The organism is Edaphosphingomonas haloaromaticamans (genome assembly GCF_001853345.1).
GTDB lineage: Bacteria > Pseudomonadota > Alphaproteobacteria > Sphingomonadales > Sphingomonadaceae > Sphingomonas_E > Sphingomonas_E fennica.
This window is the reverse complement of sequence record NZ_MIPT01000001.1, coordinates 3,078,443-3,133,961: the sequence shown is the minus strand read 5'-3', so window position 1 is coordinate 3,133,961 and position 55,519 is coordinate 3,078,443. Positions and strand designations below refer to the sequence as shown.

Genomic DNA, 55,519 nt, shown 5'->3' with positions numbered 1-55,519 from the left:
TATCCACCAGCCGCCCGCCGCGCATGAAATCGACGGTGACGTTGATCGGCTTCACCCGCGTGCTGCCATCCCCCAGCGATGCCTGCAGCGCGGCGATGCCGGCAATTTCCAGCAGGCCGCTGATCGCCCCGCCATGGAGGAAGCCGGGCCGGCCCAGCACCGCATCGCTGTTCGGCATCATCAGCAGCGGGCCTTCCGCGTCCATGATGAGCTTCAGGCCCAGGAAATCGGCATAAGGGGGCAGGGACATGGGCGTCATTCCCCATCCAGGAACATGAAGGTGCCGGCCACGTGGGCCACCGGATCGTTCGGATCGCCATCATGCGCCTGGCCGCGAACGAAGGCGATGCGCCGCGCGACGCGATAGCATTCGCCGCGCCCGAACACGGTGCGGCCCGGCGTGGCCGGACGCAGGTAATCCACCCGCATGTCCAGCGTCGCCTGCGGGCGGAATATGTCCGTCCGCACCCAGATCGCCAGGCTGGTCGCCATGTCCATCAGCGAGAAAATGGGCCCCGATGCCAGCACGCCCGTTTCGGTGTTGCCGATCAGCTTCTCGTCATAATCGAGCGCCAGCTCCACCCAGTCCGGGCCGTGCTGGACGAAGCGCGTGCCGAGCGCGCCATTATGGCCGTAGGATCGGAACGTATCGATGAAGGCGGCGGGATCGAACGATCGACCCGTGGGAAGCGTGGTCATGGCCCCGCGTTAGCCCGCCTTGACGTTCACGGCAACCATCGGTGGCGCCGCCCCGGTGCGCGCCGGGGCGGCGCAACCGTCATTCCGGCAGGAAATCGGGCACCGAGAGATAGCGTTCGCCCGTATCATAGTTGAAGCCGAGGATGCGGGTGCCGGGCGCCAGATCCGGCAGCTTCTGGGCGATGGCCGATAGCGTGGCGCCGGAGGATATGCCGACCAGCATCCCTTCCTCGCGCGCGGCGCGGCGCGCCCATTCCTTGGCGTCGGTCGGGTCGACCTGGATCACGCCGTCCAGAAGCTGGGTGTGCAGGTTGGCGGGGATGAAGCCCGCGCCGATCCCCTGGATGGCGTGCGGGCCGGGCTGGCCGCCGGAGATGACCGGCGAAAGCGTGGGCTCCACCGCGAACACCTTGAGGTTGGGCCAGCGTTCCTTCAGCACCTGCGCGCAGCCGGTGATGTGGCCCCCGGTGCCGACGCCGGTGATCAGCACGTCGATCGGCGTGTCGGCGAAGTCGCGATAAATCTCCTGCGCCGTCGTCTTCACATGGATGTCGATATTGGCGGGGTTTTCGAACTGCTGCGGCAGCCAGGCGCCCGGCGTCGATTCCACCAGCTCCAGCGCGCGTTCGATCGCGCCCTTCATGCCCTTTTCGCGCGGGGTGAGATCGAAGCTGGCGCCATAAGCCAGCATCAGCCGGCGCCGTTCCAGTGACATGGATTCGGGCATCACCAGGATCAGCTTGTAGCCCTTCACCGCCGCCACCAGCGCGAGGCCGATGCCGGTGTTGCCGCTGGTCGGCTCGATGATCGTGCCGCCGGGCTTCAGCCGGCCGGTGCGCTCGGCCTCTTCGATCATCGACAGCGCGATACGATCCTTGATCGATCCGCCGGGGTTGGATCGTTCGGATTTCACCCACACCTCGGCATCGCCGAACAGCCGGTTTATGCGGATGTGCGGCGTGTTGCCGATGGTTTCCAGGATATTGGCCGCCTTGGTCATATCGCTTTCTCCTGCACGGGTCGTTCTTCCATCGTTTCCGGGGTATCGAAGGTCCGCGCGCGGCGCAGTTCCGGGAACCAGCGCGCCCACAGCAATGTCACCGCGATCGCGCCGACCCCACCGGCGACCACCGCCGCCACCGGGCCGATCAGCGCGGCGAGGAAGCCGGATTCGGCCTCGCCCAGCTCGTTCGAACCCGAAATGAACAGGGTGGATACCGCGCCGACGCGGCCGCGCATCTCGTCCGGCGTGTAGAGCTGGATCAGCGACTGGCGGACATAGACGGAAAACATGTCCGCGGCGCCCAGCAGCGAAAGGCAGAACAGCGACAGCGGCAGCCAGCGCGAAAAGCCGAACACCACTGTCGCCGCGCCGAACACGGCGACCGCGCACAGCATCTTCACGCCTACATTGTAGCGCAACGGGCGGAAGGCGAAGAACAGGGCAACGGCCGCCGCCCCCACCGCCGGCGCCGCGCGCAGATGGCCGAGCCCCGCCGGGCCGACCGCCAACACGTCGCGCGCGAAGATCGGCAGCATGGCGGTGGCGCCGCCCAGCAGCACGGCGAACAGATCGAGCGAGATCGCCCCCAGCACCAGCCGGTTCTCCCGCACATAGCGCAGTCCGTCCACCATCTGCGCCCAGGGGTTGGCCCGCCCGTCCAGCGCGGTCCGCGCCACCGGCCGGATCACCATCAGCGCCAGGAAGGCGAGGGCGAACAGGCCGCCCGACGCGGCATAAGGCAGCCAGTGGCTATGGGCATAAAGATAGCCGCCCGCCGCCGGGCCGAGGATCGCGCCGGTCTGCCAGGCGATCGAGCTCAAGGCGATGGCGTTGGGCAGCACCGCGCGCGGCACCAGATTGGGGGCAAGCGCGCTCAGCGCGGGGCTTGCGAAGGCGCGCGCGACGCCCAGCAGGGCGGCGACCGCGAACAGGTGGAAAAGCGTGGTCGCGTCGTTCCAGGCCAGCAGGCCCAGCGTGGCGGCGCATCCGGCCTCCAGCAGCACCGCCGCGCGCGCGATCCAGCGCCGGTCGATCCGGTCCGCCGTCCAGCCCACGATCAGCGTGAGCGCCAGCAGCGGCACGAACTGGAACACGCCGATCAGGCCGAGCTGGAAGGCGGCTTCCTTGGTGGACATGGTGCGGCGGGCAATGTCGTAGACCTGCCAGCCGATCACCACGACCATGCTGTTCTGCGCCAGCGTGGTGGAAAGCCGGGCGAACCAGTAGGCACGGAAATCGCGGATGCGAAACGGATGAGGCGGACGATCCATGGCGGCCGTCTAAGCCCATCGGGCGGGGGCGGGCAATCCGCCTTTTTTCTATTGATGAGATAGTATTGATACCGATGAGCGGGCCGGCAAGGGAACCGGCCCGCTCGGGGTAGCCGCCCCAGGGGGGGAGGGGGCGGTCCATCAGACGGTGGGGGACTGTCCGTCTGAACGCGATATGGTGGTTCGGGCGGCTATTTCCACCCTGCCCATAGGGCTTCCCGCATCATATCTTGGTATGATCGGCGTTGATCCCGCGATCGCCCGCAAGCCATGCGGCGAACGGCGCGGCCATGGCATAGAGCAATGTGGCGGCCAGCATGCCGAGCAGCGGATCGCCCAGATAATCCGCGGTATAGGCCGCCGGGATCAGGGCCGCCGGAATGGAAAGGGCGACCGGGCTGGCCTTGCGCCATCCCTGCGGGCGCTTCGCCCGGCGCGGGCGCAGCCACATCGGGGCGGGGGTGGCGATGGCCGTGGCCCGCACCCGGCCGCCGATGGAGACGAGCGGTGCGCCTTCGGTGGTGTTGAGATCCAGAAACGCCATCGTCGCCTCCCTTGATTTGACGATGTGACAATGCCGGGAAGGCGCGCTCGGGAAAATTAGACGGGGGGTTGGCCCGATGCATCTTCAAGATGGCGGACCTCATACCTAGGTTTGATGCGCCGCAGCGTTTGCCGCTGGACGATGCGGACGTGGTTTGAGAAAATCGTGCAACACCCTTTCCGTGGAGGTCGCCATGGCCACCGTCATGACCCAGAAGAACGAAGCTCCGCCGCAGCCCGACCTCGCGGCGCTGCTCGATCTCAGCCATGACACCATCTTCATCCGCGACGGGGCGACCGGGGCGATATCCTACTGGAATGCGGGCGCGGCGCGCGTCTATGGCTGGGAGGCGGCCGATCTGGCGGCCCCCGGCGGTTACGGCCGCCTGCAATCGCGTTGCGATATCCCGGAGGAGACGGTTCTCGAGGAACTGGCCCGCACCGGCCACTGGCAGGGCGGCATCACCCGCACCGCGCGCGACGGCAGCGAGATCATCGTTTCCGCCCGCTGGGCAGCACGGCTGCGTCCCGACGGATTGATCGGCGAGATCGTGGAGACGGCGCGGGACGTGACGGTCAAGGCCGTGGCGGCGGAGGAATTGCGCCGCAGCGAATATCGTTACCAGAATATGTTCCGGGCGATGGCGGTATCCTTCTGGGAACTCGATTTTTCCGGGGTGAAGGGCCTGCTGCACGAATGGCGGGACATGGGCGTGGAGGATTTTTCCGCCTTCTTCGCCGCCGAACCCGATGCGGTGCGCCGGGTGATGGGCGCAACCCGCATCGTCGACGTGAACGAAAAGACCTTGCTGCTGTTCGGCGCCGCCGACCGGGCGGAACTAGGCGATACAGTGGAGCGCTTCTGGCCGCGCGACAGCGAGGCGGTGTTCGCCGCCAGCGTGGTGGCTGCCATCAGCGGCAAATCGAATTTCGAAGCCGAAACCAAGATGCTCACCGTCGACGGGCGCGAGGTGGAGATATTGTTCACCTGCAGCTTCCCGCCCGAATGCATGGGGCGCGGCAATGTGCTGGTCGGCGTGCTGGACATCAGCGGCCGCGTGCGGGCGCAGGAGGAGGTGCAGCGGGTGCAGGCGGAGCTGGCGCACGCGGCGCGCGTCGCCACGCTGGGCGAACTGGCGGCTTCGATCGCGCACGAGGTGAACCAGCCGCTCGCCGCCATCGTCAATTTCGGCGAGGCGGCGAAGCGCTGGCTGAACCGCCCGGAACCCGACATGGCCGAGGCCGCCGCCGCGATCGAGCGGATGATCGGGGACAGCCGCCGCGCTTCCGACATCATCGGCCGCATCCGCGCGATGGCGACCAAGTCTGTGCCCAAGCCCACCTTGTTCCATCCGTGCGAGGCGGTGAAGGAAGCCGTCCAGCTCGTGCGGCACGACATGCAGGCGCGCGGCGTGGCGCTCAGCATCGCCGAGGTGGAGGCGGTGCCCCGCGTGCGGGCCGACCGCATCCAGATACAGCAGGTGGCGGTGAACCTGATCGTCAACGCCGTGCAGGCGATGGCGCAGGTGCCCGAGGATCGCCGCGCGCTCGTGATCCGCACCGGGCTTGCCGGCGACAATATGGTTCGGATCGAGGTGCAGGATAGCGGGCCGGGGATCGATCCGGTGGTTGCCGACCGCCTTTTCACGGCCTTTGCCAGCACCAAGGACAGCGGCATGGGAATGGGCCTGTCGATCAGCCGCTCGATCGTGGAGGCGCATGGCGGCACCATCTGCGGCCGGGGCAACGAGGCCGCGCCGGGCGCAACCTTCTCCTTCACTCTGCCGGTCGCCGAAATGACGGCCGATGATGCGGCGGGAGCGTGCACGGCGGTGGCCTGAACGCGGACGGGGTGGAGATTCGGGATCGCCCATCAGCCCCGCGGTTAACGCGCCCGGCCAATGAAAATGGCCCGCCATTGCTGGCGAGCCATTTCCCCCTGTTTGTCAGATGTCAGGCGGCCGTGGGGATGACGTTCTTGCGGCCGTAGCGGATGGAAGCGCCGATCATGCCGAAGCCGAGGATCAGCATCAGCCAGGTGTGCGGTTCCGGCACGGCGTTGGAGCGGATGTCCACCGACGTGATCCGAATGATATAGTCGTCGAAATCTCCATCGGGGCTGCCGGCATCGTTGAAGCCGAAGAACAGCGAGCTGGAGATATATTCATCGCCGGTGTTCGACCCCACGCCATCGGGAACGAACAAGGCGACCGCCGGGCTGCCGAGGCCCGAGATCGAGTTGAACGAGATATTGCCGCTCAGGGGGCCATCCGACGCCTGGCTGTAGGTGATCAGCAGATCGCCCAGATCCCACGCATCATTGCCTTCGGGATAATTGGTGCCGTTGATTTCGACCCAATTATTGTCGCCGCTTTCGGCCGCGACACGGAAGACGGAGATGTTGACCGGTGCGCCGACCACGCCGATCGAATAGCCGAACGCCATTTTCGTGAGCGTCAGCCCGGCAAGATCGCTTGCGAAGTCATTGTCCGAGGGAACATCCGTGACACTGGTGATGCCACTGGCCACCAGAGCCGATTGAGCCGGCATTGCAAGTCCAAGAGCCGCGGCAGCCGCAGCGGCAACAACCAACATTCTGCGCATTACGCCCTCCTTCCATGTCATCCAGCGTAAATTACGCAAAGTGCGTGCCAGAATCTGATCTGTAATTGTTTCTGGCACTTGGAAGGGGTGCAGGTCATGGACCGATGCGGATATGTAAGGAGTCTCGACAGGATTCCGGACGATCTTCCATGTTGCGCCGCATCATTTGCATCGTGACTTGCGCAACATGGAAGATCATTTGTTCTTTTCAGGGGATCATCGATCCCGTCTCCACGTATCTTTGATGCCAGGAAAGGGATTCTGCCAGCAAATGAGGGGTTTGCTGGCCGAAGGAATGTTCACGGGCGCGGCGGTAATAATCGGCCAGGTGCGGGCGATAGCTGGGGTGCGCGCAGTTGGCGATGATCACGTCGGCGCGCTGCTTGGGGCTGAGCCCGCGAAGATCGGCGAGGCCCCGTTCGGTCACGATCACCGCCACGTCCTGGTTGATATGATCGACATGGCTCGCCATCGGCACGATCGCCGATATCTTGCCGCCCTTGGCGGTGGACGGCGTCATGAAGATCGACAGGAAGGCGTTGCGCGCGAAATCGCCGGAGCCGCCAATGCCGTTCTGGATGCGCGATCCCATGATGTGGGTGGAATTGACGTTGCCGTAGATATCGGCCTCGATCATCCCGTTCATGGCGATGCAGCCCAGGCGGCGGATCAATTCGGGATGGTTGCTGATCTCCTGCGGGCGGAGCAGCAGCCGGCCGCGCATCGAATCCATCCGGCCGTTGAGCGAGGCGGCGGCATCGGGCGAGAGCGAAAAGGCGGTGCCCGATGCGAAGCGCAGCTTGCCGCTGTCGAGCAGATCCAGCATGCCGTCCTGGATCACCTCGGTATAGGCGGTCAGCTCGTCGAACGGCCCGTCGATCAGCCCGGTCAGCACCGCATTGGCGATGTTGCCGACGCCCGATTGCAGCGGCAGCAGCCTGGCCGGCAGCCGGCCCATCTTCACTTCATGCACGAGGAATTCGAGGAGGTGGCCGGCGATGTTGCGCGCGGTCTCGTCCGGCGGGGTGAAGGGGGCGTTGCGATCCGGCGTGTCGGTGCGGACGATCGCGACGATCTTGTCGGGATCGCAGCGGAAATAGGGATCGCCGATCAGGTCGTCGGGCCGGACGAGCGGGATCGGCACGCGATTGGGCGGCAGCGCGGTGCCGTAATAGATGTCGTGCATCCCCTCGAGCGCGGGATTCTGCCACTCGTTCACCTCGAGGATGATCTTTTCCGCGCGATCCAGCCAGGTCTTGTTGTTGCCGATCGAGGAGGAAGGGATCAGCGACCCGTCCGGCCGGATGCCCGTTACCTCGATCACGGCGGTGTCGAGCGGCCCCAGAAAGCCCTGCCATGCCATCGGCGCCACCTGGCTCAGATGCATGTCGAAATATTCCATCTCGCCGCGATTGATCTTCTCGCGCGCGATGGGATCGGAATTATAGGGCAGGCGGAACTCGATGCCGTCGGCCTTGGCCAGCGCGCCGTCCAGCTCCGGCCCGGTCGAGGCGCCGGTCCATACCTTGACGCGGAAGGGATTGCCGGCGGCATGTTCGCGCTCGATCCGGGCAGCCAGCGCCAGCGGCACCGCCTTGGGATAGCCTGAACCGGTAAAGCCGCTCATCCCCACGCTGCTGCCGGATTCGATGAACGCGGCGGCGGCTTCCGCGTCCATGATCTTGGCCCGCAGGTGATCCGCCTGAATGCGGCTGTCCGTCATGATATCGATCCTTCCCGAGGCCCCGGGCCGGCCGGGCCGATCGAGCCCGGCCACGCGATCGGGGCCGCAACCATATGAACGGAGCCCGATGCGCGTTTCGACAGGGAAGGATGACCCGCCCCCGAAACGATCGGGCTCAGCGGATCGGCACCATAACGGCAGCGCCCGGATCGCGGAATTGCACGACTCGGGGCGCAAGGGCGGCGGGGTTAAGTTATTGCGCTTAACCTCGGGTGGTCATCGGGTGGCGCCGGTCAATCGACCAGCGCGCACCAGCGGAAATCATGCTTGATGAAATTCTGGCCCAGGCTGTAGCGCACGCGGCGCACGCCGGGGATGCGGTCGACAGTCTGGTGGAGGAAATCGGTCAGCTCGTTGCCGTTCTCCACCAGCGTCATCGCCAGCACGTCGGCCCGGCCGAGCATGGTGGCGACGAAGCCGATCTCCGGCACCTTGGCCAGCGCGGCCGCCATATCCTCTATGTCGCTGGCGGAATTGGCCTCGATCCAGAGATAGGCCAGGATCGGGTTGCGCAGCCGGCTGGTGTTGGTGATCGCGGCCACGCGGATCACGCGATTGTCGAACAGCCGCTTCAGGCGCGACCGGATCGTGCCCTCCGTCAGGCCCAGCTCGCGGCCGATCTCGCGGTTGGAAACCCGGGCGTCGATGCCCAGCCGCTCGATGATCTTGTGGTCGATTTCGTCGAGCGCGACGCCCTTGCTCATAGCGGTGCCCAATCCGGAGTATATTTCAGAACCTTGAGCGCGAGGCCGGGGACGATCTTCTCGACCCCCGGCACATGCGCGATCACGTGCGTCAATAGCCGATCGAGATCGGCGAGGTCGCGCGCGACCACCTGTGCCTCCACGTCATGTGTGCCGATCGAGACATTGACCGTCACGACCTCGTCAAGCTGGGCGAGATCGTGGCCGACATCGGCGGCGGAGCGGCCCTTCACCTGGATGCCCACGGCGGCCAGGCATTCGAAGCCCATCGCCGCGAGATCGCGCATCGCCACGACCCGCACGGAGTCGCTTTCCTCCAGCCGGCGCAGGCGCGTGCGCACCGTCGCCTCGTTGACGTCGACGATGCGGGCGAGGTCGCGGTTGGCGATCCGCCCGCTCTGGCGCAGCGTGGCGATGATCTTCTCGTCGATTTCATCGAGTTCATAGGTCGCGGCATCACCGCCGCCACGTCCGCGGCCGCCGCTGCGCGCCGTCGCATCCCTTGCCAAACCCTGACCCCCGGATAGTTGCTGGGCGGCGGGCCGAAGCCACGCCTTCGAAAGCGCGGATTCAGACAGGATTGAAACAGCGGTGTCAATGGCGTGCAAGCCGGCTTCCCCCAGCTTCGGGCCGGGGGAAGCCGCCCTTCCGGATCAGTCGCCCCAACGATAGGTGAGTGACAGGCCATACATCCTGGGATCGCCGTAGATCACCGAATCGAAGCCGATCTGGCTGTAGAGCGGGTAGCCGCCGGTGATGTATTTCTCGTTGGTCAGGTTGGTGACGAAGGCGGCGAGATCGAACTTGCTGCCGGCCACCTTGTTCCATTCGAGCCGGGCGTTGAGCATGTCATAGCCCGGGAAGCGGTTGAGCGGCGGCGGCGCCGCGAAGTCCGGTGAATTGGTGCCGGACTGATGGCTGAAATCCGCCTGCAGGGCGATCTCGCCGCCGTCGCTCAACGGATAGGCGTAACGGCCGCTGATATTATATTTCCATTTCGGCTGATACACCGCCTGGCGACCCTTGATCGCCGGCGTGAACGGCAGGGTGATGTCGCTGGCCGCATCCAGATAGGAGACGAAGCCCGAAAGCGTCAGCCCCTCGATCGGGACGACGACGGTTTCGAACTCGACGCCCTTGTTGGTCTGCTTGCCAAGGTTGCGGGCGACCGAGGCGATGCCGGTGGTGGCGATCGCGATCGGCACCGTCACCTGCACGTCCTTGAACTTGTCGTAGAAGAGCGAGAGGTTGGTGCGCAGCGGGAAGCCGACGTCCCAATCGGCCTTGATGCCGATTTCGTAATCGTCGACCTTTTCGGGCTGGAAGCTTTCCAGGTCCGGCGTCGGCGCCGGCAGGTTGAAGCCGCCCGACTTGAAGCCGCGCCGATAGGCGGCATAGAGCAGCACGCCATCGATCGGCTTCCACTGGACGGTGCCGTCATAGGTGGAAGCGCTGAACTTGGCCTTGTAGTTGATCGGGCAGCGGATCGTGCCGATGGGGTTATCCTCGGTGATCGTCTGCGGATCGACCAGCACGCACTCGCCGGTGGGCGTGCTGAACTGGGACAGCGACGCCTTACGCTTGTCCCACGTGCGGCGATAGCCGCCGCTCACCTGGATCGTATCGGTCACGTCGAATTCGCCATGGGCGAACAGCGCGTCGCTGGTGTCGGTATTGGTAACGGCGCGCGTGGTGAGCGACCCGAAGGTGTTGCTGGAGATTTTGGGATCAAAGGCAGGCTTCGACTTTTCGTGATAATAGCCGAGGATGTAGCGGAAGCGGTCGGCGATCGATCCCTGGACCTGGAATTCCTCGGTGAACTGATCCTGGCCGAACTGCCAGTCCTGCGTATATTCGTTGAACTGCGCGATCAGCGGCAGCACCGTGCCGTCATAATCATTGCCTTCGTCCGTGCGCTGGCCGCGATAGGCGATGATGTTCTTCAGCGTGATATTGTCGGTGACTTCCCAGGTCGTCTTGTTGGTGATGCCGAAATTCTGGGCGCGGTTGTAGTTCAACCCCTCATAGGCGACCTTGCGAATGCCCAGTTGCTGCTGCTGCTGGAGCACGCCGAGCACTGCGGGCGTCGGAGCAAAGCCGAAACCGCCACCCTGAAAGGCAGCCGCGAATGCGCCGAACGCGCCGCCCGGGGGGCAGCCGGGAAGGCTGGCGCTGGTGCAGGCGATGGGCACGAGCGTGCCGCTCTGGCCCAGATACATGGGGATTTTCGTGCCCGGCCCGAAATTTTCGTCGAAGATCGGCTGAAGAGCCGCCGGGATGACGTTGGGGCTGATCTGTGCGTCCGGATTGATCCCGCGCAGGATGGCGGAAGAGCCGCTGGCATCGCGGTTCGAATAGTCCGCGATCAGCAGGTTTTCGAGGCCCGGCGCCGGGCGCAGCAGCACCGATACGCGCATCGATTCGAAGGCGCGCCCGTCGAGCTTCTGGCCGCTCAGGATATTCTTGGTGAAGCCGTCGCGCCGTTCCACCTGGCCCGCGACGCGAACGCCGCCCAGATCGTTGCCGAAGGGCACGTTCACCACGCCTTCGAACCCGTAGCGATCATAATTGCCGACATTCACGCGGGCCAGGCCCTCGAAATTGTCGCTCGGCCGGTTCGGTTCGAACAGCACGGCGCCGCCGGTGGTGTTGCGGCCGAACAGCGTGCCCTGCGGGCCCTTCAGCACCTGCACGCTCTGCAGGTCGAAGAAGGTGCCCGGCCCCGCGACCGGGATCGGCACTTCGGCGAAATAGGTGGCGACCGAGGAGAAGTTGCGCTGGCCGGCGTTGATCACGCCCGGGCCCTGGCCGCGAATGTAGAACTGGGCTTCGTCGCGCTTCTGCGCGCCGATGTTCACGCCGGGCGCGACATCGCGAAGCTGCTCCACCGCCTGCACGCCCTTCTGGTCGAGCGCGTTGCCCGAAAGGGCGGTGATCGCCAGCGGAACTTCCTGCGCGGCTTCCTCGCGCCGGCGGGCGATGACGACGATGTCGCCAAAGGCCTCGGCATTGCTGACGCCGCTGCCCGCGGCGGGCGCCGCATCCTGGGCAAAGGCCGGGGCGGAGGCCGCCCCGATCATCGTCAGCAAGCTGGTGGACAGACAAAGGGCGTGCGTCAGGCTCCTCATAGGACTTCCTCCCCAAATCCTGCACGGACCGACTCTTCGGTTCCGCGATTACATTCCGCCCGGTGCTTTGTATCACCTGGACACAAAATGAATGTGCTTCAGCATGGATGATGCGCGTTTGCGTGGCAAGGCGAATTTTTCACTCCGCAATGCAACGATCGTCCGGGGTGGGCGACAGGTGATTTTGTCGCTAATTTCGATACATAATGGGCCGAAAATGGCCGTTTCGCGCCGACGCGCCGTTTCCGTTTCGCGCACTTTCGCCGTGACAAACTGAATGTGATTCACTATGAGTCGCTTAAACCGTTTCGGATATGCGTAGGAGAGGCGCGCGATGAACGAGATGACGACATTGGAGCGGATCCAGACGGGCGACGAGCTGGAACGCTGCCCGTTTCCGATCCCCCTGGGCTGGTTCGCCGTGGCGCTGTCCGAGGAGCTGAAGCCCGGCGGTATCGCCAACATCCATGTGTTCGGCCGCGAATGGGTGCTTTTCCGTGGGGAAGACGGAAAGGCCGGCCTCGCCGATCCCTATTGCCCGCATCTGGGCGCGCATATGGGCCATGGCGGCGAAGTGGTGGGCAACAATCTGCGCTGCCCCTTCCATCACTGGGAATATGACGCCGAAGGCTGGTGCAAGAAGATCCCCTACGCCAAGGTGATGCCCGGCATCGCGCGCAAGAAGCCGGTGCTGAAGACGCTGCCGATCGAGGAACGCTACGGCGTGATCTTCGCCTGGTATCATCCCAATGGCGATGAGCCCTATTTCGGTATTCCCGACGTGCCGGAGCTGGAAAGCGACGAATATATCCCGATGCGCCGCGGCGAATGGGATATCGGCACGATGATCCAGGAAATCGGCGAGAACGGCGTCGATTATCCCCACCTCAAATATCTGCACCACGCGCCGATCATCCCGCCGGGCACGGCCAAGGCGGAAGGGCATATCTTCCGCACCGATATCGGCGCCGGCTACATCATCGGCGAATCCCATGGGCCGGGCGTGGTCATCCAGCGCTTCACCAAGGATGGCGTGACGATGACGATGTTCGCCATGTCCACGCCGATCGATACGGAGATGACCAAGACGCGCATGGCCTTCACCTTCCGCAACTATCCGGAAGGATCGAAGGAACGCGCCATCGCCCAGCATCTCTACGAACATTCGATCGGTGCGGCCGATGGCGAGGATTCGGCCGGCTTCGAATCCGTCGACCTGATCGTGTGGGACAACAAGAAATATCGCCCGCAGCCGCTGCTGTGCGACGGCGACGGACCGATCCTGCTGTGGCGCAAGTGGTTCAGCCAGTTCTACGCCGAACCGATCGAAGCATAAGGGGAGGGGTGCGGCGGGTCGATCGCGGTCCGCCGTGCTCGCTTGGATAGGCGCTTAGCCAGCGGGTGGCGCCGGGCGATCGGAACCGATGCCGGTTGGAATGGCCGATGGCGGGCAGGCCTGACACGCCGGCAAGGCGGGCATGGCCTTGCGCACAGGCTTGATCGTCACCCCGGACGTGTTCTGGGGGCCACCATGCCGCAGGCATTGGCGTTGGCGATCGAACGGCCCGCCTTGTGGCTACATTCCCGTCAGCCGCTTTAAGGGCGCATTGTATGTCGGCGTAATGTCCCATCTTCTGCGCCGTATCGCCCAATATCTCGCGATCCTGCACAAAAAGCGGATCAAGGGCTGGCGGAGGGTGAAAACAGAATTTGATCGAGCGGGACGATCCGTCATGACATGTATGGCGGTGCGTTCGGGCTTGAGCCGCTGATGGTGGCGCCTGCTTGACGGTGGACCCCGGAACAAGTCCGGGGTGACGATGGGGGGTGTTGTCCGCAACTCCTCGCCAAATCGGCTGCGCTGATCGTTTGCGTGATGTCTGAAACCGACGTTGATTTATGTCCTGATCTATCGGGGCAATAGACAATCGGCCCTGATGGTTTGATCCCTGCGCCTCTGATGCTCATCTAATTTGAGTAGCCCGCGCTCCGAGGCTCGAAAGTCGCCAATTTAACTGTGCCGTCTTCGGTCCCCGAATGTGGATTGATCCCAACCGCACCGGTCCCGAGCGGTGCCGCCGGATATGAAAAGGGCGCGCCCGGCCTGGTTGCCGGGCGCGCCCGTTTTCCTTGGTGGCGTGCCTTCGCGGTGGTTCAGGCCAGCGAGGGCAGCAGGCGCTTTTCGCCGGCGATGCGCATCATCGCCTTCTGCAGCTTGTCGAACGCGCGTACCTCGATCTGGCGGACGCGTTCGCGGCTGACGCCGTAGACCTGGCTCAGTTCCTCCAGCGTCTTCGGATCGTCGGACAGGCGACGCTCGGCGAGAATATGCTTCTCACGATCGTTCAGCGCGTCCATCGCCTCGACCAGCATATTGTGGCGGACGTCGCGCTCCTCCGCATCGGCGATGCGCTCGTCTTGCAGAGGATCTTCGTCGACCAGCCAATCCTGCCACTGGCCGTCGCCATCCTCGCGCATCGAGACGTTGAGCGACGTATCGCCCCCCATCGCCATGCGACGGTTCATGCTCGTCACCTCTTCCTCGGTCACGCCGAGGTCGGTGGCAATCTTGGCGAGATCCTCAGGGCGAAGATCGCCGTCCTCGAAGGCATCGAGCTTGGACTTCATCCGGCGAAGGTTGAAGAACAGCTTCTTCTGCGCGGCGGTGGTGCCGAGCTTCACCAGGCTCCACGACCGCAGGATATATTCCTGGATCGAGGCGCGGATCCACCACATCGCATAGGTGGCCAGGCGGAAGCCGCGATCGGGCTCGAACTTCTTAACGCCCTGCATCAGGCCGATATTGCCTTCGGAGATCAGCTCCGACGTGGGCAGGCCATAACCGCGATAGCCCATCGCGATCTTGGCGACCAGCCGCAGGTGCGAGGTCACGAGCCGCGTCGCCGCTTCAGGATCGCCATGCTCCTGATAGCGCTTCGCCAGCATATATTCCTCCTCGGGGGCGAGGAGGGGAAATTTCCGGATCTCGGCGAGATAGCGGTTGAGGCCAGCCTCTCCGCCGAGCGCGGGAATCGTCGCAGGGACGTTCTTGCCGCTTGCCATGATCTACTTCACTCCCTGGTCCAGATGGACCGACTGATGGGCCGAATCTTTCCGTGCCCGATTGAAACCTTTCATAGCGCAAGCTCGATTAACAGGGCCTGCATGTCAGCCGGGATCATACTGTCGAACGCAAGGTGGGCGCCACTATACGGGTGTATGAACCCGAGATGGGCGGCGTGCAGTGCCTGGCGCGCAAAATTCAAACGATTGAGCAGGCTGCGATGTTCCGGCCGCGTGCGGCCGTAGACCGGGTCGCCGATCAGCGCGTGGCCGATCGACGCCATGTGCACGCGCACCTGATGCGTTCGCCCGGTTTCCAGCCGGCATTCCACCAGCGCCGCGCTCTTTAGCGCCTGAATCAGGCGATAATGCGTCACGGCCCTCTTGCCGCGCCCGTCGCCCACGATCGCCATCTTCTTGCGGTTGGTGGCGGATCGGGCGATCGGCCCGTCCACCGTGCCCGACGTCGGATGGGGCAGGCCGGCGACGATCGCGCGGTAACGGCGATCGATGCTGTGCGCGGCGAACTGCCTGGCCAGCCCCTCATGCGCGAGATCGGTCTTGGCCGCCACCATCAGGCCCGACGTGTCCTTGTCGATCCGGTGGACGATTCCCGGCCGCGCCACGCCGCCAATGCCGGAAAGGCTGCCGCCGCAATGGTGGAGCAGGGCGTTGACGAGCGTGCCGTCCAGATTGCCGGCGGCGGGATGGACGACCAGCCCGGCCGGCTTGTCCACCACGATCAGATGCTCGTCCTCATAGGCGATATCGAGGGGAATATCCTGCGCCTCGTTCTCCAAGGCCACCGGCGGCGGCACGGAGACGTCGTAGGCGCTGCCCGGCGCCACCTTGGTCGCGGGATCGTTCGCCGGCGCGCCATCGGCGCGGCGGACACGCCCGTCGGCGATCAGGCCCTTCAGCCTTTCGCGGGAAAATTCGGGGAGCGCGGCCGCCAGGGCTTTGTCCAGCCGCCATCCCCCGGCTTCCGCCGGCACGATCGCGCGCAATGTCGACACCCCCGCATCCATCGCCTAGCGATGTGGCGATGAAGATCGCGATTGCAAGGCGCCTGCTCGCCCAAATTATCGATCATGCGGCGGTGGACCCGGAAAAGGAGGTGTGCGGCCTGCTGTTCGGCGATGGGACGGAGATAGCGGCCGCCCGCCCTGCGGCGAACGTCCATCCCGATCCGGCTTCCTTCTTCGAGGTCGATCCCGTGGCGCTGTTCGCCGCGCTCCGAGGGGAACGAGCAGGGGGCGAGCGGCCGATCGGCCATTATCATTCGCATCCGCGCGGCCCCGCATTTCCTTCGGTTGAGGATGCCGCCGCCGCCGATCCTTCGGCCGATCGCCTGTGGCTGATCGTCGCCGGGGGCGAGGCGGCCTGTTTCCGCGCGCATCGCGGCGGCGAAATCCACGATTGTTTTGATCGCGTTACGCTATCGGTCCATGACTGATCCGATGCCGGGGCGCGGCCAGACGTGGCTTGCCCGCTTGCGTTCGCTGGCGTCAGCCTCCAAAACGGCCTCCTCATTCGGGGACCATCCTTTTCATGACGAATGCTGTCGATTTTTCGAGCCTGCTCTGTTCCCGCCTGTGCCATGACTTGCTGAGCCCGGTCGGCGCGCTGAACAACGGCATCGAGCTGCTGGCCGACGAGACCGACCCCGAGATGCGCGCCCGCTGCATCGAGCTGCTGGCCGAAAGCGCCCGCGCGTCCGCCAACAAGCTGAAATTCTTCCGCCTCGCTTTCGGCGCCGCCGGCGGCTTCGCCGATCAGGTCGACACGCGCGAGGCGCGCGCCGCGATCGAGGGGCTGTTCGGCCAGGACGGCAAGATTTTGCTGGGCTGGATGGTGGCCGAACCGTCGCTGAACAAGACGGCGATCAAGATCCTGCTGAACCTCGCGCTGATCGCGGGCGACGCGCTGGTGCGCGGTGGCCGGCTGGACGTGGGCGCCGAAGGATCGGAAATCGTGATCCGCGCCGAAGGCCCGCGCCTGGTGCTGGATTCCGAGCTGCGCGATGCGCTGCTGGGCTGGACCAGCGAGGATGCGCTGAGCCCGCGCGCGGCGGCCGCCTGGCTTGTCCACCAGCTTGCCAAGGATGTCGGCGGATCGGTGCAGGTTTCCGAGCCGGAGGAAGGCGTGCTGATGTTCGGGGCGACGCTGCCCCGGCCCTGACCGGCGGGGTGCTGGCCCCGGCCGAAAACGGCCGCAGGGTAAACCCCTTTTTCACCAGTGGCATGGCAGATGGCTGCTTCCGGATTTCGGACGGAAGGGCTCGATGGACGATCTGCTGCAGGAATTCCTGGCCGAAACGCGCGAGATGCTGGCGGCGATATCGGGCGAGATCATCGCCTGGGAGACCGAGCCCGGCGATCGCGCGCGGCTCGATTCGATCTTCCGATTCGTCCACACGGTGAAGGGAAGCTGCGGCTTCCTCGATCTTCCCCGCCTCGAACGGCTGAGCCATGCCGCCGAGGAGGCGCTCGCCTCGGTGCGCGGCGGCGAGCGCCAGGCGGACGTGCCGCTGGTGAACGCCGTGCTGGCGATCATCGACCGCATCGGCGAGCTGACCGACGCGATCGAGGCGGGCGAGAGCCTGCCCGAAGAGGACGACCGCCGGCTGCTCGCGGCGCTGGCGCCCACATTCTCGGCAAGCGGTGCGGCCGAAGCCGCCAGGGCCAGCCAGGCCGCGCCCAGCATCGCGCAGCCCGGCTCCGGGGCGCCGATTCGCACGGTTTCGCGCAGCATCCGCCTGCCGATCGACCTGCTGGACAGGATGATGGGCGGCGTTTCCGACATGGTGCTCGCCCGCAACGAGCTGGCCCGCAAGCTGCGCGATTCGATGGCGGACGGCGCGGTCGAGGCCGCGTTCGAGCGGCTTTCGCTTTGCGTGGCGGAAATGCGCGACGCGATCACCCGCACGCGCATGCAGCGCATCGACCATATCTTCTCGGCGCTGCCGCGCATGGTCCGCGATCTTTCGGCGGAGCTTGGCAAGGCGGTGGCGCTGGAGATCGACGGCGGCGATGTCGAACTGGATCGCGAGATGATCGAGATGATCCGCGATCCGCTTACCCACATCATCCGCAACGCGATCGACCATGGCATAGAGCCGCCCGAGGATCGCCGCATCGCCGGCAAGCCCGCCGCCGGCCGCCTTTCGGTTTCGGCGCGGCAGGCCGGCAACCAGATATTGATCGAGGTGATGGACGACGGCCGCGGCATCGACGGCGACCGCCTTGTCGCCAGGGCGATCGCGGCGGGCGTGCTGGCGCCGGAACGCGCCGAATCGCTGAACTGGGCGCAGAAGCTGGCGCTGGTGTTCGAACCCGGCCTTTCCACCGCCAACGCGGTCAGCGCGATTTCCGGGCGCGGCGTGGGCATGGATGTGGTGCGTTCCAATGTCGAGCGGATCGGCGGGCTGGTCGATATCGAAAGCCGCCCCTCGCAGGGCCTGCGGCTCACGCTTCGGGTGCCGCTCACCCTCACCATCATCCCCGCGCTCACCGTCAGCGCCGCCGGCCAGACCTTCGCCATCCCGCGTTCCGCGATCGAGGAGATCGTTCGCGCGTCCGGCGACGGCGTCCGGCTGGAGCCGATGGGCGGCGTGCATATCGCCGCCATTCGCGGACGGCGGATGCCGGTGGTGCCGCTGGGCGCACTGACCCGTGGGCCGGGCCGTCCGGCCGCGTCGCCCACGCTGGTGGTGCTGCGGCCGGCCGGCGGCGCGCTTTTCGCGCTATCCGTCGATGCGGTGCACGATCATGAGGAACTGGTGGTGAAGCCGGCCGCGCCCGCGGTGATGGCGACCGGCATCTATGCGGGCACGACGCTGCCCGATAACGGCCGGCCGATGCTGCTGCTCGATCCCGCCGGCATCGCCGTCGTCTCCGGCGTCGCCAGCCAGCCGATCGCGCAGAGCGAGCCGGAGGCCGCGGCCGAGGAGGAGACGCCCCTGGTCCAGACCCTGCTGTTCCAGGACAGCGACGGCGTGGAGCGCGCCATCCGCCTTTCGGTGGTGGAACGGATCGAGGAAGTGCCGGCCAGCGCGGCGCGCTTCAGCGCCGGCCGCCTGCGCATCGCCCATAACGACCAGCTTCTGCCGCTGCTCGGCCATGCCGATCCGGCGGAACGGACGCGGCTGCGCGTGCTGCGGATCAGCGATGGGGAAACCCAGCTCGCTTACATGNTCGACGAGGTGATCGATATCGTCGCCCTGCCGCCGCTCGCTGACAGTGCGCTCCGGCCCGGCCCGGTGGCGGGCGTGGTGATGGTGGACGGCCGGCAGGTCGAACTGCTCGATCCGCACTGGCTGCTGGCCGATGCCGCCGGCGGGCTTCCGGCCCCGGCCGCGCGGCCGACCTGCCTGCTCGTGGCCGCCGAGGATCGCTGGACCNCGGAGATATTNCGCCCCCTCGTCGAGGCGGCCGGCTATCGCGTCGTCGTCGGGCGCGGTCCGGCCGATATGCGTCCCGACATCATCATCGACAGCGGCGGGGGNGGGGAGCCCACCGGCGGCGAGGCCAGCGGCGGCGTTCCGGTCGTGCGGCTGCGCGCGGCGCCGGCACCGGCGAACGGCAATGACGACAGCATCTACCGCTACGACCGCGTCGGCCTGCTCGCCGCGCTGGATGGCGTCGCGGCGGTGAGGAGGTAGGGCATGGAGGCGCTTCACCTGATCGTCGGCATCGCCGGCCAACGCGTGGCGCTGGCGGCAAGGCATGTCGAATCGGTGGTCGAAATCGATTCGGTCACGCCGGTGCCGCTCGTCGTCCCGCACATCGCGGGGCTCGCGGCGCTGCGCAGCCGCGTGCTCACCATCGTCGATACGCTCGCCGCGCTCGACCTTGGCCGGATGGATCTGGATGACGTCATGCAGGCGGTGATCGTCACTATCGACGGCCATCTCTACGGCTTGCTCGTGGAGGAGGTGGAGGACGTGATCTCGCTCGCCGACGCGCCGTCGCCGGTATGCGCGGTGCTGGAGCCGGGCTGGTCGCGCGTCGCCTCCGGCATGGTCGAGATCGACGGCGATGCCCTGCTGCTGATCGATCCCGCCGCCCTGGTGGCGGGGCCGGGGGCGATGGCGGCCTGAAGGAAAGGCGTTAACCCGCCGCTTACCGAAGCGGGATAGGTCGGTTGGGCCATTTCTGGCGCGAGGACGGGAAAACTGATGAAGACATGTCTGGTGGTCGATGACTCGAAGGTCATCCGCAAGGTTGCGCGCCACATCCTCGAAACGCTGGAATTCAACGTCGCCGAAGCCGGCGACGGCCGCGAGGCGCTGGCTTACTGCCAGGAAACGCCCCCGGACGTGGTGCTGCTCGATTGGAACATGCCGGTGATGAGCGGGATGGAATTTCTCCGCGCGCTGGGCACGAGCGGCGTGGCCCGGCGGCCGAAGATCGTGTTCTGCACCACGGAAAACGGCGTCGGCCATATCCGCGCCGCGATCGAGGCGGGGGCCGACGAATATGTGATGAAGCCGTTCGATCGCGAGACGCTGGAAAGCAAGCTCCAGATCGTCGGCCTCGCCTGATCGGCGCCGGCCGTGCTCGCGCACCTGCCATCCAGCAACGGCACGCCGATATCGCCGGGGGACCGGCGGATAAGGCTGATGATCGTCGACGATTCGATCGTCGCGCGCACCGTCATCTCCCGTATCCTCGAAGGGCATGAGGCCTTCGACGTGGTGGCGACGGCGGGGCATGCCGGCGAGGCGCTGGCGCTGCTCGATCAGGTGCGGGTGGATATCATCCTGCTCGATGTCGAAATGCCGGGGATGGACGGGCTGACGGCGCTGCCCGATCTGCTCGCCCGCAGCCACGGCGCGCGCGTGCTGATCGTCTCCTCGGCGGCGGCGGACGGGGCGGCTGCCACCATCCGCGCCCTCACGCTCGGCGCGGCGGATACGCTGCTGAAGCCGGGGGCGGGCAATTTCGCGGGCCGCTTCGCCGCCACCCTGATCGAACGCCTCCTTCGCATCGGCCATGCCCGGCCCGATCCGTTCGGGGCCGTGCCGGCCATGCCTGAGCCGGCGGAGCCGCGGATCGCGGCGGAAACGGCGCCCGGCAACGCACCCATCGCCTGCCTTGCCATCGGCGCCTCCACCGGCGGGCTCCACGCGCTTGCGGACTTCTTCCAGGAGCTTCCGGCCGATTTCTCCGCGCCGATCCTCATCACCCAGCATCTGCCGCCGGTGTTCATGCCCTATTTCGCCTCCCAGCTGACGGAGATGGCGGGGCGCCGCGCGCAGGTGGCCAGGGACGGCATGAAGCTGCGGCCCGGCGAACTGCTGGTGGCGCCGGGCGACGGGCATCTCGGCCTCGTCCGCATCGGCTCCAACGTCCAGGTGTGGATCGATCGCAATCCCGCGCCCAGCGGCTGCCTGCCCTCGGTCGACCCGATGTTCGCCGCAATCGCCGCGATCTACGGATCGGCGGCCGTGGCGGTCGTGCTGACCGGTATGGGCCGCGACGGATTGATTGGCGCGCACAATGTCGCGTCCGCCGGCGGCGAGGTGCTGGCGCAGGATTCGCGCACCTCGGTCGTCTGGGGCATGCCGGGCGCCGTCGCGCGTGCCGGGCTAGCCGCCGCCGTGCTTCCGCCCGCCGCCATCGCGCGGCGGGTCGCCCAGCGCAGCGGTGCCGCGCGATGGAACTGAGCCCCGTCGCCCGGCGCGCCTTCGCCGGCCTGCTCAAGGCACGCACCGGCCAGGAACTTTCCGCCAGCCGCCACTGGCGGATCGAGACGGCGCTGAAGCCGCTGCTCAAGGACCGGGAATTCCCCTCGCTCGATTCGCTGGCGGCGGGCCTCGCCAATCCCGCCGATCGCAATCTGGCCGAAGCCGTGGTGGAAGCCCTGCTCAACCACGAAACCTTCTTCTTCCGCGATCAGGCGGCCTTCACCCAGTTGATGGCCGGCCCGATCGATGCGCTTGCGGCGGCACGCGCGGCGCGGCGGCGGCTCAGCATCTGGTGCGCGGGCTGCTCCAGCGGGCAGGAAGCCTATTCGCTGGCCATGGCCTTTGCCGAACAGGGCGATCGCTGGAACGGCTGGACGATCGACATATTCGGCACCGATATCTCCGCCGGCGTGATCGGCCGCGCATCGGAAGGCTCATTCACCCAGTTCGAAATCCAGCGCGGCCTGCCGATCCGGCAGATGATGCGCTGGTTCGCGCCCGAAGGGGAGAATTGGCGGGCGACGCCGGAACTACGCCGGATGGTGCGCTTCGACCGGCACAATCTGCTCGATGCGCCGCCGGTGGCGAATGTCGATCTCATCCTCTGCCGCAACGTGCTGCTCTATTTCGGGGCGGAGGAGCGGGTGCGCGTGTTCGACGGCCTCGCCGCCGCGATCGCATCCGATGGCTTCCTGATGCTGGGGGCGGGGGAGACGGTGCTGGGCAGCACCATCCGTTTCGATCCGGATTTCGTCCATCGCGGGCTTTATCGCCCGGTGGCGTGATCCATGGCCCGATCGGCGCATGGCAAGGATTCCAAGCGCGGCGAAACCGGCCTAGTGGCAGAGCCATGACGATCGAGAAGACGGCCCGGCTTTCTCCGCGCGACCTGCTGGTGGCGCTGCTCATCAACGTTACCTGGGGGCTCAACATCATCGCCGTGAAGATGGCGGTGATGGCCACGGCGCCCTTTACGGCCGGCGCGCTCCGCCAGCTCATCGTGCTGCTGCTCTGCCTTCCCTTCTTCCGCTGGGTGCCGGGGCGGATGGTGCCGCTCGCCTGGCTCGCGGCGCTCAACGGCGCGATCTACCTGATCTTCGTCAATGTCGCGCTGGAGGCGGCCGACAATGTCAGCGCGCTGGCCATCGCCGGCCAGCTCGGCGTGCCTTTCTCCCTGCTGCTGGGCATCGCCTTTCTCGGCGAAAGGATCGCGCTGCCCCGCATGTTCGGCATCCTGCTGGCTTTCGGGGGCGTGGTGGTGCTGGTGTTCGATCCGGGCGTGTTCCGCGAACTGCCCGGCCTCGTGCTGATGGCGACGGGCACTTTCACCTGGTCGGTCGGCGCGCTGCTCCAGCGCAAGCTCGCGGACGTGCCGGCGCTCACCATCTATGCGTGGATCGGGCTGGGCGGCGTGGTGGGCCTGTTGCCGATCGCGCTCTGGGCGGAGCCGGGGGCGATGGCGGCGCTGCCCGACCTGCCGTTGCGCAGCCTCGGCTGGCTGGTCTTTTCCGCCGTCGGCTCCACCCTGATCGGGCAGGGCGGCATGGCCTGGCTGCTCCAGCGCCACCCGATCTCCACCGTGCTGCCGCTCACGCTCGCCGCGCCGGTGATCGCGGTCTGCGCTTCTTCCTATTTCTTCGGCACGGTGTTGACGGCGCCGATGATCGCGGGGGGATTGCTCACCCTCACTGGGGTCGTCATCATTACGCTGCGCAGCGCGCGTGCCGGCCCGGCCCCACGGCCGGCGGATATCAGCAAGGCCCCCTGATGGACGAGATTATCGATTGCCCGTCGCCCAACCATGACGCGCGGGCGCTGCCCGTATCGATCCTGGTGCTGCACTATACCGGCATGGTCGACGCGGCATCGGCGATCGACTGGCTGACGCGCCCCGAATCCAAGGTATCCTCGCATTATGTGGTCACGGAGGACGGGCAGGTGCTGCGGCTGGTGGATGAAGGCCGCCGCGCCTGGCATGCCGGCCGATCGCACTGGCGGGGCATCACCGACGTGAACTCGGCCAGCATCGGGATCGAGATCGTCAACCCCGGCCATGAATATGGCTACCGACCGTTCCCGGCGGAACAGATGGCGGCGCTGCTGCCGCTGGTCGCCGATATCATCGGCCGGCATGGCATCCAGCGGCCCAATGTCGTCGGCCATTCGGATATCGCGCCCACCCGCAAGCTCGATCCCGGCGAGCTGTTCGACTGGGAACTGCTCGCCCGCCACCGTCTCGCGCTGGCCCGCCCGCGCGAAGGGCTGGCCGATCCGCACTGGACGCCGGGCGGCTTCCTGCTCGCGCTGGAACGGTTCGGCTATGACGTCAGCGACGGGCCGGCGGCGGTGCGGGCCTTCCAGCGGCGCTTCCGCCCCGAGCTGATCGACGGCATCGCCGATGGCGAGACCCGGGCGATCCTGCTCTCGCTGCTGCTGGATCGCGAGCGCGGCCGCGAATAGGCGTTACTTCGCGGCCTTTTCCACCGTCTTGCCGACGGACTGCACGTCGCGGCCCATGCCTTCCACGGTGTTGCAGGCGGCGAGGCCCAGGCAGGCCAGCAGGATCAGCGCGCGCGTCGTCGTCTTCGACAAGGAAGGTCTCCATATTCGGTCGTGCGGCTTCTTATACCGGCGGCGGCCGGCCGGACAATCTTGCTCTTGGGCCGGTTCCTGCTATCGGTCGCGGCGCCAGAGGGCCGGGCGGCCGCCGGTCTCCGTTCGCGGAGGCGGGAGGAAAGTCCGGGCTCCAAGAAGCAGCGGTGCCGGGTAACGCCCGGCGGCCCCGGCGAAGGTCGGGGTCAGGGAAAGTGCCACAGAAAGCATACCGCCCGGCTGGCCCATCCGTGGGCTCCGGGTAAGGGCGAAAGGGTGCGGTAAGAGCGCACCGCGGGCCGGGCAACCGGAACGGCATGGCAAACCCCACCGGGAGCAAGACCGAATAGGGACGGCATATGGGCTCGCTTCGCCCCGTCGTCCGGGTTGGTTGCTTGAGGCCGCGGGCAACCGCGGTCCTAGAGGAATGGTCGCCCATCCGGCTTCGGCCGGTGGACAGAACCCGGCTTACAGGCCCTCTGGCGATTTCCTGCACTTCGGCCATGGATCGTTCACGCGGCCCGCACTAAATGGAGCGGATGGCGCGTTCCTCCCGATCCTATGACTGGGGCTTTCCCCGCTGGCGTGGCTATGGCAGCGAACGCGGCGCCTCGACCGTGCGCATGTGCGATCGCGAGGGCTGCGACCAGCCCGGCGACAGGCCCGCGCCCAAATCCCCCAACAGCCCGGAGCGCTGGTATTTCTGCGAGCAGCACGCCGCCGAATACAACCGTAACTGGAACTATTTCGAAGGGCTGAACGCGGAGGAGGCGGCCGAGCGCGAGGCGCGCGAGCGGCGCGAGGCATCGGGCTATGCCGATTCGAAGCATTATGGCTGGGGCGGCCCCGGCGACGGCACCCGATCGCGCGACGAAATGCGCGCGCTTGCCGTGCTGGAGCTGGAATCGGATGCCGATTTCGATGAGATCAAGGCCGCCTGGCGCCGGCTGGCCAAGGCCAATCATCCCGATGTGAAGCCCAACGACGCGGCCGCCGCCGCCCGCTTCCAATCGATCCAGGCCGCGTTCGAGGTGCTGCGCAAGGCAGAGGAACGGCGGACGGCGGCATGAGGCCGGGCCTGTGAAAACGCACGTCCGCTCGGATTGGCGGGGCGCGATCCTCGTCTGCCGGAAATGCGGCAAGAAGGCCGGCGGCGGCTTCGGCCCCAAGGGCAAGACCAGCCTCACCAAGGCGCTGCGCAAGGAAATGCACGGCGGCAAGGGCCGCAAGGCCCGGCTGGGCGTGGTCGAGGTCGGCTGCCTGGGCGTCTGCCCGAAACATGCCGTGACGGTGGTGGATGCCAGCCGCCCCGGCGAATGGCTGATCGTTCCCGCCGGCACGCCGGTTGAAGAGGTGGCCGCCCGGCTGGACGCCGCCACTCCCACTGCCGCCCGGCCGGGATCGGCGGCCGCGGATGGCGCGCGTCAGCCCCCGGTCTGAAGCGACAGGCGGGCGGTCGCCCGAAGCTCGGCCCGCGCCTGCCGGATGATCTGCCATCCTCCGCTGATGCCGAGCCCGGCAAGGACGGCGGCGACGATCAGGTCCGGCCACGCCGTGCCCGTTCCGAACACGCCGAAGGCGGCGGCCACGACGGCGATATTGCCGATCGCATCGTTGCGCGAACATATCCAGACGGAGCGGCGGTTGGCGTCGCCGTCGCGATGCCGCCACAGCAGGACGGCGCAGACGAGGTTGGCGACGAGGGCGAGGATGCCGATGATGCCCATCGCCTCGGCCCCGGGCAGGGTGCCCGCCAGCGCCATCCACGCCGTGCTGCCCAGCACCCAGAGGCCGAGAAGGAGCAGCGAGGCGCCCTTGAGCAGCGCCGCCCGCGCGCGCCACCCGATCGCCATGCCGGCAACACCCAGGCTGATCGCGTAATTGGCGCTGTCGCCGAGGAAATCGAGCGCGTCGGCCTTGAGCGAGGCCGAGTGCGCGACGAGGCCGACGCCGATCTCCACCAGGAACATGCCGGCATTGATCGCGAGCGCGATCCAGAGCACCCGCCGCCAGGATTGATCCTGCTTCGGCGACGGCGCCTCGCATCCGCCGCAACATCCGCCCGCCATATGCCACCTCGCTTCCATCGATGTGACGGCCTACATGCACCCTGTAGCAGCTACAGGGTCAAGAGGGCGGATCATGCTGACGATCGGCGAGCTGGGCAGGGCGACCGAGACCGGGGTCGAGACCATCCGTTATTATGAGCGGATCGGATTGCTGCCCCGGCCATCGCGGACCGGGGGCAATTATCGCGCTTATGGCGAGGCCGATCTGGGCCGCCTTTCGTTCATCCGCCGGGCGCGTGCCCTGGGCTTCCCGCTCGATCGGGTGCGCGCCCTGCTGTCGCTGTCGGACGATCGCGGCCGCGACTGCGCCACCATCGACCTGCTGGCGCGGGAACATCTGGCCGAGGTGGAGCGCAAGATCGCGGACCTGGCGGCGCTTCGGCGCGAGCTGGCGGCGATGATCGATTCCTGCGGCGGCGGCACGGTGGCGCAATGCCGGATCGTCGAGGCGCTGGGGCCGATCCGGCGCGATTGAGCGCAGGGCGCCCGGCGCCGCCGCCCACGAGCCTCAGTCCACCCAGTCCAGCCCGATTTCCTTGTAAAGGCTGCGATCCTCCTCCCAATCGGGCTTCACCTTGACGTGGAGGAAGAGGTGGACCTTACGGCCCAGCAGCTCGGCCAGCTCCGCGCGGGCGCGGCTGCCGATTTCCTTGAGGCGGGCGCCGCGCTTGCCCAGCACGATCGCGCGCTGGGTGTCGCGGGCGACGAGGATCTGCTGGTGGATCGCGACCGATCCGTCCTTGCGCTCCTCATATTTCTCGGTCTCGACTGCGCTGTCATAGGGCAGCTCGGCATGGAGCTGGAGGTAGAGTTGCTCGCGCGTGACCTCGGCCGCCAGCATGCGATCGGTGGCGTCGGAAACCTGATCCTCCGGGAAATGCCACGGCCCTCCGGGCATGCGCGCGGCGAGCGTGGCCTTGAGATCGGCGATGCCGTCCCCCGTCGCCGCGCTGACCATGAAGATCGCCTCGGGATCGAGCGCCTGCTGGAGCTGGACGGCCAGTTCCAGCAGCTTCTCCTTGGGCGTCACGTCCACCTTGTTGAGGATGACGATCCGGGGTTCGCGCCGGTCCTTCAGCGTTTCGACCAGCGTTTCGATCTTCGCCTTCATGCCGGCCTTGGCATCGATGACGAGCGCGATCAGATCGGCATCGGTGGCGCCGCCCCAGGCGGCCGCGACCATCGCCCGATCGAGCCGGCGGCGGGGATCGAAGATGCCGGGGGTGTCGACGAGGAGGATCTGGCTCGATCCCTCGATCGCAATGCCCATCAGCCGCACCCGCGTCGTCTGCGCCTTGGGGCTGACGATCGCGACCTTCTGGCCGACCAGCGCGTTCACCAGCGTGGACTTGCCCGCATTGGGCGCGCCGACGACGGCGACGAGGCCGCAACGTTCGGTGCCGGGCTGTTCGGGGGCGCCGGCTTCGGCGTGCGGGGCGGTCATGACAATTTCTCCAGAAGGGCCTTGGCGGCGGCGGTTTCGGCTTCCTGCTTGGACGCGCCTTCGGCGCTGGCCTGCGCATCGGCGCGGCCGGGAAGCTCGACCGTCACGGTGAAGCGGGGGGCGTGGTGCGGGCCGGAACGCCCGGCCAGCGTGTAGACGGGCGGGCGGCAGCGATGGGCGGCCGCCCATTCCTGCAGCGCGGACTTGGGGTGGCGCGGCGCGGCGCGCTGGCCGTCGACGAAGGGCGCCCAGGCGCGGCGGACGAAGGCGGTGGCGGCATCGTGCCCGGCTTCCAGATAGAGCGCGCCGATCAGCGCCTCCACCGCATCGCCCACCACATTGTCGCTGCCGGTGGCGCCATCGTCGCGCGCCTGCTTGCCGAGGCGCAGCCAACTGGGCACGTCGAGCGCGCGGCCGACCTCGGCGCAGGTTTCGCGGCTGACGAGCGCGTTGATCCGGCGGGATAGGGCGCCTTCGGGTTCGTCGGGGAAACGTTCGTAGAGCCATGCGGCGGCGATCAGGCCGAGGACGCGATCGCCGAGGAATTCCAGACGCTCATAGCTGGCGCCGCTGTGGCTGCCATGGGTCAGCGCGCGCTGGAACAGGGCGACGTCGCGCGGGGCATGGCCCAGCGTGCGGGTGATCCATTCGGGGAAGGCATCGGCGTTCATCCCGGCCCACTAGCCGATCCCGACGCGCGCGTCATGTGTGGGATCGACAGGCGGCCGGCGCGGCGGCATGGAAGGGCCATGGGCGACGTCATCAACCTCCGCCAGGCGCGCAAGGCCAGGGCACGTGCCGACAAGCAGGCCGAAGCCGCGCGCAACCGCGCCCATTTCGGCCGCACCAAGGGCCAGAAGGCCATCGAGGCCGCCGAGCGGGTGCGGATGGAGGCCGTGCTGGAAGGCGCGCGGCGCGACGGCGTGGCCGACGGGGACGAGGGCGATCCGCCGAAAGGATAGGATTGCGGCTCGCTATTCGGGCAGGGGCACTACCGCCGGATTTCCTTCACCGGATCGCTGGGCTTGGGCGGGATCGGGTCGGTGGGCGAGGGCACTGGCGGGTCGGACGGGAATTCGCCCGGCGTTTCGGGAATGGGCGGCTGGCTGGCCATAGCGCGTCTCCATGACGGCAATGTTGGGGGCAACCGTAAGAACGCGCGGAAGGGGCTGGTTTCTCCCGCGATCCGCCCTGGAAGCGGGGCGATCCGGCCATGAATATCTGCGGCCAATGAAGGGAAGCTATAAACGAAACGCCCGGATTGCCGAAGCAACCCGGGCGCCCGTGACGAATTCTCCCGTCAACCCCCTTGAAGACCTGGGGTCCACACGCAACATCCGTCCCCTAAAACGGCGCTGCGGGACACCTCATGCCCTCCCCGAACCACGGCCATTGCCTGCAATTCGTGAAGCGAGTCCTAAGCCCTGCCCGCGTTCCTGTCACCGGGGCAGAAGGGGCAGGCGCACGAAAGGCGGGGGGCTGTGTTCTATCCGCAACAGCGCAATCCCGCCGCCATGCCGTCGCGATCTGCGTGGCCGGGCCGCCGATGATCGCCCGCCGGCCCGGTTTTGGCCGGGAAATCGCCCGATTTTCTCCATCGCCGCTATTTCCGGCGGGAGGATGTTTCCATCCGGCCCGAAATCGCTCTAGAGCAGAGGCCGCTTTTTCGGATCAGGAAACCCATGCGCCTTTCCCGCCATTTCATCCCCGTCATGAAGGAATCCCCCGCCGACGCGCAGATCATCAGCCACAAGCTGATGCTGCGGGCCGGCCTGATTCGGCAGACCGCTGCCGGCATCTATGCCTGGCTGCCGCTCGGCTATCGCGTGCTGCGCAAGATCGAGCAGATCGTGCGCGAGGAGCAGGACCGGGCGGGCGCGATCGAGCTTCTGATGCCGACCATCCAGTCCGCCGACCTGTGGCGCCAGTCCGGCCGCTATGACGATTACGGGCTGGAGATGCTGCGCATCAAGGACCGGCATGAGCGGGACATGCTCTATGGCCCCACGGCGGAGGAGGTGATCACCGCCATCTTCCGCGATTCCGCCAAAAGCTATCGTGATCTGCCGCGCACGCTCTACAACATCCAGTGGAAGTTCCGCGACGAGGTGCGCCCCCGCTTCGGCGTGATGCGCGGCCGCGAATTCCTGATGAAGGACGCCTACAGCTTCGACATGGACGAGGCCGGCGCGCGCCACAGCTACAACCGGATGTTCGTGGCCTACCTCAACACCTATGCCCGCATGGGCCTGCGCGCGATCCCGATGCAGGCCGATACCGGCCCGATCGGCGGCGACCTTAGCCACGAATTCATCGTGCTGGCACCGACCGGCGAGAGCGAGGTGTTCTACCACAGCAACTGGGAGAAGCCGGCGGAGCTTTCCTCGGTCGATTTCGACGATGTGGAAGGGCTGCAGGCGATCGTTTCCGGCTACACCGCCGATTATGCCGCGACCGACGAGAAGCGCGACGAGGCGCGCGAGGCGGCGATCGGCGGCGATCTGCGCCAGTCGCGCGGCGTGGAAGTGGGCCACATCTTCTATTTCGGCACCAAATATTCGGCGCCGATGGGCCTGAAGGTGCAGGGGCCGGACGGCGGCGAGGTCGTGCCGCACATGGGCAGCTACGGCATCGGCGTATCCCGGCTGATGGGCGCGATCATCGAGGCGAGCCACGACGACAACGGCATCATCTGGCCGGAAGCGGTGGCCCCCTACAAGGTGGGCATCATCAACATGCGCGCCGACGACGCCAGGTGCACGGCGGCGGCGGACGACCTCTATGCCAGGCTGAACGCGGCCGGTGTGGAAGCGCTCTATGACGACCGCGACGAACGCGGCGGCGCCAAGTTCGCGACGATGGACCTGATCGGCCTGCCCTGGCAGGTGGTGATCGGCCCCAAGGGGCTGGAGCGCGGCGTCGTCGAGCTGAAGAACCGCAAGTCGGGCGAGAAGGTGGAGCTTTCCATCGAGGATGCGCTGGCGAGGCTGGCTGGGTGATCCTTTCCCGCTTCGAGCGCACCATCGCCAAGCGCTACCTCTGGCCCGGCAAGGGCGAGGGGTTCATCTTCCTCGTCGCCGCGATCAGCCTGTTCGCCGTGACGCTGGGGGTGTGGGCGCTGATCACCGTGATGAGCGTGATGAACGGCTTTCGCGCCGAGCTGTTCGACAAGGTGGTGGGGCTGAACGGCCATGCCGTCGTCCAGGGCTATGGCGGGCGGCTGCCGGACTGGCAGGCGATCGTGCGCGAGGCGCAGGCCACCCCCGGCGTGACCAGCGCCACGCCGCTGATCGAGCAGCCGCTGATGGCGAGCTATGACGGGCGGGTCGAAGGCGTGCTGGTGCGCGGCATGCGGGTGGAGGACATCCGCGCCAATCCCACGCTGAAGGGCCATGTGGTGGCCGGCACCATGGACGCGCTGGTGCCGGGATCGGAGAATGTGGCCATCGGATCGCGGCTGGCCGAGGCGCTGGGCGCGGAGGTGGGCGGGCAGATCAGCCTGATCAGCCCCCAGGGGCAGACGACGCCCTTCGGCACCGTGCCGCGGATCGTGAGCTATCGCGTGGCGGCGATCTTCGAAGTCGGCGTCTATGATTATGACAAGGCGTTCGTGCTGCTGCCGATGGAGGATGCCCAGACCCTGCTGATGCTGGGCGACGCCGTGGGCATGGTGGAGATCGAGACCGCCGATCCCGACAAGGTGGGCGCGATCCTGGCGCCGCTGGCCGCCAAGGTGGGCCGGCAGGGCGTCGTCACCGACTGGCGGCAGATGAACGCTTCCCTGTTCGAGGCGCTGGCCGTGGAGCGGGTGGCGATGTTCGTGATCCTGGCCTTCATCGTGCTGGTGGCGGCGTTCAACATCCTGTCGTCCCTCATCATGCTGGTGCGCGCCAAGACGCGCGACATCGCGATCATGCGGACGATGGGGGCGACCAGCCGGTCCATCCTCAAGATATTCATCGCCATCGGCCTTTCGATCAGCATCGCCGGGATCGTGGTGGGGATCGTGTTCGCCGTCGTCACCGCGCTGTTCCGCCAGCAGGTGGTGAATTTCGTGCAGGCGGTGACGGGGCAGAATCTGTGGGACCCCTCCATCCGTTTCCTGACGGAGCTGCCCTACAAGGCCAATCCGTTCGAGATCACGGCGATCATCGGCCTGACCCTGGGCCTCAGCTTTCTGGCGACGCTGATCCCGGCCTGGCGGGCGGCCAAGACCGACCCGGTGCAGGTGCTGCGTTATGAGTGAGGTGCTGCGGACCACGGGGCTGAAGCGCAGCTTCCGCCAGGCCGAGGTGGAGATCCACGTGTTGCGCGGCGTCGACCTGCATGTGGACGCGGGCGAGATCGTGGCGCTGCTCGGCCCGTCGGGATCGGGCAAGTCCACCCTGCTGCAGGCGGTGGGGCTGCTGGAAGGCGGGTTCGAGGGATCGATCCGCATCCAGGGGCAGGAGGCATCGCGGCTGGACAATGACGGGCGGACCCGGCTGCGGCGCGAGGCGCTGGGCTTCGTCTATCAGTTCCACCATCTGCTGCCCGATTTCTCGGCGATCGAGAATGTCGAGCTGCCGCAGCTGATCCATGGGGCAACCCCGCTGGAGGCCAATGCGCGGGCACGGGTGCTGCTGGACGCGCTGGGGCTGGCGCACCGGCTGGATCACCGGCCGAGCAAGCTTTCCGGCGGCGAACAGCAGCGCGTGGCGGTGGCCCGCGCGCTCGCCAACCGGCCGGCGCTGGTGCTGGCGGACGAGCCGACCGGCAATCTGGACGAGGCGACCGCCGACGTGGTGCTGGCGGAGTTCCTGCGGCTGGTGCGCGGCGAGGGATCGGCCGCGCTGGTCGCCACCCATAACGAACGGCTGGCGGCCCGGATGGATCGCGTGGTGCGGCTGCACGAGGGCGTGCTGGAGTAGAGGGCCTCCGTCATCCTGGCGGAAGCCAGGATCCATTGACGCTACATTTCGATCGCGAGCGTAACGATAATGGATGCTGACCTTCGTCAGCATGACGGCAAGACTTTGAGGCGTCAGGGCACCAGCGCGATCCGGCCTTCGACCTTGCCGGCGCGCAGTTCGTCCAGCACGGCGTTCACGTCGTCCAGCGGGCGGGCGGTGACATGGGCCTTCACCTGGCCGCGCACGGCGAAGTCGATCGCCTCGACCAGATCGCGCCGGGTGCCGACGATCGACCCGCGCACCGTGATGCGTTTCAGCACGACATCGAAGATCGGCGTGGGGAAATCGCCCGGCGGCAGGCCGACGAGGCTGACCGTGCCCTTGCGCCGCGCGCAGGCGATGGCCTGGCCGAAGGCGGCGGGGGAGACCGCCGTCACCAGCACGCCCTGCGCCCCGCCGGAGGTGGCCTTGTGGACCTGATCCGCCAGATCGTTGGCGCGGGCATCGAAGGCGAGATCGGCGCCGACCTGCTTCGCCAGCGCCAGCTTGTCCGCCGCGACATCCAGCGCGACGACGTGCAGCCCCATCGCCTTGGCATATTGGATGGCGACATGGCCGAGGCCGCCAATGCCGGAGATCACCACCCATTCGCCGGGCCGCGCCTCGGTTTCCTTGAGGCCCTTATAGACGGTGACGCCGGCGCAGAGGATCGGCGCCATCGCCACGAAATCCGTGTCCTTCGGCAGATGGCCGACGAAGGGCGCGCTGGCGACGACATATTCGGCGAAGCCGCCGTTCACGCTGTATCCGGTATTGTGCTGGCGCTCGCACAGCGTTTCCCACCCGGTTTCGCAGAATTCGCACGCGCGGCAGGCATCGTGCAGCCAGGGCACGCCCACGGCATCGCCTTCCTTCACATCCGTGACGCCGGCGCCGACGGCGGCGACATAGCCGACGCCTTCGTGGCCGGGGATCAGCGGCAGGGTGGGCTTGGCCGGCCAGTCGCCGTCGATGGCGTGGAGATCGGTGTGGCAGACGCCGCTGGCCACGACCTTCACCAAGACCTCGCCGGGGCCGGGGGTGGGGACGTCGACCTCCTCGATGCGGAGCGGTTGCTTGAATGCGTGGGCGACGGCGGCCTTCATCTTCATGGGCATACTCCGTGGCGGTGCGCGGCCGATCGGGCCGGGTGCGAAACTAGCATCTTCTGCCCGGACGACACAGCCCCCGGTGCATGATGCCGGCTGAACGCGGCGGTGCGGGAAAGGATGCGGCCGATTGACGGGAAGGGGCCGGTGGGGCAGGCGCCGCCCGGTGAGCGATACCGATCGATATGACGTGCTGATCCTGGGCGCCGGCGCCGCGGGCATGATGTGCGCGGCCGTGGCCGGGCAGAGGGGCCGGCGCGTGCTGCTGATCGACCGGGCGGACGAGCCGGGCAAGAAGATCCTGATTTCGGGCGGCGGACGGTGCAACTTCACCAACATCCACACCGCGCCCGACCGTTATCTTTCCGCCAATCCCCATTTCGCCCGATCGGCGCTGGGGCGATATGCCCCGGACGACTTCATTGCTCTGGTCGATCGCCATGGCATCGCCTGGCATGAAAAGACGCTGGGCCAGCTTTTCTGCGACGGCTCCGCCCGGCAGATCGTGGCGATGCTGGAGGCGGAATGCCGCGCGGGCGGCGTGGAGACGACGCTGGGCGAGGCGATCGGCAGCGTCGGCCATGGCGACGGGCTGTTCCGCGTAGAGCTGGCGCGGCGGACGGTGCGGGCGCCGGCACTGGTGATCGCGACCGGCGGGCCTTCCATCCCGAAGATGGGGGCGACGGGCTTTGCCTATGATCTTGCCCGCCAGTTCGGCCTCAAGGTGGTGGAGCCGCGCCCGGCGCTGGTGCCGTTGACGCTGGGCGGCGAGGAGGCGCTGTTCCGGGGCCTTTCCGGCGTGGCGGCCGATGTGGTCGCGCGGTGCGGCAAGGCGGCGTTCCGCGAGGCGGCGCTGTTCACCCATAAGGGGCTTTCCGGCCCGGCCATATTGCAGATTTCCTCTTACTGGCGGCACGGCCAGCCGATCACGATCGATTTCCTGCCCGATCAGGCGGCGCGCTGGCTGGTCGAGGCCAAGCGCGCGCGGCCCAAGGCGGCGTTGCGCACGGTGCTGGCGGCCCTTCTGCCCGATCGGCTGGCGGAGACGCTGGCCGATCGGCTGGGACTGCCCGGCGAACTGGGCGGCATGACCGACCGGGCGCTGGAGGAGGCCGGTCGCAGGCTTTCGGCCTGGGCCTTCCATCCCAACGGCACCGAGGGTTTCGCCAAGGCGGAGGTGACGATCGGCGGCATCGATACCGCCGGCCTCTCCTCCAAGACCATGGAGGCGCGGCGCGTGCCGGGCCTTTATGCCATCGGCGAGGCGGTGGACGTGACCGGCTGGCTTGGCGGATATAATTTCCAATGGGCCTGGGCGAGCGGCTGGGCGGCGGCGCAGGCGCTGTAGCGGCGGCCGGACCGGCATTGCCCCGGCCGCGCCGATCCTGAAATCATGATGCGGGCGCCCCGGCGGGATTGAACGAATCCGTCCGCCGGGAATTGTTCTGCACGAAAGCCCTTGCCAACCCCGCTTTTGCTGCCATCTGCAAGCCTATGCCCTTTTCCCGATTGCCCGCGCTTCTTGGCGAAGCGCTCACCGAACGCGGCTATGCCGCGCCCACGCCCGTCCAGGCCGCCGTGCTGGAAGAGGGCGCGGACCATCGCGACCTGATCGTTTCCGCGCAGACCGGATCGGGCAAGACCGTTGCGTTCGGCCTGGCGATCGCCGCCCAGTTGCTGGACGATCAGGGGCGGATGGGGCCGGCCGGCGCGCCGATCGCGCTGGCCATCGCGCCGACGCGCGAGCTGGCGCTGCAGGTGAGTCGCGAGCTGATGTGGCTTTACGGCAAGGCCGGCGCGCGGATCGTTTCCTGCGTGGGCGGCATGGACCCATCGCGCGAGCGGCGGAACCTGAGCCATGGCGCGCATATCGTGGTCGGCACGCCCGGCCGCCTGCGCGATCATCTGGAGCGCGGGGCGCTCGACCTGTCGGGCCTGGGCGTCGTCGTGCTCGACGAGGCGGACGAGATGCTCGACATGGGCTTCCGCGAGGATCTGGAGGAGATACTCGACGCGACGCCCGAGGGCCGGCGGACCCTGCTGTTTTCCGCGACCATGCCCAAGCCGATCGTGATGCTGGCCAAGCGCTACCAGAAGGATGCGCTGCGCATTTCGACCATGACCGAGGATCGCGGTCATGGCGACATCACCTATCAGGCGGTGACGGTGGCGCCTTCGGACATCGAGGCGGCGGTGGTGAACCTGCTGCGCCTGCACGAGCCGGATACGGCGATCCTGTTCTGCGCGACGCGCGATGCGGTGCGCCACCTCCACGCCAATCTGGTGGAGCGCGGTTTCCAGGCGGTGGCGCTTTCGGGCGAGCATAGCCAGAGCGAGCGCAACCACGCCCTGCAGGCGCTGCGCGATCGCCGAGCGCGGGTGTGCGTGGCGACCGACGTGGCCGCGCGCGGCATCGACCTGCCTTCGCTTTCGCTGGTGGTGCATGTGGAGCTGCCGCGCGACCATGAGGCGCTGCAGCACCGTTCGGGCCGCACCGGCCGCGCCGGCAAGAAGGGCACGGCCGTGCTGATCGTGCCCTATCAGCGGCGCCGGCGGGTGGAATCCATGCTGCGCGGCGCGCGCATCCAGGCGGAATGGGTGCCGGTGCCGACCGCGGACGACATCCGTGCCGCCGATCGCGAGCGGCTGCTCGCCACGCTTTCCGCGCCCGTCGAGATCGACGAGGAGGATCGCGCGCTGGGCCAGCGGCTGATGGCGGAACTGAGCGCGGAGGATATCGCCGCGATGCTGGTGCGCAGCCATCGCGCGAAGCTGCCCGCGCCGGAGGATCTGGTGGATCAGGGGCCGAAACCGCGCGAACGGCCGGAAGGGCCGCGCCCCGGCTTCGAGGATACGGTGTGGTTCCACATGAATGTGGGCCGGCGGCACAATGCCGATCCGCGCTGGCTGCTGCCCTTGCTCTGCCGGCGGGGGCATATCACCAAGCAGGATGTGGGCGCGATCCGCATCGCCGCCGACGAGACGATGTTCGAGATACCCCGCCATGTCGCGGCACGCTTCGCATCGGCGCTGAAGCGCACCGCCGGGGCCGACCCGGAAGGCGACGGCGGCATATTGATCGAGCCGATGCACGGCAATCCGCGCGAGACGCAGCGCCAGAACCGGCGCAGCGGGCCGCCGCCCGGCCGGCATCAGGCCCGGCCCACGCCCAGGCCCGGAGGCCCCCGGCGCGGGCGATAGGCCATGGCCACGCCCCTTCGGATATTGGTGGATGCCGATGCCTGCCCGGTGAAGGAGGAGATCTACAAGGTCGCCTTCCGCCGGGAGGTGCCGGTGACGATCGTCAGCAACAGCCACCTGCGCGTGCCGGCGCATCCGCTGGTCGAGCGGGTGGTGGTGGGCGCGGGCTTCGACGAGGCCGATGACTGGATCGCCGAGCGTGCAGGGCCGGGCGCGGTGGTGGTGACGGCGGACATATTGCTGGCCGATCGCTGCCTGAAGGCCGGCGCCGAGGTGATCGCGCCCAACGGCAAGCCCTTCACCGTCAATTCGATCGGCACCGCCATCGCGGCCCGCGCGATCATGGCCGATCTGCGGGCCGGCGCGGTGGGCGACGGGATCGGCGGGCCGCCGCCTTTCTCCAAGACGGATCGATCGCGCTTCCTGTCCGCACTGGATGAGGCGCTGGTGCGGCTGGCAAGGGCCGGATGAAAACAAGGCCGCCAACCGGATGGGTTGGCGGCCTTTCGTTCGTCCGGTGGCGTGCCCGTTCAGGCGGCCGCCTTTTCCCGTTCCCGCATTTCCTGGTTGAGCATTTCCGCCAGCAGGAAGGCCAGTTCGATCGACTGGCCGGCATTGAGGCGCGGATCGCAATGCGTGTGATAGCGATCGGCCAGGCTCTGCTCGGTCACGTCCACGGCGCCGCCGGTGCATTCGGTGACGTTCTGGCCGGTCATCTCCGCATGGATGCCGCCGCCATGGGTGCCCTCGGCGCGGTGCACGGCGAAGAAGCCGCGAACCTCCGCCAGGATGCGTTCGAACGGGCGCGTCTTGTAGCCGTTGGCGGCCTTCACGACATTGCCGTGCATCGGATCGCACGACCAGACGACCGGCCGGCCTTCGCGCTTCACCGCCCGGACGAGCGACGGCAGATGCTTTTCGATCTTGTCGTGGCCGTAGCGGGTGATGAGCGTGATGCGGCCCGGCGTGCGGGCGGGATCGAGCGTGTCGAGCAGGCGCAGCAGCGCGTCCGGCTCCAGGCTCGGCCCGCATTTCAGGCCGATCGGGTTGCCGATCCCGCGCAGATATTCGACATGCGCCGATCCTTCGAAGCGGGTGCGATCGCCGATCCACAGCATGTGGGCCGACGTGTCATACCAGTCGCCCGTCAGCGAATCGCGGCGGGTGAAGGCCTGTTCGTAGGGCAACAGCAGCGCTTCGTGGCTGGTGTAGAAATTGGTGCCGTTGAGCTGCGGCACCGTCTGCGGGTTGATGCCGCAGGCGGCCATGAAATCGAGCGCGTCGCCGATCCGTTCCGCCACCGCCTGATATTGCGCGGCCCACGGGCTGCGGCCCATGAAATCCAGTGTCCAGGCGTGGACCTGATGGAGGTTGGCATAGCCGCCCTGCGCGAAGGCGCGCAGCAGGTTGAGCGTGGCCGCCGCCTGGTTGTAGGCGCGGATCATGCGATCGGGATCGGGTTCGCGCGAGGCGGCATCGAAGGCGATGTCGTTGACGATATCGCCGCGATAGCTGGGCAGCGATACGCCGTTCACTTCCTCCATATTGGCCGACCGCGGCTTGGCGAACTGGCCGGCCATGCGGCCCACCTTCACCACCGGCAGCTTGGAGGCATAAGTGAGCACCACCGCCATCTGCAGGATGACGCGGAAGGTGTCGCGGATATTGTTCGGATGGAATTCGGCGAAGCTTTCGGCGCAATCCCCGCCCTGAAGCAGAAATGCCTTGCCGGCCGCCACCTGCGCCAGATCCGCCGTAAGCGCGCGCGCCTCGCCGGCAAAGACCAGCGGGGGATAGTGCGCAAGCTCGGCAGTCGCGCGGTCGAGCGCGGCCTTGTCGGCATATTCGGGGAGCTGGCGGGCCTCATATTGCGTCCAGCTGTCGGGCGTCCAGTTCGTCGCCATGTTCGTCATCCTTTCGCGATCCCCTTGGGGGAGCGGCGCCCGGAAGGCAAGCGGGCTGGCCTTGACGGCGGAGAAGCTAGGCTTGGGACGTAGGCGTCGAACGGCCGGATGCCGGCTGCGACGCGCGGGGGCGGAACGTGGCGGCCCAATCCTCGATCGCGTCCAATATGCGTTCGGCGGCGTCGCCCCGGCCATAGGGATAGGCCGGAACCGCCATGGCGGCATAAGCGGCCGGATTGTCGAGCAGGCGGGTCGCGGCCGCGACGATCCGGTCGGGATCGGTGCCGACGAGCGCGATATTGCCGGTGGCGAGCGCTTCCGGCCGCTCGCTATTGTCCCTCAGCACCAGCAGGGGGACGCCCAGCGCGGGAGCTTCCTCCTGCAAGCCGCCGGAATCGCTCAGGATCAGGTGGGCGCCGTCCATCATCCGCACCATCGTGGGATAATCGAGCGGATCGAGAAGCTCGATATTGGCGATGCCCGCCAGCGCCTCCCTTATGCCGGCCCGGACGGAAGGGTTGGGATGGAGCGGCAGCACGATCCGCACGTCCGGCCGGCGGGCAAGGCGGCGGAGCGCCTCGCAGATCCCCGCAATGCCCGCGCCGATATTCTCGCGCCGGTGGCAGGTGACGAGGACCAGCCGGCGGCCGCCATCATGCAGGCGATGCCCGGCGGCCATTCCCCGCATCCACAACAGGGCATCGATGCCGGTATTGCCGGTGACGTGGATGCGGCCCGTGACGGCGGGCTCCGCTTCCAGATTGGCGCGGGCGGTGGCGGTGGGCGCGAACAGCAGGGTGGAGACGGCGTCGATCTCCACGCGGTTGCGTTCCTCGGGAAACGGCAAGGCGAGGTCGTGGCTGCGCAGCCCCGCCTCGACATGGCCGACGGCCATGCCCAGCCGGTGGGCGGCGAGCGCCGAGCCCCAGGCGCTGGTGGTGTCCCCCTGGACGAGGATCAGGTCCGGCCGTAACTCATCGACCAGGGCGGGCAGGGCGGCGGCGATGCGCCGTTCGAGCGCCTCGATCGTCTGGCCGGTTTCGCCGAGGGCGAGGTTGCGATCCACCGTCAGGCCGAAGGCGGTCGTCATGTCGTCGAACAGTTCGCGATGCTGGCCCGTCGCGACCAGCCGGTGATCGATCGCGGGCCGCGCGGCGGCGGCACGGGCGATGGGAGCGATCTTGATCGCCTCCGGCCGCGTGCCGACGACGGACAGCAGCCGGATCAGGGGGCGCTTATTCCGAGCTGGCGGGCGCCCTCGTCGATCCTGGCGAGCGTGGGCGCATCCCCGGCGAAAGCGGCGCGGGCATCCTTGAGCGCCCCGGCGGCGGCCTTCCTGTCGCCCAGCACCGTGTAGCTGCGGATCAGCCGCAGCCAGCCATCGGCATTCTTCGGATCGGCCTTCAGCTTGGCGGCCAGGCTGTCGACCATGCCGCGCACCATCGCATCCTGCTGGCCGGGCGGCAGCGCCGAGGCGGCGGCGATGTCCTCCCGCGTCGGGCCGGGGATCGCATCGGTCGCGGCCGAGCCGGGCGGGACGGCGGGTGCCGGCATGCGTCCGGCGAGGTCGATATTGTTCTGCGCGGCCGTCTGCTCGATCGTCTGGCGGACATTGCCCTCCCAGGGGGCACCGGCGGGCGTATCCTTGAGAAGGGCGATCCAATCGTCGATCGCGCCCTTGTGATCGCCGGCCAGATCCTTCTTCACCCCCAGGAAATAACGGGCGCGCGGGTTCGCTGGATTGATCGAAACCGCCTTGCGGAAAGCGGCGTCCGCTTCCGGCGTGATCGCGGCGGGCTGGCCGGATGGGAGGGCGAGCACGATCGCCTCGCCCAGCGCGGACCATCCTTCCGCATTGGCGGGATCGAGCGCGGTCGCCCTGCGATAGGCCTTCACCGCATCGGCGAAGCGGCCGGTGCCGTAATAGGACCAGCCGAGCATCCGCCAGCCTTCGGCATCATCGGGCGTGTCGGCGAGCTTCTTTTCCAGCCGCGCGATCATCGTGCCGACATCGGCCTGCTGGGAAAGCGGCTGATCGGCCGGGGCGGACGCGACCGCCGCGTCACCCGTCGCGCCGCCCTTCGAGAATTGAAGGCCCACGGCGACGAGCGCGATCGCGGCCGCCCCGGCCAGCGCGATTCGCGCGAACGGCAGGCCGTTCTGGTGCCGATCGACCGTGATCGTCCGTCCGGCCTTTGCGCCGTCGGGCTGCCCTTCCTCCGCCACGTCTTCCTGTATCCCCCGATTGCTTTCGCTTTCCAGTCTAGCGCCGGATCGGCGGATTGGTAGAGTGGATGAAACGCGACCGGCAGGCGACGCTCCGGGGAAGAGCGCCGATCGGAACGGATGCGTCGCGATCGCGGGGGAGGCGATGGGGGATAATCGGATGCGCGCGCAGGCGCGAGCATTGGCCGCGATCCTGTGGGTTGTGATCACCAGCGTGACGGCGCTGTTGCTGCTGCCCGATGCCATTGCCGGCCTGCCGGAGGCGTGGGGCGCCGATCTGGGTATGTCGGCCAGCATCCGGTTCGGCGTATCGGCGGCGATGATCCTGGCCGGCGTGCTGGGGGTGGTGCTGTTCCGGCCGGGCTTGCGGCTGGGCGGCGGGCGGATTGCGCTGCTCGCTTTGCCGGTCGCGCTTGTCCTGATCCTCGTCCTGCTGGCGATCGCGGTGGCGGCAGGGGTGGCGATCCGCAATCCCGTGGCCGCGGTGCCCGCATCGCTGGTGGGCATCGGGTTTGCGGCCATTCTGGCGCAGGTGATCGGCGAGGAGCTGCTGCTGCGCGGGCTGCTGCAGCCCATTCTGGTCGAAGCGTGGGGCAAGGGGCCGGGCGTGCTGGCGAGTGCGGGCCTGTTTACCCTGATTCATGTCGCTGGCGGCTGGGATGACCCGGTATCTCTCTTGAACATCACGCTGGCGGGCATATGGTTCGGCCTGCTCGCGCTCCGCACGGGCGGGCTGCTGGCGCCGATCCTGGCGCATTTCGGCTATAATTGGGGGGAGGAGGCGCTGATCGGCGCCTATCCGAACCCCGGCGTCGGCGATTTCGGGGCGGTGTTCGACTTCGATCTCGCCGGCCCCGCCATCCTGGGGGGATCAGTGGACGGTTTCAATGCGAGCCTGGTGCTGAGCGTGCTGCTGGCGCTGGCGGTGCTGCCGCTTGCGTGGCCGCGGCGCGGGGAAGGCGCCGGGGAATGAGCGACATCTATCTTGCCTATTCGCTGGCCGATGGCGATCGCGCGGCGAAGATCGCGGAAGGCCTGCGCGCCGCCGGCTACAGCCTGTGGTGGGACAGGGACATCCAGCCCGGCCAGGATCGCAAGGCAGCGATCGCCGGGGCGATGGCGGATGCGCGGCTCTGCCTGATCTGCTGGTCCCGCACGTCCGTGGACGACGATACCGGCGCCGACGTGATCGATGAGGCGGAAGCCGCGAAGGAGCGCGGCGCCTATCTGGGCCTGCTGCTGGACAAGGTGGAGCTGCCCTTCGGCTTCGGCGGGCACGAGCCCGTCGATGTCGCGCCGTTTCGCGGCACGGCCGACGAAGTGGGTGCCGTGGTCGCGGCGGTGCGCGATTTCATGGCGAGCGGGCAGGCGACGCCGGTGGCGCTGCCCGAACCGCCGCCCCCGCCGGGTAGGCCGATCAACAAGGCATGGGTCGCGGGCGCCATCGGCGCGCTGGTTTTGGCCGGGGCGATCGGCTTCTTCCTGCTCCGTTCCGCCGCGCCGAGCCTGGCGCAGAAGGTGGAGCCGCATCTGGCCCGGATCGATTGCGCCTGGCTGCATGTCGATCCCATCCAGTCCGGCGCGGACGGCCATATCGGCCTGATCGGCGTGGCGGGCGATCCGGCGGCGGCGCGGCAGATGGTGCTGGATGTCGCCGGGGCCGAAAACCTCACGGTGCGATCGGTATCGATCGACAAGGTGGCCACCATCGACCCGCGCGAATGCCCGGCCATCGATGAGCCGCGCCGGCTGCGCAAGTCGCCGGGCGGACGGCTGCGGGTGACGGGCGATCCCTTCTTCCTCGATCCCGCGACGGGGCAATCGCTTGCCCGTGTCGCCATATCGCTGGCTGCCGGGGACAAGTCAGTGGCGCTGTTCGGCGTCGAGCCATCGGGCGTCGTAACCTGGGCCCTGCCCGATGCGAAGGCGATCGATGCGCTGAAGGATGCGGATGTCGGGCTGGTGAAGGCCGGCAACGGCAAGTGGGAGTTCAACATCTATCCCGATCATCTCGGCTGGACCGGGCTGTTCGTGGTGGTGGGCGATCGGCCGCTGGCCAAGGCGATGCCGCAGGGCGCGGTGCAGCCGTCGGCGGAGTTCGCGCGGACGCTGCGCGCCGCCACCGCGAGCGGGGAATGGGACGCGGACATGATATGGTTCCGCATCGACAGCCGATAGGTCGCGGAAAAAGCGGCGATCAGCGTGATGCGGATCACTGATCGCCCGGCCGAACCGGCGGATGGAGGATGGTAAGGGGCAGCGATGCCCGGAAACGGGAAGCGGGATGGACGCCCGCCCTTGCGAGGAATGCGAACGATGAAATTGCTTTTCGGCCCGGTGATGCTGGGTGCACTGCTCGCCACCACGCACCCGGCGATGGCGCAGGCCGACCCGGAAGCGGCGCGGCTGCTGTGCGACCTGACGGGCGATTGCGCGGACGGTGATGCCGGCGCCGCGACGGCGCAGGAACCGGCGCGCGGCGNGCCGCGGGGCGGGGCTTCGCGCGGGTTCAGCTTCCGCCGCGCGCCGGCGCCGGGTGCCACGCCGCAGGCGGCCCAGGCGGCAGCCGCACCCGCGCCCAGGGCCGTGGCGCCCGCGCAACCGGGGGCGGCCAATCTGGGCGTTTCCTTCCTGCCCAATTCCGCCGAGCTGACCGATGCGGCCAAGGCGCGGCTGGCCCGTTATGCGGCCGTGCTGAACGGGCCGAAGCTCAATGGACGACGGCTGCGGATCGAAGGGCATACCGATGCCTCGGGATCGGCGGCGGCCAATCGCGATCTTTCCCGTCGCCGGGCGCAGGCGGTGGCGGATTTCCTTGCCGGAGCCGGGGTTTCCGCGGGCCGGCTGGAGGTTGCGGGCTTCGGATCGTCCCGCCCCCTGCCGGGCGTGGCGCCGACCGCGCCGGAAAATCGCCGGGTGATGGCGGTGCTTCTATAGGGACGCGTTTTGCGGGTGGCCTGCGATCGCGACAATTCTGCGGTTGCTCCACCTAATGTTAAGGTGACAAAGGAAAAAGCGTTGGGTGTCGCCTGAAAGGTGATGCACAGGCCGGCTGGTGGGAGCCGGATCGCGGGGGGCTGGGGGAAAAGTGGCGGACGCCTATCGCATTGCGATCATCGGCTCGGGGCCGGCCGGGCTCAGCGCGGCCGCGCGGGCGGCGGCGCTCGGCATTTCCCACATCCTCCTGGAAAAGACGGACCACCTTTCCGATACGATCTTCAAATATCAGAAGGGCAAGCACGTCATGGCGACGCCGAGCCAGCTCGTGCTGCGTTCGGACATGGACTTCGATGCCGGCAAGCGCGAGGCGGTGCTGGGCGCATGGGACCGGCAGGCCGCCGAGCAGGGCGTGAACGTCCGCCTTAATGCCGAGGTGAAGGCGATCGCCGGCGGCAAGGGGGATTTCAGCCTCACCCTCGGCGGGGGCGAGGTGATCCGGGCCGAGGCGGTGATCCTGGCGATCGGCACGCAGGGCAACCCCAATCTGCTGCGCATCCCCGGCGGCGATCTGCCGCATGTGCAATATCAGCTCGACGATCCGGGCGCCTATGTGGACGAGCATATCACCGTGATCGGTGCGGGCGACGCCGGGATCGAGAATGCGGTGGGCCTGGCGCAGGACCCGGCCCAGCGCAACCATGTGACCATCCTCAACCGATCGGCCGATTTCAGCCGGGCCAAGGATGCCAACGTCAAGGGCCTGTTCGCGATGCGCGACGGCGGCCGGCTGGCGGTGATGACCGATACCACGCCCAGCAAGGTGGAGCCGGGCTGGCTGACGCTGGACACGCGCGACGGCGAGGCGCGCATCCGCTGCGACCGGATCATCGCCCGGATGGGATCGGCGCCGCCGCGCAAGTTCATCGAAAGCTGCGGCGTCGAATTCACCAGCGAGGATCGCGAGGCCTTTCCCCGGCTGACGGCGACGTTCGAAAGCGTTTCCGCGCCCGGCATCTACGTGATCGGCGCGCTGGCGGGCTATCCGCTGATCAAGCACTGCATGAACCAGGGCTATGACGTCGTCGAGATCATCAACGGCAACAGCAGCCTGAAGCCGGCCGACGAGCCGATCCTGGAAGCCAAGTTCAAGCGCCTGCCGCGCCGCCGCACGGTGGACCAGTGGCTGGAATATCTGCGCGCCAACGTGGAGATACTGAACGATCTTTCGCCGCTGCAGATGCGGGAGTTCATGCTGGATTCCGAGGTGCGGGCCTATCGCATCGGCGAGACGGTGTTCGAGAAGGACGATCCCGGTTCCTCGCTGTTCGGCATCGCATCGGGATCGGTGGACGTGGCCGGGCGGGTGCGGATCGGGCGGGGATCGATCTTCGGCGAGGTGGGGCTGATTTCCGGTCGCCGGCGCGGCGCCACCATCCGCGCGGCGGAGGATTCGATCCTGGTCGAGGTATCGCGCACCGCCGCGCTGAAGCTGATGGCGTCCAACCCGGCCGCCCGGCGCGTGGTGACGCGCATCTCGACCGAGCGGCAGTTGCTCCAGATGTTCGGATCGGGCCTGACGCCGGAGGACCTGGCCGAGGTGACGGCCACCGCCAGGGTGGAATCGGTGAGCGCCGGCAAGGCCATCATCACCGAGGGCGAGGACGGCTGCGACATCTTCGTCATCCGCGTGGGATCGATGGTGGTCGAGAAGTCGATCGGCGGCAAGCCGGTGTTCCTCTCCTACCTGCCGGCCGGTTCCTATGTCGGCGAGATGGCGGTGATCGATGGCGCGCCGCGCACGGCGACGGTGCGCGCGGCGATCAAGTCCGAAGTGATCCGGCTGGACGGCGCGGCGTTCCGCCGCCTGCTCGACCGCAAGCCCGACCTGCTGGAAAAGGCGAAGCGGGACATGGCCCAGCGCCAGGACCTGAATGCCTTCGTCGAGGCGCGGAAGGACAGCTTCTCCTCCGTGGTCGACATGTATTCCTCGGTCGCGAACTTCCTGGTCGAACAGGGCGTGGGCGAGGCGACCGACGTGCTGCTGATCGACGAGAATCTCTGCGTCGGCTGCGACAATTGCGAGAAGGCCTGCGCCGACAGCCATGACGGCCTGTCGCGGCTGGACCGTGAGGCGGGGCGGACCTTCGCCCACCTGCACGTGCCGACTTCCTGCCGGCATTGCGAGCATCCGCACTGCATGGCCGATTGCCCGCCCAACGCCATCCATCGCGGGCCGGACGGGGAGGTGTTCATCAACGATACCTGCATCGGCTGCGGCAATTGCCAGCGCAACTGCCCCTATGGCGTGATCCGCATGGACAAGGTGCCGCCGAAGAAGCCGGGCCTGCTGAGCTGGTTCCTGTTCGGCAAGGGGCCGGGGCCGGGCGAGCCCAGCCACGAATGGTCCGCCACCCATGCCGATCCGGCGATCGAGAAGCCCAAGAAGGCGATCAAGTGCGACATGTGCTCGGGGATCGAGGGCGGCCCAGCCTGCGTGCGCGCCTGCCCCACCGGCGCCGCCATCCGCGTGGCGCCCGAGGCTTTCCTGACCGTGGCCCGGCTGGATCGGGGAGAGGGCTGAGGTGGCGACGCGGGGGGCGAGGCCGCTCGACGCGGGCGGCGCGGCGCAGCATGAAGGCTTTCTGCGCTATCGCGGCTATCGCTGGCTGAAGCTGGCGCTGGCGATATCGCTGGCGGCGATCCTGATCTACGCCTTCCACGATGCGCGGCCCCGGCCCAATGGCGGATCATGGTATGGCTATACGCTGGGCACGATCGGCGCGGGGCTGATCCTGTGGCTGACCTTGCTGGGCGTGCGCAAGCGGGCGATGACCCGGGGGCGCTGGTCGCTGAAGGCGTGGACTTCGGCGCATGTGTATCTCGGCCTTTCGTTGGTGGTGATCGGCACGCTGCACACGGGCTTCCAGTTCGGGTGGAATGTCCACACGCTGGCCTATGCGCTGATGATGATTGTCATCATCTCGGGGATTTACGGCATCGCCGTCTATTCCACCCTGCCGCGCGTGCTGAGCGCCAACCGGGGCGAGACGACGCAGGCGCAGATGCTGGACAATCTCCGCCAGCTCGACCGGCAACTGCATGAGGCGGCCCAGCCGCTGGGCCAGCGCCATGCCGAGATCGTCCGCATGTCGCTGGACGACGATCCCTTCGGCGGCGGGCTGATCGCGCGGCTGACCGGCCGTTATCCGAAATGCGGGACGCGCGCGGCGCAGGAAGCGATCCGGATCGAGACCGGCCCGCGGCCGGCGATCGGCGACGATGCGCTGGAACGGATCGATGTGCTGCTGGAGCGGAAGGAAGCGGCGCTGGCGCGCATCCGCCAGCACCTGAAGCTGAAGGCCCTGCTGGAGATATGGCTCTACGTGCACGTGCCGCTGACCTTCGCGCTGATCGCGGCGCTGTTCGCCCACATCTTCTCCGTCTTCTTCTACTGGTAGGCGCGGCGGCATGACCTTCATCGTCCGCCAGATCGCGCGCACGGCCGACGGCCGCGAGATCGTCCGCCCGCAGACCTTCGTCGCCGGGCCGATCGGCATCGGCCGCGAGGCGGACAGCGACATCCACCTGCCCGACCTCGCCGTGACGCTGCGCCACGCCGAGATTCGCGAGGCCGGCCCCGGCCGGATCGAGATCGCCGCCACGTCCGGCCTGCCGGTGGACGTGAACGGCCGATCGACCATGCGCGAGACGATCGACGTGGCGCGCGGCGCGAATATCCGCATCGGCAGCCATATGCTGACCGTGGCGGCGGGCGAGGGCGAGGAGCGCGGCGCGACGATCATCTCGGTCGAGCGGGTCGGTGCGCTTTCCGAGGCATCGGAAGCCCGGGACGAGCAGCGCGCCTTCTCGCTGGCCGGCGTGGCGCCGGGTCGGCGCGCGACCGCCTGGGCGCTGGCGATCGCGGTGCTGGCGCTGTTCCTCGCCTGGCCCTTATGGTCCTTCTTCACCAACCACCAGCCGGCCGATGGCGCGCGCCGGGAGGTGGCCTTCCATGCCGACCAGATGTGGTCTTCGGGCAGGCTGAGCCTCGCCCACGCCAATCTGGAGAATGACTGCAAGGCCTGCCATGTGAAGCCGGGCGAGGCGGTGCGCGACGAAGCCTGCGCCGCCTGCCATGGCGGCGTGCACGGCCATGCCGATCCGCTGCGGCTGGCGGTGGCCAAGCCGCAGCCGGGGGCCGGCGCCAAGGCCCAGCGCGCCGCGGCCGGCATGTTCGGCATCCCGGAGGGCCGCTGCGTCGCCTGCCATGTCGAGCATGAGGGCGCGAAGGCGATGCCGGTGACGGAGCAACGCTTCTGCAGTGACTGCCACGGCGGCATGGACCAACGGCTGACCGACACCAAGGTGCTGAACGCATCCGATTTCGGCCGCGACCATCCCCAGTTCCGCCCGGCGGTGGCGACCAATCCGGGCGACCGGCCGATCGTGCAGCGGCTTTCGCTGGATGCGCGGCCGCTGGAGGATAACGGCCTGAAATTCCCCCACGACATCCACCTTGCCGCCAATGGCGGCGTTGCGGCGATGGCACGGACGATGAAGGTGGAGCAGGGCTTCGGCGACAGCCTGGTTTGCGCCGACTGCCATGTGCCCGATTCCACGGGCGCCCGCTTCCAGCCGGTGTCGATGGAGAAGGATTGCCAGATGTGCCACAGCTTGGCCTTCGATCGGGTGGGCGATACCGTCCGCACGCTGCGCCACGGCGATCCCCGGCAGGTGGTGGCCGATCTGCGCGCTTTCTATCGGTCGACCGGGCCGGTGGCGCCGATCAACCTTGGCGGGATGGCGCGGCGCCGGCCGGGCGAGGCGATGATGCTGCGGACCAGCGCGGCCTTCAACCAGGCGGTGGCGCTACGGCCGGCGCGCGCGGATCAGGCGATCCGGGCGGCCTTTTCTGAAGGCGGCGCCTGTTTCGATTGCCATGCGGTGACCCCGCCGACATCGCTTGCGGCGGCCGATTGGGGCGTGGTGCCCGTGCGCCTGCCGCAGCGTTATATGGCGAAGGGCTGGTTCGACCATAAGAGCCATGCCGGCGAGAGCTGCGAGAGCTGCCATGCGGCGCGGAAATCCTCCACGGCGGCGGACGTGCTCCTGCCCGGCATCGCCACCTGCCGGGCCTGCCATGGCGGCGAGGATGCGGCCAAGGCGGTGCCTTCGTCCTGCGCCATGTGCCACGATTATCACATGGACGGGCAGGCGCCGGCGATGGTGCGCAGCATGCGCGGGCGCGAGGCCGGCGCCCGGCCGTGGCGTGGGCCGCAGGCGGCCGGCGGAAGCTGAGGGAGGCGGACGGCCGCGTGCGGGCTGTGCCGCCGATCACAGCGGCCGGATGGGGAGATTGGCAGGCTGGCGGTGCTCGCGCTTGACGGGGTGGGGAAAGCGGGCGTCAAGTCCGCCGCGGGCGAGGAACGGGGGAAAGGTGCTGCGCAACCGATGTTGATCGCCCAGATTACCGACATGCATCTGGGCTTCGACCCGGACAATCCGGCGGAGTTCAACCGCAAGCGGCTGGACCGGGTGATCCATTTGCTGGCCCATATGGACCGGCGGCCCGATCTGGTGCTGGCGACGGGCGATCTGGTGGATCGCGGCGACGTGGCCTCTTACCGCCGGCTGCGTGAGGCGCTGGAGGCGCTGCCCGTGCCCGCCTGGCCGTGCCTGGGCAATCATGACGACCGCGTCAATTTCCGCGCCGTCTTTCCCGAAATCCCGGTGGCGGACGGCTTCGTTCAATATGCCATCGACGCCGGGCCGCTGCGCTTGCTGGTGCTGGATACGCTGGAGGAAGGCCGCCACGGCGGCGCCTTCTGCGAGACGCGGGCGCGCTGGCTGGCCGATCGCGTGGCCGAGGCGCCGGACCGGCCGACGATGATCGTGCTTCATCATCCGCCGATCGATACCGGCATCGCCTGGATGACGACGGACCCGGAGGAGGCCTGGATCGGCCGGCTGGATGCGGCGCTGGCGGGGCATCGCAACATCGTCGCCATGGTGGGCGGCCATATCCACCGGCCGATGGTGGCTGGCTGGCGCGGCCGGCCGATGATCGTGTGCCCGTCCACCGCGCCGCAGGTGGCGCTGACGCTGGCGCCGATGGACCCGGCGCTGCCCGACGATCGGCCGATGATCGTGGCGGGCGCCCCCGGCTTCGCGCTGCATCAGTGGACGGGCGAAACGCTGGTGACGCATTTCGACGCGGCCGAGGACCATGCCGTGCTGGCGCGCTTCGACGAGCGGATGCAGCCGCTGGTGACGGCGCTGATCGGGGAACGCGGTGCGGGGTAGAGCGTTACGGCTCCGATATGGAGCCCTGGATGTGAAGCCCTGTTCCCTCCCGATCGCGGCCGCGTCGCTGCTGGCCCTGTGCTGGCCGGCGGCGGCTTCGGCCGAGCCTTATTACGGCCTGTGGCGCAACCCCAAGGATAGCGTGCGCGTGCGCACCCACCCGTGCGGGGCGCGGCTGTGCGGCACCGTCGAATGGGCGAACGACAAGGCCAAGGCGGATGCGCGCGAGGGCGGCACCGAAAATCTGGTGGGAACCGAGCTGTTCCGCGATTTCCGCCCCGGCAAGAACGATATCTGGCGCGGCAAGGTGTTCGTGCCGGACATGAACAAGACTTTCTCGGGCACGTTGACCGTCACCGACGGCGGCGGCACCCTGCGCGCCAGGGGATGCCTGTTCGCGGGCGTCGGCTGCAAATCGCAATATTGGACGCGGATCGACGAAGCGGCGCCACGCTGAGCCGGCAGCCGGGAAGGCATCGGAAGGATGATCGTGCTGCTGCTGAAGCTGCTGGGGCTGGCCCTCCTTCTGCTGCTGGCCGCCGGCCTTGTCATCCGCCTGCTCAATCCCTTGCCGCCGCTGGAGCCGCGCGCGCCGTCCCGTGCCTTCGGCGATACCGCCGATACGCCGCTGGGGCGCGGCGCGGCGGCGGCGCGGGAAGGGCGAGGGGAGCTTTCCGGCATCCATGTGCTGGACGACGGGCGCGATGCCTTTGCCGCGCGCATGCTGCTGGCGCGGGCGGCGGTGCGCAGCCTGGATGTGCAATATTATATCTGGCACGCCGACCTTTCCGGCACGCTGATGCTGGAGGAGATGCGTGCCGCCGCCGATCGCGGCGTGCGGGTGCGGATGCTGCTGGACGATAACGGCATCAGCGGGATGGATGAGGGGCTGGCCGCGCTGGACGGCCACCCCGGTATCGAGATCCGGCTGTTCAATCCCTTCGTGCTGCGCCGGCCGAAGATGCTGGGTTATCTGGCCGATTTCCCGCGATTGAACCGGCGGATGCACAATAAGAGCTTCACCGCCGACAATCAGGCCACGATCATCGGCGGCCGCAACATCGGCGACGAATATTTCGGCGCCCGCGACGAAGGGCTGTTCGCCGATCTCGACGTGCTGGCGATCGGGCCGGTGGTGGAGGCGGTGTCGCGCGATTTCGACCATTACTGGGCCAGCGCATCGGCCTATCCGGCGGCGCGCATCCTGCCCGCGGTCGGGCGCGAACAGGCGGAGACGATCGCGGAGGCGGCCGCCAGGGCCGCGCGGGAGCCTGCCGCGCGCGATTATATGCGCGCGGTGGAAGCGCTGCCGATCATAAACGCCTTCATCCGCAAGGACCTTCCCTTCCGCTGGGCCGAGGTGCGGATGGTGAGCGACGATCCCGCCAAGGGCGTGGGCCGCGCCGCGCCGGAGGGGCTGCTGGGCGTGTCGCTGCGCGGGATATTGGGCCACCCGAAGCGGGAGGTGGACCTGGTATCCGGCTATTTCGTGCCGACGGCTGCCGGCGTGGACGCCTTCACCGCGCTCCGCGCCGGGGGCGTGGAGGTGAATATCCTGACCAACGCCTTCGAGGCGACCGACGTGTGGCTCGTCCATGCCGGCTATGCCGGGCGGCGGCGCGCGCTGCTAGAGGCCGGCGTGCGCCTGTTCGAGATGCGCGGCCCGCCCGCCGGCGGCGACCGGCGCCGGCGCAAGCTGATCGGGACGGGATCGGGCGCGGGCTCCACGCTGGGATCGGGCGGCGGATCGGGCGGATCGGGGCAGGTGCTGCGATCGAGCGCGTCGACGCTGCACGCCAAGACTTTCGCCGTGGATCGCGAGCGGACCTTCATCGGATCGTTCAACTTCGATCCGCGATCGATCCACCTCAATACGGAGCTGGGCTTCGTGATCGAAAGCCCGGAGCTGGCGGGCGAGATGCAGGCGGCCTTCGCCGGCGACATCCTCGAGCGCGCCTATGAGGTGGTGCTGGAGCCGGGCGGCCGGCTGGCCTGGCTGGAACGGCGCGACGGCGGCATCGTGACCCACCGCACCGAGCCCGGCACGCGCGCCTGGCAGCGCGGCGGCATTCGCCTGCTTTCGCTGCTGCCGATCGAATGGCTGCTATGATGCGCCCGGCGACGCCGCGGGAACGGCGCCGCCGGGGCGGAGGCGATCAGGCGATGCGGGCGCGGACGATGCGTTCCAGCACGGTCAGCGGCATCGCGCCAAGCAGCAGCACATCGTGGAACGCCTTGATATCGAAGGCGTCGCCCTGCTTGGCCTTCGCCTCGTCCCGCAGACGCGTCCATACGGTGTGGCCGATCTTGTAGCTGCACGCCTGGCCGGGCCAGACGGTGTAGCGATCGATCTCGCCCTGGCTGCGGCCGCGGGCGATGCCGGTGGTGGCGATGAAATAATCGGTCGCCTGCTCGCGGCTCCAGCGCTTGGCGTGCATCCCCGAATCCACCACGAGGCGGGTGGCGCGGAAGAGGAGCGACTGGAGATAGCCGACGCGGCCCAGCGGATCGCCTTCGAACATGCCCATCTCGTCGGCGAGCTGCTCCGAATAGAGCGCCCAGCCTTCGCTGTAGCCGCTGAAGAAGCTGCGGCGGCGGATCAGCGGGATCTCGGTCGATTCGAGCGCGAGGCTGACCTGCAGGTGATGGCCCGGCACCGCCTCGTGATGGGTGAGGGTGGCCAGGCCGAATTTCGGCCGGTCGAACGTATCGCGCAGGTTGATGAAGTAGATCGCCGGGCGCGAGCCATCGAGCGAGGCGTTCTGATAATAACCGCCCGGCGCGCCCGCCTGGATGTGCGGCGGCACGCGGCGGACCTCGACCGGGGCCTTGGGCAGCGTGGCGAACGCTTCGGGCAGGCGGGCATACATTGCCTTGATCTGGCTGTTGAGCTGATCGAGCAGCGCGGCGCGGCCTTCGTCGGTATTGGCGTAGAGCTGGTCCGGCCGCTGGTTGAGCGCGACCATGCGTTCGCCGACCGTGCCCTGCGTCATCCCCTGCGATTTCAGAATGCCGTCGATCTCGGACGAGATCTGGGCGACCTGCTCCTGCCCGAGGCGATGGATCTCGTCGCCGCTCAGGGGCACGGTGGTCGCGGCCTCGGCGGCGGCGGCATAATAAGCCTCGCCATCGGGGAGGCGCCAGACACCGGCGTCGTGGGTCGCCTTGGCGCGCAGGTCCGTGACGAGCTGGCGCTGGCGATCGAGCGCGGGGAACACCTCGTTCTGGACGATCTTCTCGGCGCGGGCCGCGTGATCGCCGGAGATGTTGGCAGCCTTCAGCTTCGCGGCGAAGGAGGCGACCAGCACCGTCTGTGCAGCCGGCTGATCGCGAAGCGCGGCGAGCTGCTTCAGCGTGGTATCGAGGATGTAATCGGGCGCGAAGACGCCCTTGGCGGCATCGGCGCGCTGCTGTTCCAGGCTATCGTCCAGCGCCTTGGGGAAGGCCGACAGGCGAGCGAGGTAGGAATCCGCATCGGCGAGGTCCGCCACGCGATGCTGCGAATCCAGGAAATCGGGAACGTCGCGATAGGGGCCGGTGAGCTGGCTGATCGTGTAGGGCGCGAAGCGGCCGGCCGACTGGCCGTAGCGGAAGCGATCGGTGGCGGCGATATCGCGGCTGAGCTGATATTCGACGACGTCATAGTCGATCCGCGCGGCGGCGCCGAGCTTCGCGGGATCGATCTTGCGGAGCGCTGCGAGATCGTTGCGGCGGTGCGCGGCCTGCCGTTCGCGCGCGGCGGCGGATTCGTCGTCCAGCCGGGAACGGAGCGCGGCGCGATCGCCCTTGTCGAGGCCGAGGCGGGTCGCCTGCTCGGGGCTGTCGTCGATCCGGGCGTAGAACATCTTGTCCAGCAGTGAGCGGAGCTGGGCATCGGCGGGGCCGGGGGCGGACTGTCGCGCGCCGGCCGCATTGCCCTGGGCATTGGCCATCGCGGGCAGCGTGGTTGAAAGCGCGAGCACCCCCGCATTGGTCATGAACGAACGGCGATCCAAGATGATCTCTCCTCAACAGGCTGTCCCCATTGGCTAATCGGCTCGTCGCGGCCTGTCCATGCCCGGAAGGGCAGCGGAAGGCGGCGGAACCCGCACTGTTCATTCGGCGTTGCCGATGGCGCGTGGTATATCAGAGCCGAGCCGTTCGATGCGGGCGGGCTCGGAGACGGGAGAGCGTAATAGGCGGCATCTTGGGAGGAGTTCATGACCAAGCATTTTTCCCCGACCGAACTGGAATCCGTCGGTTATCGCCTGCTTTATCGTGCCAATGAAGTGAACCACTGCCCGGGCTGCGGGAAGATGCACTGGTTCGTGGGCCGCAGGACGGCGGAATGCGCCTTCTGCGGAACCGCCCTGCCGCTGCTGAACAGCATGCTGCCGGACCTGATGGACCCCGCCTGAAATCCATATGGAAAACCCCGCGCCGGAGGGCCGGCGCGGGGTGGATTTCCGGCGAGGATCGGATCGGCCGACCCAGGCCGCATCAATCGAAGATGCGGCCCCAGGCGCGCTTCGCGCGGGTCTTCCAGTGGCCGCGATGATAGGCGTCCGACGCGAGCAGCGGCATCACCGAGCCGGCCTCGGCGAAGACCATCTGCTCGAGCGCGGTATCGACCTTGCCCCAGCTTGCCGCTTCCTTCAGCGTCGAGGAAGAGCAGGCGCCGTCGCGCACGTCCGCCACGGTGATCTGCACGGCATATTTGTGCATCTCCACATCCTCGTGGCCGAGGATTTCGGCGCAGACCACGGTATCCTGGATGAAGTTCTTCGGCACGCCGCCGCCGATCATCAGCAGGCCGGTGGTGCCCGCCTTGATCTTGATGTCCGTCAACTCGCGGAAATCGGCGATGGCATCCAGCACCATGTAGGGCTTGCCCTCCTTGGCGCGCTCCACCTGGTGCTTGACGAGGCCGAAGCCCGCCGAGCTGTCGACGAAGGCCGGGCAGAAGATCGGCACGTCATGCTCGTAGGCGAGCTTGACGAGGCTGTTCTCCTTCTTGCCGTGCTCGGCCAGATACTTGCCCATCTCGCGGATGAAGGCGCGCGAGGAATAGGCCTTCGGCTCCAGCGAATCCGCGATCTTGCCGATCGTGTGGTCGCAGTCCTGAAGCTGCTCCTCGTCGATATAGGTGTCGTAGATGCGGTCGATGTAGAGCGAACGCAGCGTGTTGTCGTCCGGCACCTCGAGCGCCTGATAATGCTTGTGGCCGAGGCCCTCGAAGAAATCCATGTCGACGATCGACGCGCCGGTCGCGACCACGCCGTCCACCATGTTGGAACGGACCAGCTCCGCATAGAGGTCCATGCAGCCGCCGGCCGAGGTGGAGCCCGCGATCACCAGGAAGATCGAGCAA

The 55,519-nt window shown here is 67.8% G+C and carries 54 protein-coding genes and 1 other RNA gene (2 of these 55 cut by a window edge); 32 read left to right on the top strand and 23 right to left on the bottom strand.

The annotated features are described in order from the left end of the window. The 5 genes from BHE75_RS14465 to BHE75_RS14445 form a co-directional block, all read right to left on the bottom strand. A protein-coding gene (locus BHE75_RS14465) for a PaaI family thioesterase (protein ID WP_070935921.1) crosses the window boundary here: on the bottom strand, positions 1-250 show its 5' portion. It extends 131 nt beyond the left edge of the window; 250 of the gene's 381 nt are visible here — the first part of the coding sequence; its start codon is at positions 248-250; its stop codon lies beyond the left edge, outside the window. A 5-nt stretch (positions 251-255) separates the two neighbouring features. Further along, positions 256-699 carry a PaaI family thioesterase gene (locus BHE75_RS14460; RefSeq protein WP_015457483.1) on the bottom strand — a complete coding sequence of 148 codons (444 nt, stop codon included), beginning with the start codon at positions 697-699 and terminating at the stop codon, positions 256-258. Between the two features lie 79 nt (positions 700-778). Next, a complete protein-coding gene (gene cysK / locus BHE75_RS14455) occupies positions 779-1,699 on the bottom strand; it encodes a cysteine synthase A (protein WP_070934296.1) in 921 nt (306 codons plus the stop codon). Further along, positions 1,696-2,973 carry an MFS transporter gene (locus BHE75_RS14450; protein WP_070934295.1) on the bottom strand — a complete coding sequence of 426 codons (1,278 nt, stop codon included), beginning with the start codon at positions 2,971-2,973 and terminating at the stop codon, positions 1,696-1,698. The genes cysK and BHE75_RS14450 overlap by 4 nt, the downstream gene beginning before the upstream one ends. A gap of 223 nt (positions 2,974-3,196) precedes the next feature. After that, a complete protein-coding gene (locus BHE75_RS14445) occupies positions 3,197-3,517 on the bottom strand; it encodes a hypothetical protein (protein ID WP_070934294.1) in 321 nt (106 codons plus the stop codon). A gap of 193 nt (positions 3,518-3,710) precedes the next feature. On the opposite strand from BHE75_RS14445, the gene BHE75_RS14440 reads away from it, so the two are divergent. Further along, on the top strand, positions 3,711-5,357 hold the full coding sequence (locus BHE75_RS14440) for a PAS domain-containing sensor histidine kinase (RefSeq protein WP_070935919.1): 1,647 nt from the start codon (positions 3,711-3,713) through the stop codon (positions 5,355-5,357). A 112-nt stretch (positions 5,358-5,469) separates the two neighbouring features. On the opposite strand, the gene BHE75_RS14435 is transcribed toward BHE75_RS14440, so the two are convergent. From BHE75_RS14435 to BHE75_RS14415, 5 genes are all read right to left on the bottom strand, one after another. After that, positions 5,470-6,198, bottom strand: coding sequence for a PEPxxWA-CTERM sorting domain-containing protein (locus BHE75_RS14435; RefSeq protein ID WP_254684458.1), 729 nt, complete (start codon positions 6,196-6,198; stop codon positions 5,470-5,472). A gap of 130 nt (positions 6,199-6,328) precedes the next feature. Next, positions 6,329-7,843 carry an acetyl-CoA hydrolase/transferase family protein gene (locus BHE75_RS14430; protein ID WP_070935917.1) on the bottom strand — a complete coding sequence of 505 codons (1,515 nt, stop codon included), beginning with the start codon at positions 7,841-7,843 and terminating at the stop codon, positions 6,329-6,331. Between the two features lie 254 nt (positions 7,844-8,097). After that, positions 8,098-8,568 (bottom strand): Lrp/AsnC family transcriptional regulator, encoded by a 471-nt coding sequence (locus BHE75_RS14425; protein ID WP_015457476.1) that lies wholly within the window; start codon positions 8,566-8,568, stop codon positions 8,098-8,100. Then, entirely contained in the window at positions 8,565-9,077 is a 513-nt protein-coding gene (locus BHE75_RS14420; RefSeq protein WP_015457475.1) for an Lrp/AsnC family transcriptional regulator, read from the bottom strand. The genes BHE75_RS14425 and BHE75_RS14420 overlap by 4 nt, the downstream gene beginning before the upstream one ends. 144 nt (positions 9,078-9,221) lie before the next feature. Next, complete coding sequence (locus BHE75_RS14415; protein WP_254684457.1) at positions 9,222-11,696, bottom strand: TonB-dependent receptor; 2,475 nt, start codon at positions 11,694-11,696, stop codon at positions 9,222-9,224. Positions 11,697-12,030: 334 nt separating this feature from the next. Here BHE75_RS14415 and BHE75_RS14410 point away from each other — a divergent pair, with 334 nt between their 5' ends. Next, complete coding sequence (locus BHE75_RS14410) at positions 12,031-13,032, top strand: aromatic ring-hydroxylating oxygenase subunit alpha (protein WP_015457473.1); 1,002 nt, start codon at positions 12,031-12,033, stop codon at positions 13,030-13,032. Between the two features lie 818 nt (positions 13,033-13,850). On the opposite strand, the gene rpoH is transcribed toward BHE75_RS14410, so the two are convergent. Continuing rightward, a complete protein-coding gene (rpoH, locus tag BHE75_RS14405; protein WP_015457472.1) occupies positions 13,851-14,759 on the bottom strand; it encodes an RNA polymerase sigma factor RpoH in 909 nt (302 codons plus the stop codon). Between the two features lie 71 nt (positions 14,760-14,830). Further along, positions 14,831-15,787 carry an RluA family pseudouridine synthase gene (locus BHE75_RS14400; protein ID WP_070934293.1) on the bottom strand — a complete coding sequence of 319 codons (957 nt, stop codon included), beginning with the start codon at positions 15,785-15,787 and terminating at the stop codon, positions 14,831-14,833. A 17-nt stretch (positions 15,788-15,804) separates the two neighbouring features. Here BHE75_RS14400 and BHE75_RS14395 point away from each other — a divergent pair, with 17 nt between their 5' ends. The 9 genes from BHE75_RS14395 to BHE75_RS14355 all read left to right on the top strand — a co-directional run bounded on the left by BHE75_RS14395 (position 15,805) and on the right by BHE75_RS14355 (position 23,910). Next, the gene (locus BHE75_RS14395) at positions 15,805-16,215 is read left to right on the top strand and encodes a Mov34/MPN/PAD-1 family protein (protein WP_070934292.1); all 411 of its coding nucleotides are present in this window, start codon (positions 15,805-15,807) and stop codon (positions 16,213-16,215) included. A 95-nt stretch (positions 16,216-16,310) separates the two neighbouring features. Then, the gene (locus BHE75_RS14390) at positions 16,311-16,940 is read left to right on the top strand and encodes a histidine phosphotransferase family protein (protein WP_015457469.1); all 630 of its coding nucleotides are present in this window, start codon (positions 16,311-16,313) and stop codon (positions 16,938-16,940) included. Positions 16,941-17,043: 103 nt separating this feature from the next. Beyond that, entirely contained in the window at positions 17,044-19,422 is a 2,379-nt protein-coding gene (locus BHE75_RS14385; protein WP_070934291.1) for a chemotaxis protein CheA, read from the top strand. Between the two features lie 3 nt (positions 19,423-19,425). Next, positions 19,426-19,860 carry a chemotaxis protein CheW gene (locus tag BHE75_RS14380; protein ID WP_015457467.1) on the top strand — a complete coding sequence of 145 codons (435 nt, stop codon included), beginning with the start codon at positions 19,426-19,428 and terminating at the stop codon, positions 19,858-19,860. Positions 19,861-19,938: 78 nt separating this feature from the next. Continuing rightward, the gene (locus tag BHE75_RS14375; RefSeq protein WP_015457466.1) at positions 19,939-20,304 is read left to right on the top strand and encodes a response regulator; all 366 of its coding nucleotides are present in this window, start codon (positions 19,939-19,941) and stop codon (positions 20,302-20,304) included. A 78-nt stretch (positions 20,305-20,382) separates the two neighbouring features. Further along, the gene (gene cheB, locus BHE75_RS14370; RefSeq protein WP_015457465.1) at positions 20,383-21,429 is read left to right on the top strand and encodes a chemotaxis-specific protein-glutamate methyltransferase CheB; all 1,047 of its coding nucleotides are present in this window, start codon (positions 20,383-20,385) and stop codon (positions 21,427-21,429) included. Continuing rightward, a complete protein-coding gene (locus tag BHE75_RS14365; RefSeq protein WP_070934290.1) occupies positions 21,420-22,235 on the top strand; it encodes a CheR family methyltransferase in 816 nt (271 codons plus the stop codon). The genes cheB and BHE75_RS14365 overlap by 10 nt, the downstream gene beginning before the upstream one ends. Positions 22,236-22,300: 65 nt before the next feature. Further along, positions 22,301-23,218: a DMT family transporter gene (locus tag BHE75_RS14360; protein ID WP_070934289.1), complete on the top strand. Its 918-nt coding sequence runs from the start codon at positions 22,301-22,303 to the stop codon at positions 23,216-23,218. Beyond that, on the top strand, positions 23,218-23,910 hold the full coding sequence (locus tag BHE75_RS14355; protein WP_070934288.1) for an N-acetylmuramoyl-L-alanine amidase: 693 nt from the start codon (positions 23,218-23,220) through the stop codon (positions 23,908-23,910). Before BHE75_RS14360 ends, BHE75_RS14355 begins: the two co-directional genes overlap by 1 nt. Before the next feature lie 3 nt (positions 23,911-23,913). Here BHE75_RS14355 and BHE75_RS14350 read toward each other — a convergent pair whose 3' ends face one another. Further along, positions 23,914-24,042: an entericidin A/B family lipoprotein gene (locus BHE75_RS14350; RefSeq protein WP_015457461.1), complete on the bottom strand. Its 129-nt coding sequence runs from the start codon at positions 24,040-24,042 to the stop codon at positions 23,914-23,916. 96 nt (positions 24,043-24,138) lie between these two features. Here BHE75_RS14350 and rnpB point away from each other — a divergent pair. From rnpB to BHE75_RS14335, 3 genes are all read left to right on the top strand, one after another. Beyond that, an RNA gene (rnpB, locus tag BHE75_RS14345) (RNase P RNA component class A) lies at positions 24,139-24,529 on the top strand. Positions 24,530-24,581: 52 nt separating this feature from the next. Continuing rightward, entirely contained in the window at positions 24,582-25,112 is a 531-nt protein-coding gene (locus BHE75_RS14340) for a J domain-containing protein (protein WP_015457460.1), read from the top strand. Between the two features lie 10 nt (positions 25,113-25,122). Next, positions 25,123-25,482 (top strand): hypothetical protein, encoded by a 360-nt coding sequence (locus BHE75_RS14335; protein ID WP_070934287.1) that lies wholly within the window; start codon positions 25,123-25,125, stop codon positions 25,480-25,482. Here BHE75_RS14335 and BHE75_RS14330 read toward each other — a convergent pair. Then, entirely contained in the window at positions 25,467-26,111 is a 645-nt protein-coding gene (locus BHE75_RS14330) for a cation transporter (RefSeq protein ID WP_070934286.1), read from the bottom strand. The two genes, BHE75_RS14335 and BHE75_RS14330, sit on opposite strands and share 16 nt — an antisense overlap. Before the next feature lie 73 nt (positions 26,112-26,184). Here BHE75_RS14330 and BHE75_RS14325 point away from each other — a divergent pair, with 73 nt between their 5' ends. Next, positions 26,185-26,586, top strand: a complete 402-nt coding sequence (locus BHE75_RS14325; RefSeq protein ID WP_070934285.1) for a MerR family transcriptional regulator — start codon at positions 26,185-26,187, stop codon at positions 26,584-26,586. A 33-nt stretch (positions 26,587-26,619) separates the two neighbouring features. Here BHE75_RS14325 and era read toward each other — a convergent pair whose 3' ends face one another. Then, positions 26,620-27,555, bottom strand: coding sequence for a GTPase Era (gene era, locus BHE75_RS14320; RefSeq protein WP_070934284.1), 936 nt, complete (start codon positions 27,553-27,555; stop codon positions 26,620-26,622). Continuing rightward, complete coding sequence (rnc, locus tag BHE75_RS14315) at positions 27,552-28,226, bottom strand: ribonuclease III (RefSeq protein WP_015457455.1); 675 nt, start codon at positions 28,224-28,226, stop codon at positions 27,552-27,554. Before rnc ends, era begins: the two co-directional genes overlap by 4 nt. Before the next feature lie 78 nt (positions 28,227-28,304). Between rnc and BHE75_RS14310 the strand changes: the two genes are divergently transcribed. Continuing rightward, a complete protein-coding gene (locus BHE75_RS14310) occupies positions 28,305-28,517 on the top strand; it encodes a DUF4169 family protein (RefSeq protein ID WP_070934283.1) in 213 nt (70 codons plus the stop codon). 29 nt (positions 28,518-28,546) lie between these two features. On the opposite strand, the gene BHE75_RS25220 is transcribed toward BHE75_RS14310, so the two are convergent. After that, on the bottom strand, positions 28,547-28,669 hold the full coding sequence (locus BHE75_RS25220) for a hypothetical protein (protein ID WP_269078699.1): 123 nt from the start codon (positions 28,667-28,669) through the stop codon (positions 28,547-28,549). Between the two features lie 568 nt (positions 28,670-29,237). Here BHE75_RS25220 and proS point away from each other — a divergent pair. Genes proS through BHE75_RS14295 form a run of 3 tightly spaced genes read left to right on the top strand, consistent with a single transcriptional unit; the run spans position 29,238 to position 32,465 of the window. Then, complete coding sequence (proS, locus tag BHE75_RS14305) at positions 29,238-30,554, top strand: proline--tRNA ligase (RefSeq protein WP_015457453.1); 1,317 nt, start codon at positions 29,238-29,240, stop codon at positions 30,552-30,554. Further along, positions 30,551-31,801, top strand: coding sequence for a lipoprotein-releasing ABC transporter permease subunit (locus BHE75_RS14300; protein WP_015457452.1), 1,251 nt, complete (start codon positions 30,551-30,553; stop codon positions 31,799-31,801). The genes proS and BHE75_RS14300 overlap by 4 nt, the downstream gene beginning before the upstream one ends. After that, entirely contained in the window at positions 31,794-32,465 is a 672-nt protein-coding gene (locus tag BHE75_RS14295; RefSeq protein ID WP_070934282.1) for an ABC transporter ATP-binding protein, read from the top strand. Before BHE75_RS14300 ends, BHE75_RS14295 begins: the two co-directional genes overlap by 8 nt. A gap of 113 nt (positions 32,466-32,578) precedes the next feature. Here BHE75_RS14295 and BHE75_RS14290 read toward each other — a convergent pair whose 3' ends face one another. After that, entirely contained in the window at positions 32,579-33,604 is a 1,026-nt protein-coding gene (locus BHE75_RS14290) for a zinc-dependent alcohol dehydrogenase (RefSeq protein WP_070934281.1), read from the bottom strand. Between the two features lie 157 nt (positions 33,605-33,761). On the opposite strand from BHE75_RS14290, the gene BHE75_RS14285 reads away from it, so the two are divergent. The 3 genes from BHE75_RS14285 to BHE75_RS14275 all read left to right on the top strand — a co-directional run bounded on the left by BHE75_RS14285 (position 33,762) and on the right by BHE75_RS14275 (position 37,267). Next, a complete protein-coding gene (locus BHE75_RS14285; RefSeq protein WP_302622708.1) occupies positions 33,762-34,943 on the top strand; it encodes an NAD(P)/FAD-dependent oxidoreductase in 1,182 nt (393 codons plus the stop codon). Positions 34,944-35,089: 146 nt separating this feature from the next. Next, complete coding sequence (locus tag BHE75_RS14280) at positions 35,090-36,796, top strand: DEAD/DEAH box helicase (protein WP_015457448.1); 1,707 nt, start codon at positions 35,090-35,092, stop codon at positions 36,794-36,796. 3 nt (positions 36,797-36,799) lie between these two features. Next, the gene (locus tag BHE75_RS14275) at positions 36,800-37,267 is read left to right on the top strand and encodes a YaiI/YqxD family protein (protein WP_015457447.1); all 468 of its coding nucleotides are present in this window, start codon (positions 36,800-36,802) and stop codon (positions 37,265-37,267) included. Positions 37,268-37,326: 59 nt separating this feature from the next. On the opposite strand, the gene BHE75_RS14270 is transcribed toward BHE75_RS14275, so the two are convergent. From BHE75_RS14270 to BHE75_RS14260, 3 genes are all read right to left on the bottom strand, one after another. Next, positions 37,327-38,700, bottom strand: a complete 1,374-nt coding sequence (locus BHE75_RS14270) for a class II 3-deoxy-7-phosphoheptulonate synthase (RefSeq protein ID WP_015457446.1) — start codon at positions 38,698-38,700, stop codon at positions 37,327-37,329. 76 nt (positions 38,701-38,776) lie between these two features. Further along, a complete protein-coding gene (gene wecB, locus BHE75_RS14265; RefSeq protein ID WP_302622715.1) occupies positions 38,777-39,916 on the bottom strand; it encodes a non-hydrolyzing UDP-N-acetylglucosamine 2-epimerase in 1,140 nt (379 codons plus the stop codon). A gap of 8 nt (positions 39,917-39,924) precedes the next feature. After that, a complete protein-coding gene (locus BHE75_RS14260) occupies positions 39,925-40,926 on the bottom strand; it encodes a tetratricopeptide repeat protein (RefSeq protein ID WP_191225201.1) in 1,002 nt (333 codons plus the stop codon). 160 nt (positions 40,927-41,086) lie between these two features. On the opposite strand from BHE75_RS14260, the gene BHE75_RS14255 reads away from it, so the two are divergent. The 9 genes from BHE75_RS14255 (at position 41,087) to BHE75_RS14215 (ending at position 52,279) form a co-directional block, all read left to right on the top strand. Further along, positions 41,087-41,899, top strand: a complete 813-nt coding sequence (locus tag BHE75_RS14255) for a CPBP family intramembrane glutamic endopeptidase (protein WP_254684456.1) — start codon at positions 41,087-41,089, stop codon at positions 41,897-41,899. Next, positions 41,896-43,104, top strand: coding sequence for a toll/interleukin-1 receptor domain-containing protein (locus tag BHE75_RS14250; protein ID WP_070934279.1), 1,209 nt, complete (start codon positions 41,896-41,898; stop codon positions 43,102-43,104). The genes BHE75_RS14255 and BHE75_RS14250 overlap by 4 nt, the downstream gene beginning before the upstream one ends. Before the next feature lie 84 nt (positions 43,105-43,188). After that, positions 43,189-43,863, top strand: coding sequence for an OmpA family protein (locus BHE75_RS14245; RefSeq protein ID WP_438830593.1), 675 nt, complete (start codon positions 43,189-43,191; stop codon positions 43,861-43,863). 151 nt (positions 43,864-44,014) lie between these two features. Then, positions 44,015-46,447: a cyclic nucleotide-binding domain-containing protein gene (locus BHE75_RS14240; protein WP_070934277.1), complete on the top strand. Its 2,433-nt coding sequence runs from the start codon at positions 44,015-44,017 to the stop codon at positions 46,445-46,447. A gap of 1 nt (position 46,448) precedes the next feature. Further along, positions 46,449-47,324 carry a hypothetical protein gene (locus BHE75_RS14235; RefSeq protein ID WP_015457439.1) on the top strand — a complete coding sequence of 292 codons (876 nt, stop codon included), beginning with the start codon at positions 46,449-46,451 and terminating at the stop codon, positions 47,322-47,324. A 10-nt stretch (positions 47,325-47,334) separates the two neighbouring features. Further along, a complete protein-coding gene (locus tag BHE75_RS14230; protein ID WP_070934276.1) occupies positions 47,335-49,164 on the top strand; it encodes a cytochrome c3 family protein in 1,830 nt (609 codons plus the stop codon). 153 nt (positions 49,165-49,317) lie between these two features. Further along, positions 49,318-50,169: a phosphodiesterase gene (locus BHE75_RS14225; RefSeq protein ID WP_070935907.1), complete on the top strand. Its 852-nt coding sequence runs from the start codon at positions 49,318-49,320 to the stop codon at positions 50,167-50,169. 31 nt (positions 50,170-50,200) lie between these two features. Beyond that, positions 50,201-50,626, top strand: a complete 426-nt coding sequence (locus BHE75_RS14220) for a DUF2147 domain-containing protein (RefSeq protein ID WP_015457436.1) — start codon at positions 50,201-50,203, stop codon at positions 50,624-50,626. A 27-nt stretch (positions 50,627-50,653) separates the two neighbouring features. Beyond that, positions 50,654-52,279, top strand: coding sequence for a phospholipase D family protein (locus BHE75_RS14215; protein ID WP_084653221.1), 1,626 nt, complete (start codon positions 50,654-50,656; stop codon positions 52,277-52,279). A 46-nt stretch (positions 52,280-52,325) separates the two neighbouring features. Here BHE75_RS14215 and BHE75_RS14210 read toward each other — a convergent pair whose 3' ends face one another. Then, positions 52,326-54,164, bottom strand: coding sequence for a DUF885 domain-containing protein (locus BHE75_RS14210; protein WP_070934275.1), 1,839 nt, complete (start codon positions 54,162-54,164; stop codon positions 52,326-52,328). Positions 54,165-54,368: 204 nt separating this feature from the next. Here BHE75_RS14210 and BHE75_RS14205 point away from each other — a divergent pair, with 204 nt between their 5' ends. Continuing rightward, on the top strand, positions 54,369-54,566 hold the full coding sequence (locus BHE75_RS14205; protein WP_015457433.1) for a hypothetical protein: 198 nt from the start codon (positions 54,369-54,371) through the stop codon (positions 54,564-54,566). Between the two features lie 82 nt (positions 54,567-54,648). Here BHE75_RS14205 and BHE75_RS14200 read toward each other — a convergent pair whose 3' ends face one another. Further along, positions 54,649-55,519 carry the 3' portion of a 1,9-bis(guanidino)-5-aza-nonane synthase gene (locus BHE75_RS14200; RefSeq protein WP_015457432.1) on the bottom strand. 182 nt of this gene lie beyond the right edge of the window, so 871 of the gene's 1,053 nt are visible here — the last part of the coding sequence; the start codon falls outside the window, past its right edge; its stop codon occupies positions 54,649-54,651.

Excerpts from the sequence above, each read along its gene's own strand:
- BHE75_RS14310 (WP_070934283.1), top strand. The coding sequence starts at position 28,305 with ATGGGCGACGTCATCAACCTCCGCCAGGCGCGCAAGGCCAGGGCACGT.
- BHE75_RS14440 (WP_070935919.1), top strand. The coding sequence starts at position 3,711 with ATGGCCACCGTCATGACCCAGAAGAACGAAGCTCCGCCGCAGCCCGAC.
- BHE75_RS14330 (WP_070934286.1), bottom strand. The coding sequence starts at position 26,111 with ATGGCGGGCGGATGTTGCGGCGGATGCGAGGCGCCGTCGCCGAAGCAG.
- BHE75_RS14445 (WP_070934294.1), bottom strand. The coding sequence starts at position 3,517 with ATGGCGTTTCTGGATCTCAACACCACCGAAGGCGCACCGCTCGTCTCC.
- BHE75_RS14460 (WP_015457483.1), bottom strand. The coding sequence starts at position 699 with ATGACCACGCTTCCCACGGGTCGATCGTTCGATCCCGCCGCCTTCATC.
- BHE75_RS14205 (WP_015457433.1), top strand. The coding sequence starts at position 54,369 with ATGACCAAGCATTTTTCCCCGACCGAACTGGAATCCGTCGGTTATCGC.
- BHE75_RS14425 (WP_015457476.1), bottom strand. The coding sequence starts at position 8,568 with ATGAGCAAGGGCGTCGCGCTCGACGAAATCGACCACAAGATCATCGAG.
- BHE75_RS14255 (WP_254684456.1), top strand. The coding sequence starts at position 41,087 with ATGCGCGCGCAGGCGCGAGCATTGGCCGCGATCCTGTGGGTTGTGATC.
- BHE75_RS14380 (WP_015457467.1), top strand. The coding sequence starts at position 19,426 with ATGGAGGCGCTTCACCTGATCGTCGGCATCGCCGGCCAACGCGTGGCG.
- BHE75_RS14250 (WP_070934279.1), top strand. The coding sequence starts at position 41,896 with ATGAGCGACATCTATCTTGCCTATTCGCTGGCCGATGGCGATCGCGCG.
- BHE75_RS14415 (WP_254684457.1), bottom strand. The coding sequence starts at position 11,696 with ATGAGGAGCCTGACGCACGCCCTTTGTCTGTCCACCAGCTTGCTGACG.
- BHE75_RS14390 (WP_015457469.1), top strand. The coding sequence starts at position 16,311 with ATGACGAATGCTGTCGATTTTTCGAGCCTGCTCTGTTCCCGCCTGTGC.
- rpoH (WP_015457472.1), bottom strand. The coding sequence starts at position 14,759 with ATGGCAAGCGGCAAGAACGTCCCTGCGACGATTCCCGCGCTCGGCGGA.
- BHE75_RS14225 (WP_070935907.1), top strand. The coding sequence starts at position 49,318 with ATGTTGATCGCCCAGATTACCGACATGCATCTGGGCTTCGACCCGGAC.
- BHE75_RS14395 (WP_070934292.1), top strand. The coding sequence starts at position 15,805 with ATGAAGATCGCGATTGCAAGGCGCCTGCTCGCCCAAATTATCGATCAT.
- cheB (WP_015457465.1), top strand. The coding sequence starts at position 20,383 with ATGATCGTCGACGATTCGATCGTCGCGCGCACCGTCATCTCCCGTATC.
- BHE75_RS14375 (WP_015457466.1), top strand. The coding sequence starts at position 19,939 with ATGAAGACATGTCTGGTGGTCGATGACTCGAAGGTCATCCGCAAGGTT.
- BHE75_RS14275 (WP_015457447.1), top strand. The coding sequence starts at position 36,800 with ATGGCCACGCCCCTTCGGATATTGGTGGATGCCGATGCCTGCCCGGTG.
- cysK (WP_070934296.1), bottom strand. The coding sequence starts at position 1,699 with ATGACCAAGGCGGCCAATATCCTGGAAACCATCGGCAACACGCCGCAC.
- BHE75_RS14215 (WP_084653221.1), top strand. The coding sequence starts at position 50,654 with ATGATCGTGCTGCTGCTGAAGCTGCTGGGGCTGGCCCTCCTTCTGCTG.
- BHE75_RS14270 (WP_015457446.1), bottom strand. The coding sequence starts at position 38,700 with ATGGCGACGAACTGGACGCCCGACAGCTGGACGCAATATGAGGCCCGC.
- BHE75_RS14365 (WP_070934290.1), top strand. The coding sequence starts at position 21,420 with ATGGAACTGAGCCCCGTCGCCCGGCGCGCCTTCGCCGGCCTGCTCAAG.
- BHE75_RS14340 (WP_015457460.1), top strand. The coding sequence starts at position 24,582 with ATGGCGCGTTCCTCCCGATCCTATGACTGGGGCTTTCCCCGCTGGCGT.
- BHE75_RS14360 (WP_070934289.1), top strand. The coding sequence starts at position 22,301 with ATGACGATCGAGAAGACGGCCCGGCTTTCTCCGCGCGACCTGCTGGTG.
- BHE75_RS14325 (WP_070934285.1), top strand. The coding sequence starts at position 26,185 with ATGCTGACGATCGGCGAGCTGGGCAGGGCGACCGAGACCGGGGTCGAG.
- BHE75_RS14355 (WP_070934288.1), top strand. The coding sequence starts at position 23,218 with ATGGACGAGATTATCGATTGCCCGTCGCCCAACCATGACGCGCGGGCG.
- BHE75_RS14450 (WP_070934295.1), bottom strand. The coding sequence starts at position 2,973 with ATGGATCGTCCGCCTCATCCGTTTCGCATCCGCGATTTCCGTGCCTAC.
- BHE75_RS25220 (WP_269078699.1), bottom strand. The coding sequence starts at position 28,669 with ATGGCCAGCCAGCCGCCCATTCCCGAAACGCCGGGCGAATTCCCGTCC.
- BHE75_RS14410 (WP_015457473.1), top strand. The coding sequence starts at position 12,031 with ATGAACGAGATGACGACATTGGAGCGGATCCAGACGGGCGACGAGCTG.
- BHE75_RS14295 (WP_070934282.1), top strand. The coding sequence starts at position 31,794 with ATGAGTGAGGTGCTGCGGACCACGGGGCTGAAGCGCAGCTTCCGCCAG.
- proS (WP_015457453.1), top strand. The coding sequence starts at position 29,238 with ATGCGCCTTTCCCGCCATTTCATCCCCGTCATGAAGGAATCCCCCGCC.
- BHE75_RS14280 (WP_015457448.1), top strand. The coding sequence starts at position 35,090 with ATGCCCTTTTCCCGATTGCCCGCGCTTCTTGGCGAAGCGCTCACCGAA.
- BHE75_RS14230 (WP_070934276.1), top strand. The coding sequence starts at position 47,335 with ATGACCTTCATCGTCCGCCAGATCGCGCGCACGGCCGACGGCCGCGAG.
- BHE75_RS14430 (WP_070935917.1), bottom strand. The coding sequence starts at position 7,843 with ATGACGGACAGCCGCATTCAGGCGGATCACCTGCGGGCCAAGATCATG.
- BHE75_RS14400 (WP_070934293.1), bottom strand. The coding sequence starts at position 15,787 with ATGGATGCGGGGGTGTCGACATTGCGCGCGATCGTGCCGGCGGAAGCC.
- era (WP_070934284.1), bottom strand. The coding sequence starts at position 27,555 with ATGACCGCCCCGCACGCCGAAGCCGGCGCCCCCGAACAGCCCGGCACC.
- BHE75_RS14290 (WP_070934281.1), bottom strand. The coding sequence starts at position 33,604 with ATGCCCATGAAGATGAAGGCCGCCGTCGCCCACGCATTCAAGCAACCG.
- rnc (WP_015457455.1), bottom strand. The coding sequence starts at position 28,226 with ATGAACGCCGATGCCTTCCCCGAATGGATCACCCGCACGCTGGGCCAT.